The organism is Salinactinospora qingdaonensis, from assembly GCF_039539445.1.
Classification (GTDB): Bacteria; Actinomycetota; Actinomycetes; order Streptosporangiales; family Streptosporangiaceae; genus Salinactinospora; species Salinactinospora qingdaonensis.
In genome coordinates, this window is the sequence record NZ_BAABDD010000024.1 from 1 (window position 1) to 57,671 (window position 57,671).

Below are 57,671 nucleotides of genomic sequence, written 5' to 3' on the forward strand. Positions count from 1 at the left end.
GCGGCTTCTACGATTCCGACGGCGGCGTGGAGGTCGCCGGCCCCAAGGACGTCGCCGACGCACGCGCGGTCATCGACTGGGCGTTGGAGAGCACCGCGGCCGACCCGGCGGCGATCGGGATGGCGGGTATCTCCTATGGCGCCGGGATCAGCCTGCTCACCTCGGCCAGCGACGACCGGGTGGATGCCGTGGGCGCCATGAGCGGCTGGAGCGACCTGGAAGCCTCGCTGTACCCCAACGAGACGATCAACTTCCAGGCGGCCGAGCTTTTGCTGTTGAGCGGCGAACTCACCGGCACCCCGAGCGAGACCCTGCAAGAGGTGGAGGAGCAGTACCGCGACGGCAATATAGAACCGATGCTGGAGATGGCTCCGCAACGCTCTGCGGCCACCAAGGCCGACGAGATCAACGCCAACGACCCCGCGGTGATGTTGGCCCACGCCTACAACGACGGGATCTTCCCGCCAGGGCAGATCACCGACTTCTACGGTGAGCTGGACACCGACAAGCGGCTGATGCTCTCACCGGGAGATCACGCCACCGCAGAGCTGTTCGGTGCGGTCGGACTGCCCAACAAGGTCTGGCACGACCTGACCCGCTGGTTCGACCACCACCTCAAAGGCGACAACAACGGGATCGCCACCGAGGACCCGGTCCACCTTCAGGAGAACAGCAAGAACGGTGCGTGGAGCACCTACCCCGACTGGCCCTCGGCCACCGCCACGACCGAAACCCACTACCTGGAGGAGCCGCGACGCTCGCTGTCTCAGTGGCAACCCACGGGAGGGATGAGCAAAGAACCGGCCCCAGGTTGGGAGCACTCGATCCACGCCGGGCTCGGCACCACGGCCCACAGCGGAACATTGCTGGTCAGCGGCGCGCTCCAGCAGTTCCTGGACGTGCCCACCGGAGTGTCGCTGCCGCTGGTGAACCGCTACCGGGCCGGCGTGTGGAGCGGCCCGGAGTACCCCGAGGGGGCGACCATCAGTGGCACACCCAGCGTTCAAGTGGAGGTCACCCCCACTGCCGAAGAGACCTCCCTGTTCTTCTACCTCTACGCCACAACCCGCCACGGCACTGGGGAGTTGATCTCACACAAGCCTTACACGCTGCGTGACGCCACTCCGGGGGACCCCACCACGGTCGACGTCGACTTGCAGCCCGTGGTGCGCGACCTCGCTCCGGGGCGCCATCTCACCCTGGTGGTCGACACCGACGATCCGCGTTACACCAGCGAGAGTAAGCGGGGCGAGCGGGTGGAGTTCTCCTCTGTCGAGGACGCCCCCGCCGCGTTGACCGTGCCGTTGAGCTGAGCCAGCCGGGTGATGGTGCGTGCGACCGCACCATCACCCGAAGCCACCGGGGCGGGGGAATCGTGCCGCCCAATGAACTCCAGCCCCCTTCACTCCCCTGATGAACACGAGGGGTGGAGGAGTATCGCCAGTGACCCTCTCCCTTTTATGTCGCGGATTCCTTGGTCTATCCGGTCGGAGCGTGCTTGAGAAATGTCGGATGTCGAGGGCGTCGAGGGGCCAGGCTCGTCGGCGGTCCTGTCGCCGATCTCGCTGCTGCCGCGCCCCGATGCTCCGTTGGGCAACGGCCCTTTCGGCAGCCGTTAGCTGAGCTGTTCGGCCAGTGCGACGATGATGCCTGCGGGGCCGCGAACGTAGCAGAGCCGGTAGCTGTCCTCGTATCGCGCCGGCTCGCCGACGAGTTCGGCGCCGTGGGTGCGCAGGCGGGCGAGGACGTCGTCGATGTCGTCGACGGCGAACATGACGCGACGGATGCCCAGCGTGTTCGCCGGTGCGTTTTCCGGTTCAGCGCGGACAGCCGTCGGTGTGTGGAACTTCGTCAGCTCCAGCCGGCCGTGACCGTCGGGGGTGCGCATCATCGCGATGTCGACACGGACGTCGTCGAGTCCGACGACACGGTCCACCCAATCTCCCTCGACGGGGGCCTCGCCTTCCAGCTCCATGCCGAGTTCGGCGAAGAACGAAATAGCAGCCGCGAGGTCGTCGACAACGACGCCGACGTGGTCCATCCGCTGAATCGTCATATCCACGAGCATAGAGGTCGCACGATTGGCTTGCCGGGCAGCGGCGGCCTCGGCCGCTTGTGGGTTTCGACCGTTGGGTCGGCGCAGAGCAGGTCGACGCGGCCACAGTGGGCGGTGGTCGTGGCGAGTTGGCTGTCCTTTCGCCCTCAAACGGGCAGCCATGTGAGAGAGCAGTGCTGGGGGATGCCTTTCCTCGCCTGTGGTGCGCAGGAGGAGAAGTTGCGCTTACCTGGAGGCGGAAGTTGAGGGCAGGGCGGGGCGCGGCATGGTGTTGGTGCCGTGTGTCATGTTTTGGTCACACGTGGGCATAGTTGCTGCTGGCGGGTGTCACGGTGGCGCCTATGGCCGGTGGAGACAAGGCAGGCGGGGCGCGGTGGCGCAGCGTGGCGGCTGTGGCCGCATTGTTGGGGCTGGCGGGTGCTTCTCGCCGTGGGTGTGGTCGGCCACGGCTGGCCTGTCCGCCCCGCCCATCCCCGCGACCGTCTCGCCGCGACCCACGAGGCCCACCGGTAGCCCCCTCGGCTTCAACTCCGCCTAGCCGAGGAAACACCGAAACCCGCACTGTGCTCGCGGCCCCGCAAAGCATACGGGGGCGGAGGGATCTGGCCGCCGCTCCTCACCGGCACGTCGCGGGCCCGCCCGGGGCGCGGTCGGGGCCGGGCGGCGCGCTTGTCGTCGCCTCGTGCGAGGAGGATGCGGGCGCCGTGGACAACTCCGCGGCGGCCTCGCCGAAGATCCCGAGCATCCACTCGTGCTCGGGATCGCGGTTGTGTACGGGGTGCCACCAGACCGCGTTCAGGATAGGGGTCGCGTCGAAGGGGACGTCCAGCACACGGATTCCGCCGCTTCGGCGGATCGTCGGCGCGAGCCCGGCCTGCACGATCGCGAGACGGTCGGTGCCGATGACGAAGTGGGGGAGCGCCAAGAAACTTTCGACGACAGCCTCAACCCGCGGTTCGACCCCGAGCTCTTGGATCTGCCGGTTGGCCGACGTGAAGGCCGAGCGGGATTGGTAGGTGAGAACCCAGGGCAGTTCCGCGACGTTATCCATCGTGACCTCGTCGCCCACGGCCGTGTTGCCCTCGTCTGCGAGCACGACCCACCGGTCTCGCCACAAGTCCTCGAATGGGAGATCGGAGAGGAAGCCGTGGGGGATGATCATGGCATCGGCCGAGCGCAGCCGGTTCGTGGCGTCCTCGACGATCGTCGGACTGTGCAACTGGAAGCGGAACCGCACGCCGGGAGCTCTGGTGCGCGCGATGCGACTCACCCGACGACCGATGGTCGCGAAGGCGTAGTCGGAGCCGTAGACGAGAAACTCGCGCGTCGACTCCCGCGGCTCCCACGACGCCTGACTCTCGAACACCCGGCGTGCCGCATCCAACGCGGTGGCCGTGTGCTCGACGAGCCGCAGGGCGAGTGGCGTCAGCTCGTAGGAGTTTCCACTCCGGGTCAAAATCTCGTCGTTGAAGTGCCTTCGCAGGCGCGCGAGCGAGCCGCTCAGCGCCGGCTGGCTCAAGTGCAGCCGGTCAGCGGCCCGGGTGACGCTGCGCTCGGTCAGCAAAGCGTCCAACGCGACGAGCAGGTTGAGGGCAACACACGAGAGAAGGGGATCATCGGACACCGTGGCGTGATCCTCGGTGGTCGGTCGTCACATCGGAAAATCGACTGAACCCATCGCTGGCGACGATGAGCCCCGAGGGGTTATCTGGAGCGCCTATTCTTGCTGCGTAGCGGCCTTCTCGGTGGAATCGACCGGACTGATGGGGGAAGTCTGGTCGCCGGAACACCGCCGCACTGTCGAGATCCAGCCATGTCCAGTACCCCGCGTTCACGCGGGGTACTACCAGCGCGGTGCCTCCATGGCCGCCGAGGAAGGGCCGCTCTTCGGCTCACGGGACGTGAAGTCGGAGCCACCACTCGGGTTCCGTGCCGTCTAGACGGAGTAGTTCGGCGGCGTCTCGCCCGAGCTCGCCCCCGAGCGCGGACCGCTTCGTCGTCGGGGATCGCCATCGCGTGCCCCGGCTCGTGGGGAGCCCATCTGGCAGTCATAACGATACTTATGTCGAGTATCCAAAATACTTATGTGTTTTTTTGGCATATGTCTGTGATACTGGCCATACCCTTCACGCCGACTCGCCGAAGAGTCGCTGGACAACGACTTCAGGAAGGTCTGATATGACACAGCACCGTAGGTCTTTTTCGCGCTATGGCTGGGCCCTCGCCGTCCCGACGGTGGGCGCGCTGCTCCTCACCACGGCCTGCTCGGGTGAGAGCAGCGAAAGCGTCGACGGGGCGAACGGCTTCTCGCTCACCTATGCCACCTCCAACAACCTGGAGTCGCCCTACGAGCGCCTCGCCCGGGTCTACATGGAGGAGAATCCCGACGTCAGCATCGAGCTCGCCCCGCAGCCCAACGACCGCTACGGCGAGACACTGCGAACCCAGCTCCAGGCGGGCAACGCGCCGGACGTCGTCCAGACCGCACCGGGAACCGGGCAGGCCCAGGGCATCGTGCCCCTGGCCGAGGCCGGCTTCCTCGAACCGCTTGACGATGCCGCCGCCGAGTTGATCCCCGCCGGCAACGAGTCGCTCTTCTACACCGAGGACGAGCTCTACGGTCAGCCGGTCGACCTCACGGTCAGCGGTTTCGTCTACAACACCTCCGCCGCCGACGCCGCGGGGCTCGACGAGTTCCCCGACGCGACCGCGGAGCTGCTCGACCTGTGCGAGACGCTCGCCAACGACGGCACCTCGGCCATCGCCCTGGCCGGCGCGGCGCCGCCGAACACCGGTATGACCGCCATGTCCGTCTCGGCCACCCGGGTCTACGCCGAGACCCCCGACTGGAACCAGCAGCGGGCCGACGGCGCGGTGACCTTCGCCGACAGCGAAGGCTGGCAGGAGACCCTGGAGACCATCGTCGAACTGAACGAGACGGGTTGTTTCCAGGACGGCGCCGAGGGCGGCGGCTTCGACGCCATCACCAACGGACTGGCCCAGGGCACCTCCCTCGGAGCGTTCATCCCTAGTGGTGCGGCCTCTGAGCTACAGTCCGCGGCACCCGACCAGAACTTCGCGATCGAGGCGTTCCCGCCCCCCGAGGGCGGCGACCCCTACATCCTCGCGAGCTCCAACTACTCGCTGTCGATCAACGCCGCCTCCGAGCGGAAGGAGGCCGCACAGGAGTTCCTCGACTGGGTGGCCGAACCCGAGCAGGCCCAGCTCTTCGCCGATATCTCCGGAGTCCTGCCCGTCACCGGCGTTGCCGACGTCGACCTTTCCGACACGCGCTACGCCCCTGTCGGCGAACTGATTCAAAGCGAGTCCTACACGGCGCTGCCGAACTCCACGTGGCCGAACCAGTCCGTCTACGACGAGCTCTCGACGGGCGTCCAGGGCTTGCTCACGGGGCAGAGCACGGTCGATCAGGTGCTGACTGCCATGGACGACGCCTGGGAGAACTGACCGGCCTCGACCGGACACAGCTAGCACCGATGTCGGAGGAATCCATGACTGTGACGACGCAAGGACGACGCGCGTCCGAAGGAGGGCGCGCGCAACGTCCCCAGAACACGGGGGGCCGTTCCAGCTCTCCCAGGGCTCGTCCGAGCAGGGCTCGTCCCCTGGTCGGCTACGGACGCTGGTGGTGGGCTCTGCCGGGCTTGCTCCTCGTTCTCGGTATCCAGTACACCGCGACGTCCGTCGGTGGATTCTTCGCGTTCACCAACTGGTCGGGCATCGGCTCGTTCGAGTGGATCGGTCTGGAGAACTTCCGAGAGATCTTCCAGGACCCGGAGAAGGTCAGAGCACTCGGCAACACCCTTCTCTTGGCGTTCGGCTCCGTGCTGCTCACCAACGTCTTCGGGCTCATGCTCGCGCTCGCCCTCAATCGGGGGCTGCGCACTCGATACGCCCTGCGGGTCGTCTTTTTCATGCCGGTCGTCTTGAGCCCGCTCGCGGTGTCCTACGTGTGGAAATTCATCTTCGACTTCAACGGGCCGCTCAACCAACTGCTCGCGGCGGGCGGTCTGCAAGAGCTGCAACGGCCGTGGCTCGCCGACCCCAATCTGGCCATCTGGGCCGTGCTCGGGGTGATCGTCTGGCAGCAGACGGGGATCGCGATGGTGATCTACCTCGCCGGGCTGGCCGCGGTCCCCGTCGAGATCGAGGAGGCCGCGGCCATCGACGGCGCCTCGCACTGGCAGCGCTTCCTGGCTGTGACGGTCCCCTCCATCCGCCCCGCGATCGCCATCGCCACCACGCTCGGGCTCGTGAACGGGTTGCGCATCTTCGACCAGATCATGGCCCTCACGGCGGGAGGGCCGGCCGGGGCTACGGAAAACCTCGCGACAGAGGTCTACAAGGAGGCGTTCTCCCTCGGGCGGTTCGGCTACGGCGCCGCACTCGCCCTACTGCTGACGGTTCTCATCCTCGTCTGCGCCATGCTCCAGCAGTACGCGACCCGCGACCGCTCCAAGGAGAGCTGACATGTTCCGCTACACCAAGGCAACCGCACTGCGAGAGGCGCTCACCTGGGTCGCGGCCTTTATCTTCCTGCTTCCCTTCTACTTCCTCGTCGCGACGGCGCTCAAGTCGGACCAGGAGGTGTTCGCGAGCGACCCGATCGCGCCTCCGACGAATCCGGACCTGAGCAGCTTCGTCGCGGTACTGGGCCAACAGGGCCAGTCGAACGTCCTGTTGGGGTTGCTCAACAGCGTCATCCTGACGGGCGGGAGCATCCTCTGCATGGTGCTGCTCGGCTCGCTCACCGGCTACGTGATCGTGCGCAGCACGCGCCGATGGAGCCGCGGAGCCTACATGCTGTTCCTCATCGCGATCGTGCTGCCGACCCAGCTCGGTACCGTTCCGCTCTACATCGGGGCCCGGACACTCGGACTGACCGGATCGATCTGGGGCATGATCATCCTCTACACCGGCATGTTGCTCCCGTTCGCCGTCTTCCTCTACGCCGGCTTCTTCCGGGGGCTTGGTACGGAGTACGAAGAGGCGGCCACCATCGACGGAGCCTCACGCGCGCAGATCTTCTTCCGTGTGGTGTTGCCCCTGATGGCGCCCGCTACGGGCACCGTGGCGATCCTCGCCGGGTTGATCGTCTGGAACGACTTCTTCTCGGCGCTCATCTTCCTCGGCGGATCGGAGAACCAGACGCTGCCCGTGGCGATGTACTACTACGTCGGGTCGCTCGTCTCGCAGTGGAACCAGATCTTCGCCATCGTCATCGTCTCGATGATCCCCATCCTCCTGCTCTACCTCGTCGCGCAGAAACGGTTCATCCAGGGGTTCGCCGGCGGCATCAAGGGCTGACCGCCCCACCGCCCCCCTGTCCTCGCACGCGCGCACGCTTTTCACCGGGGCGCTCCCGGCGCCCGAAGGAAGGACGAATATGTACACGCTCGCGCCCAACATCGAGCTGCTGTTCACCGAGGCGGGTGACAGCTACGCCGACCGGGTGCGCGCCGCCGCGGCAGCCGGCTTCGAGGCTGTCGAGATGTGGGGTCCCACAGGCAAGGACGCGCCGGCACGGCCGAAGGACATCCCGGCGCTCAAGGCGGCGCTGGAGGAGACCGGCGTCGCGCTGACGGCTCAGTTGGCCGAGCCGCGGACGCAGTTCATGCTCCCCCCACGCGACCACGCTCCCTTCTTCGCCGGGCTCGAAGAGGGAGTCGAGATCGCCCGCGAGCTGAACTGTCCGCGGATCGTGGTGGGCAGTGGCACCGGCTTCGGCGGCAGAAAGCGCCAGGACCAGCTCGACGAGCTCGTCGACATCTTCACCCGAGCCCTCGCCTATATCGCCGGGTCGGGCGTCACGCTGGTCCTCGAAGCGGTCAATACGCGGGTGGACCATCCCGGTTCGCTGCTCGACCGGACGGCCGACGCCGGCTATGTCGCCCGCGGCGTCGACTCGCCCGACTTCGCGATTCTCTACGACATTTACCACTCCATCACCGAGGGCGAGGACGTGGTCGCCGAACTCGCCGCGGTCCAAGACCTCGTCGGCTACGTCCAGCTCGCCGACGCCCCCGGGCGTGGCGAGCCCGGTACCGGTGAGGTCGACTGGGCCGAGCGCCTCGGACAGCTCCGGTCGAGCGGCTACGAGGGCCCGATCGGGCTGGAGTACTACCCGACCACCGAGTCGGCCACGTCCACCCGAGCCATCGCCGCCGTCGCGGCCACAGCCTGAGAAGGTGCGCAACGGTGAGTGGACGGTTTCCCGACCAGGTCGACGTCGCGATCGTCGGCAGCGGACCGACCGGCGCGACCTATGCGCGCGTCCTCAGCGAGGAGGCGCCCCACCTGCGTGTCGCCCTTCTCGAAGTCGGTCCCACCATCACGGACCCGCCGGGCTCACACGTCAAGAACATCGCCGATCTACAGGCGTGTGCCCGGGCCCAGCGCCGTTCCGAAGGGCCGGCCCCGGACAGCGCGACGATCGACAATCCCGGCCAGGTGCGTGCGGGTATGCGTCGGGCGCGTCCCGGGACGTGGCTGCTGCCCGACGGCGCGGCCGTCGACGGTGAGGACGGGATGCCCGTGGCCGCCATGTCGAGCAACGTCGGCGGGATGGGGGCGCACTGGACCGCGGCGTGCCCTTCGCCGGGCGAGAGCGAGAGAATCCGCGCTGTCGAGGGGTTCGACGAGCTGCTGACGCAGGCCAAGCGTCTGCTCGGCGTCACCACCGACGCCTTCGAGACGGCTCCGTTCGCCCAGGAGGTGCGCCGTCGTCTCGCCGGGGAGTTCGATGGGGGGAGAGCCCTTGACCGACGGGTCCAGCCCATGCCGCTGGCAGTCCACCGGCGCGCGGACGGATCGTTGGCCTGGTCGGGTTCCGACGTCGTCTTCGGCGACGTCTCGCGCGACAACCCCAACCTCACCCTGGTCGACGAGGCTCTCGTACGGCGCGTCGCGGTCAAGGACGCGCAGGCAGTCGGGGTCGAGGTAGAAGATCGAACAGACGCGACCGTGCACCGGATTCGCGCCCACGCGGTCGTGGTCGCCGCCGACAGCCTGCGCACCCCCCAGCTCCTGTGGGCCTCGGGGGTGCGGCCGCCGGCGCTGGGCCGTTATCTCAACGATCAGGCCCAGGTCGTCTTCGCCGCCCGCCTCAGTGGGGCGGCCGACCACCCCGATGCCGTGCGCGCCGCCGGCACCCCCGCGGGTGTCCTCGACGAGCAAAGCGGCGTCTCGTGGGTGCCCTATGTCGATACCGCGCCCTTTCACGGCCAGGTCATGCAACTCGACGCTTCACCGATCCCGCTCGCCGAGACCGACGATCCCATACCGGGCTCGATCGTGGGTCTGGGATGGTTCTGCGCGAAGGACCTGCGTGCCGAGGATCGGGTCGAGTTCCACGACCTGGAGCGGGATGCCTACGGGATGCCGGCGATACGCATTCGCTATCGCCTTACGGAACGTGACCACGAGACCATCGCCCGTGCCAAGGCGCAGATCCGCCGCGCAGCCGCGGCCTTGGGAGAGCCCATCGGCGACGAGCCGTTTCTGCTGCCGCTCGGCTCGTCTTTGCACTACCAGGGCACCGTGCGGCTCGGCGCGGACGACGACGGCACCTCGGTCTGCGACCCGAACTCGCGCGTGTGGGGCCACGCGGGACTCTACGTGGCCGGAAACGGCGTCATCCCGACAGCCATCGCCTGCAACCCCACGTTGACCGCGGTCGCGCTGGCGATCCGTGGCGCGCGCGATGTCGCCCGTTATTGCAAGGATTGGCTTTAGTCATTTTTTGACTTAAGGTTGCTGTAATCATGAAAAAGACGTTGAGGAGGACGTGCGTGACGACCACACGCCCCGCGAAGGAAGGTCACCGATGATTCCCGACCGCATCATCGAGGCCGGCACGCTCTCGACCGACGGCTCACGCACCTCTGTCGAAGTCCGGATTCCCTGGTACCGCGCCCTGCCCGGCTCGTGCATCGACGACGCCGCACTCACGGTCGACGGCGTCACGGCCCCCGCCGAGTCCGTGCGCTGGGAGATGAACGGACGTACCTACGCGCTGCCCGAGCTCGTCGAGCGGACCGACGAATGGTGGTTCCCGCTGGACTCAGCGGTCCTCTCCGGGGACCTTCCGGCCAATCCCGGTACGCGACACGAGGTGACGGTCGAGCTGAAGCTCTACATCCCTTACATCGTCACCGACCACGGGGTGCTGCGGATCGAGGAACGCGACAGCAAGACGATGGAAGTGAGACAGCGATGACCGGGCTCGGTACCCCTATTCAGGGCGTCACCCTCTACAGCTTCACCCGGGCCTTCCACGGCCGGCACTACGACCTCGAAGGGCTCATCCGTCGTGTCGGCCAGGACGGCTTCGGACCAGGGCTGGAGATCATCGGATTTTCGAGCTTCCGTGGCTTCCCGGAGTTCGACGACGCCTCCGTCGCGTGGTTTCGCGACCTGGTCGACGAGGTGGGGCTGGTGCCGACCTCGCTGGCGATCAACACCGACGTCGGAATCCGGCGGGATCGGCTCATGACCGACGACGAGCTCCTGGAGTACATGCGCCGCCAGATCGAGGCCGCCTCCCGATTGGGCTTCCCGATCGCCCGTGTGCAGATCTCGCTCACGCCGGACTCCATGGAGAAGCTGCTGCCGGTGGCCGAGCGCTACGGGGTCACCCTGGCGCTTGAGGTGCACGCGCACCACTACGCGACCAACGAGCACATCCTGCGGCTGCGGGACCGTTACGAACGGCTCGGCTCCCCGCTGCTCGGATTCACCGCCGACTGGGGCGCGACCGTAAGCGGGTTCGCTCCCTCACTGCTCGAAGCCTACCGCCGTCGCGGCGCCGACCCCGAGCTCCTCACGGCCGTCCAAGGTCTGTGGAACGACTTCTACGAGCAGGGGCCGCCTCCCACCCAAGTCGAACACGGCAAGCGGTTCGGCGCTTTCATCGAGCTCGCCGCCGAGCACGGGCGGCCCGACCTCGGCGTCGACTTCGCGATCAACGGCACTGGCCTGTTCGGTCCCGCACCTGTGGACACCTGGCGCGAGATCATGCCGTGGGTCCGTCACGTGCACGGGAAGTTCTTCGGCATCGACCCCGGCGGTGAGGAGCCTTCGGTACCCGTGCGCGACCTCATCGCACTGCTGGTCGACAGCGGCTACTCGGGCGCGGTCTCCAGCGAGTACGAGGGCTGGCACTGGAACTACTGGGACGACCCCTTCGAGATCGTCCGCGCCGAGCAGGCCCTCCAGCGCGCAGCGGCGAATTCCGCCGCCTCGCGGATGCTGACCGACGCCGCCGAGGCGAGGGCGAGTCTGGCCCGTCACCTCGCCGCCCCCGCCCGTAGCTGATCACGTAAGGAGCAACCATGACCGCCCCCGGGATCGCCGGAACCGACATCCAGCTCGGCCTGACCCTCTACTCGCTCACCGCCGAGTGGGCGGCCGGGCACTACACCTTCGAGAGTCTGCTCCAGGAAGTCGCCGACCGGGGACTCGGCCCCGGCGTCGAGTTCAACGGGGCGCAGATGCTGCGAACCTACCCCGATGTCGACGATGACTTCGTCTACATGTGGCACTCCACGCTCGACCGCCTGGGGCTGGAGCCCAGCGCGATGGGGACGAACCTGGACATGGGGCGGCGCGCCGATCGCGACATGACCCCGGATGAGGAGTTCGAGTTCTTCGCGGTCCAGTTGCATGCCGCCTACCGTCTCGGTATCCACCGAGTGGTCATCCGGTCGGCCGACAAGGAGCTGCTCCGCCGGCTGTTGCCGCTGGCCGAGAAGTACGACCAGCGTCTGGGCTACGAGATCCACGCACCTTCCGGCCCCAACGACCCGAAGGTCCTCGCGATCCGCGAGATGTACGACGAGCTCGGCTCCGACCGGCTCGGTTTCACCGCCGACTTCAGCTCGACCATGCACAGTCTCTCCCCGACGCTGTTTCGCACCCTGCGATCCATGGGGCTGCAAGACGAGCACCTGGCCGCCATGCAGGATTTCTGGCGCCGCCCCATGACGATGCACGAACGCAACGAGGCATTCGAGGAGTACCTGCGCTCGGAGGGGATCGACCCGGCCAGTCTCGGTCCGTTCTCCCGGCTCGCGTTCAACATGCACGGCCTGGTGCCACCCGAAGAGTGGCTGGACATCATGCCGCAGCTCTTCCACGTCCACGCGAAGTTCTGGGATATCGACTCCGAGGGCAACGAGCCCGCGATGGACATCCCCCGCATCGTCCGCCAGTTCGTCAAGGGCGGGTTCAGCGGCTACCTGTCGAGCGAGTGGGAAGGACACGCCTTCTCTGACCTCGGCGAGGCCGACCCGGTCGCCCTTATCGCCGCCCAGCACGACCTGATGCGGCGCGCCATCGAGGAGACGGTCGCCCACGGGTGACCGTCTCGCCGACTTCCAAGGAGAGCCAAGTATGACAGACGAGGTGGGGGCGCTGCGCGCCGAGATCGCCGAGCTGAGGGACGAGCTGGCGCGGGTCACGGACATCGCCCGCCGTGCCGATGACCGCGGCGCGATCGAGAACCTCTTCAACCGCTACATGTATTACCACAACGCATTCCAGGATGAGCGGATCATCCCGTTGTGGGTCAAGCGCGGCACTCCGGGCATCCGGGCGCGCTACACCAACGCCGGGGTCTACACCGACTACGACAGCGTCATCCGCTACCACCAGGGGCGACCCACCCCGGTCGGGAAACTGATCCTGCACTACACCACCACGCCGGTGATCGAAGTCGCCGCCGACGGCGAGACCGCCAAGGGCGTGTGGATCATGGCCGGCAACGAGTCGGGGCTGACCGACCCTGAGGTCGCGGCGAGGCAGCCCTCCTACATGTTCTCTCCCAAGGAGGTCCAAGGGAAGAAAGTGTGGGCGCACTGGGTCTGGTGCAAGTACGCCGTCGACTTCCTGCGCCAGGACGGCGAGTGGAAGATCTGGAAATTCCGCTGCTACGAGCTGCTGCGCGCCCCCTTCGAGGAGAACTGGATCAGCTTCGCCGAGAAGAACCAGGAGGCGTTCGCGCTCGACCTCATGTACTTCGGCGACGACGGCGAGCCGATGTTCATGCCGCCTGCCGACGAGCCCGTGCCCTCCGAATACCACCCCTACAGCCCGTCGACCCGGCAAACGCTCGACCCCGAGCCTCCGCTCGCCCACGCGACCTTCACCGACACGTTCAAGTGAGGACCACACGATGGCAACCCACAACACCCTCTTTCAGGAGTCGGACGTCCGACGCCATGACAACGGCGTCGCGGTCTCGATCCAGCTCCCCTGGTACCGCAGCCTGTGGCTGTCCGCGGTCCGCGACGTCGCGGTCAAGGTGGACGGCCGAGAGATCCCCCGCGAAGAGCTGAGCTTCGAGCTCGAAGGGCGCAGCTATCGCATCGAGGAGTTGCAGGAGCACTGGGACACCCTCTGGTTCGTCCAGGACCGGGCCGAGATCATCGTGGCGCTCAACCCGCCACCCGCGCCCGGGGAGCGCATCGCCGTAGAGGTGACCCTCGACCTGCGGCTGCTCTACATGCAGATCGCCCCCGGGCGCTATGTCGGCAACCGCGTCGTTGTGGAGAAGGAGTTGGCGCTGGCATGACGACACTCAAGGTCGCCATGATCGGCTACGGGTTCATGGGCGCCGCGCACTCGCAGGGGTGGCGCACCGCGCCCCGAGTCTTCGACCTTCCGGCCGCCCCCGAGATGGCGGTGATCGTGGGCCGCCGTCCCGACGCGGTCGCCGAGGCCGCGCAGCGGTGGGGATGGGCCGAGTCGGCTACGGACTGGCGAGAGGTCGTCACCCGCGACGACATCGACATCGTCGACATCGTCACCCCGGGAAACTCCCACGCCGAGATCGCTGTCGCGGCCTTGGAGGCCGGCAAGCACGTCCTCTGCGAGAAGCCGCTCGCCAACACTGTGGCCGAGGCGACGCACATGGCCGAGGCCGCCGGGCGTTCCGCCGCGAACGGCACGCTGTCGATGGTGGGGTTCACCTACCGTCGGGTGCCTGCCGCGACATTCGCCCGCGACCTGGTGGCCCGAGGCGCACTCGGGCGTGTCCAGCAGGTACGCGCCAGCTACCGGCAGGACTGGCTCGTCGACTCCGAGGCGCCCCTCAACTGGCGGCTGCAAAAAGAGCACGCCGGTTCGGGCGCGCTGGGTGACATCGGCGCCCACGCGATCGACATGGTCCAGTTCATCACCGGCCAGTGGGTCCAGCGGGTCACCGGCGTCGTCGACACGCTCGTCGAGGAGCGCCCCCTCCCCGCTGCCGCGCACGGCCCGGCCGACACCCAGCGGGGCCGGGTCACCGTCGACGACGTCGCCATCTTCACCGGACGCCTCGACTCCGGCGCCCTCGCCAGCTTCGAGGCCACCCGCTACGCCACGGGACGCAAGAACGCCCTGAACGTGGAGATCTCGGGCGAGCGCGGTGCGATCGTCTTCGACCTCGAGGACCTCAACACCCTGTGGTTCTACGACCGCACCGCACCGGAGGACCAGCAGGGCTTCACCCGCATCCTGGTGACCGAGCCCAGCCACCCCTACCTCTCGGGCTGGTGGCCACCGGGGCACCTGCTCGGCTACGAGCACGGCTTCTCCCACCAGGTCAAGGATTTGGTGACGGGCATCGCCACCGGAGAGCCTCCGCACCCCTCCTTCGCCGACGGGCTGCATGTGCAGCGCGTCTTGGACGCCGTCGAGCGTAGCGCCGCACAGGACGCCGCGTGGGTGGGCGTGTAGTCAACCGCTAGAGAGGACCGCCACGAGGACAAGGAGACGACTGTGGCACGACCGATCACCCTCTTCACCGGCCAGTGGGCGGACCTGCCCTTCGAGGAGCTCGTCCGACTCGCGGGCGAGTGGGGCTACGACGGCCTCGAAATCGCCTGTTGGGGCGACCACCTCGACCCGTGGCGCTGGGACGACGACGCCTACGTCCAAGGCAAGCTCGACCTGCTCAAGCGGCACGGACTGTCCGTGTGGACCATCGCCAACCACCTCAAGGGTCAGGCGGTCTGCGACGACCCGATCGACCAGCGCCACCGCGCCATCCTCTCCGACCGGGTATGGGGCGACGGCGATCCCGAGGGCGTGCGCCGGCGCGCCGCCGAGGAGATGCAACACACCGCTCGACTCGCCGCGAAGCTAGGCGTGAAGACGGTTACCGGGTTCACCGGCTCCTCGATCTGGAAGTACGTCGCCATGTTCCCACCGGTATCGGCCGACCTCGTCGACGCCGGCTACGCGGACTTCGTCCGCCGGTGGACCCCGATCCTCGACGTCTTCGACGAGGTCGGGGTGCGGTTCGCCCACGAGGTGCACCCCAGCGAGATCGCCTACGACTACTGGACGACGCACCGCACGCTTGAGGCGATCGGTCATCGCGAGACCTTCGGTCTCAACTGGGACCCGAGCCACATGGTGTGGCAGGACCTCGACCCTGTCGCGTTCCTATGGGACTTCCGCGAACGCATCTACCACGTGCACTGCAAGGACACGAAGAAGCGCCTCGGCAACGGGCGCAACGGCCGACTGTCCTCGCACCTGGCCTGGGCCGATCCCCGGCGCGGGTGGGACTTCATCTCCACCGGCCACGGCGACGTGCCCTGGGAGGACGCCTTCCGCATGCTCAACGCCATCGACTACGACGGTCCGCTCTCCGTCGAATGGGAGGACGCCGGCATGGACCGGCTCGTCGGGGCTCCCGAGGCCCTGGAGTTCGTCCGGAACCTGTCGCGCTACCAGCCCTCGGAGGCCGCCTTCGACGCGGCTTTCTCGACCCGCTGACACCCACCGCCGCACCGTTCGCCGACCGCTGGCACGCCTGTGGCCACCGGCGAACGGTGCGGCGGCTCGATGCCGCGCGGGCCCGCTCCCTCCCCCGACCCTGCACGGGCACGCCTTCTGGGAGGTACGGTCAGCGAAGGGCGTCGCCGGCTCTAGGTTGTTGTTTTTCGAACGGCTGGGGTGTGGGCCATGGGGAGTGTTCTCCGTCGGCTCGTGCCTCGATCGCTTCGCGATCTCGCCAGCCCGCGGGGGCGCTCACCCGCGTGCGCCCACCGCCCGCTCTCGCCGCTCTTTTCAAAAAACAACAACCTAGCCCAGCTCCGCGATGAGCCTGCGCGCGCCCCGTACGGCGATCGCCATGCTCGTCAGCGTCGGATTCACCGCCGTGGCCGTGGGGATGAGCCCGTTGCCGCCGACGACGAGGTTGGCCAAGCCCCAGACCTTCGACCACGGGTCGGCGACGCTCGTGCCGTCCTCGGTCTCGCCCATCCGCATGGTGCCCTGGTAGTGCAGGCTCGACCCGGCCGGCATCAACCGAGGCTCGGCCACGAACGTGCCGAGCGCCCCGCCCGCCCGCCGCAGCAGGGCCGTGGCCGTGTCGACCTCCCGTTTTTCCTCTTCGCCGAGGCTGTAGCGAATCGTCATGTTCGGCAGTCCGCGGTAATCCTCCGCAGCGTCGTCGAACACGACCGCGTCCTCGAAACGGGGGCGCTTGCGCAACCCGTAGCCCAGATTGACGTAGCCCCAGCGGTTGTCCGCGTGTGGGTCGTCGTCGAGGCGGAACGGGGCGGACTCGGTGTACATCACCTGGGCGGCGAAGGGGTGGTCGGGTTCGGAGAAGGGGATGCGGTTGACGGCCGAGACCGGGTCGCTCGGGTTCTTTGCGCGGCGTGCCAGCTCCCGGGCGAGGTCCTCCTCCGTGGCGAACCTGCCGATCTTGGCGGAGTCGAGGGCGACGGTCGAGACGATGACGGGGTGTTCGGTGAGGTAATGGCCGAGGGCGCGTGGCCGGATGCCGGAGGCCCACAGCAGTTGGGGCGACCGCAGGGCATCCGCGGCGACGATGACGAGATCGGCGCTTTCGACACGGGAGCTGCCGGTGCGCAGATCTTCGACGCGCACGCCCGTCACGACTCCGTCCCGGTGCAGGATCTCGCGGGCCAGAGTCAGGTCGAACAGTTCGAAGCGCTCGGTCAGCGGCGATCCCGGTTCGATGAGAGGGTCGAGGACGAAGTCGGTGCCCGCCCACGTCATGGTGCCGTCTGGGTTCTCGTCGCCGGCCACCGGCAAGACGCTCGGTCCGTAGCCCTGGGGCAGTGAACCGTCGAACTCCTCGCTCAGCAGCTTTCGGATCGCGGTGCTGACCGGCGAGTCGGAGAACGCCGTCGTCGTCGCGTGGATGAGTTCCTCGGCGGTGCCGATCAGCTCGTCCCATTCGCCGTCGGGGATGAACGCGATCCGCTCGCTGAACCCGGGGCGCGGCACGGCGCAGGTCCAGTGCGCCCCCTGGCCACCGACGTTGGTCGACACCGCCGCCGCGGGAAAGTCCGCAGCATGGCCGGAGCCGTACCCGCCGTAGTCGATGAGATGCGTTCCCTGCCGTGCGGTGAAGGTTCCCTCGACGACGGTGGTTTCCGGGATTCCCAACGTCGTGCGCAGCGCGGTGGACTGCGGCCCCTGCGACATCTCCCGGGCGCGCGCCCGTTCGCGGGGGTCGGTGATGTTGCGAACGCTTGCCCCCGGCCGTGCGGTGAGCTGCGGCCCGGCTTCCAGCATGCGAACGCGCGCATGGGGCAGCCCTTCGAGGAGCAGCCGTGCGTAGGTCGCGCCGATGGGGCCGCTGCCGATGATGACGATGCGAGGCGAGTGGGTCATGGTCGGACTCCTGTCATGGATGGTTCAGGGGGTGGGGTCCTTGGCGGAGGCCGGCTCTTCGAAGCCAGTCCCCTCGTCGTCAGGGAGGCGACCTGCCGGCATGAGCGCAGCGGCCACGGCGGCGAGGACGAAGGTCATGGCCAGACACAGGAAGATCGGCGAGAACACGGTCGCGTAGGCGTCGGCGACCTCCGCGCGCAGCTCGGGCGCCAGCGCGCGGACCGCTTCAGGGGTCAGGCTTGTGGGTTTCAGGCTCGCGGGCAGCGTCGTGGCGGCGCCCGCCCCGATCACGGCGCCGACCACCGCCGCGGCGACGGCGACCCCGACTTGGCGAACGAGGTTGACGGTCGAGGTGGCCGTGCCCGTCTCGCTCGGGGCGACCGACGACTGGATGACCGCGACGATGAGGTTCATGTAAGAGCCGGTCCCGAGGCCGACGAGGGCCATGAGCGCCATCGGCACCCACAGCGGCAGTCCGGCCGGGAGCTGGGCCATGCCGAGCAGACCGAGCGCTGCCATGGTCGGGCCGGCGATGACGAAGGTTCGGTACCGGCCGCTGCGACCGGCGAGCCATCCGGTGGTCAACGAGGCGACGAGCATGCCAAGGACGGTTGCGATCGGCACGACTCCGGAAACGGTCACGCTGGTCTGGAACACCATCTGGACATATGTCGGCACGTACGACACCACCGAGAACAACCCGACGCCGATGGCGGCCGACAGCACCAGACAACAGACCACTGTGCGGTTGCCGAAGAAGTGCGGCGGGACGAGCGGCTCCACAGCGCGCGCCTCGACCACCAGGAAGATCCCGAGAGCGGCCACCGAGACGGCGGCGGCTGTGAGGACGGGGGGCGTCAGGCGCCCGGCATCGCCGAGCCAGGAGACGGCGAGGACCAGCGGCACCACCGTCACCGCGAAAGTCAAGGCGCCGAGCAAGTCGAACCGCCGCTGTGCCAACGGTCGAAGTGTGGGGATCGCGACGGTCGCGATGAGCAACGCCGCGATCCCGAGCGGGACGTTGATCCAAAAGACCCACCGCCAGCCCAGCGTGTCGGTGATGACGCCGCCCAAGACCGGGCCGACGACGATGGCGATCGGGAAGGCGGCGCCGATGACGCTGAGGTAGCGGGGGCGCCGCCTCGGTGGGGCGACACCGGCGACCAGCGTCTGCGCCGTCAACTGGATGCCGGCCGTGCCGGCGCCCTGGGCGACACGGGCCACGACAAGTCCGCTCATGCTTTGGGCGAACCCGCACGCCAGTGAGGCGATGACGAAGACCGCCACGCTGGCCAAGTAGACCCGGCGGGCAGACATGATGTCTCCCAGCTTCCCGGCCACGGGCAGCACGACCGTACTCGCGAGGGTGTAGGCGACGATCACCCAGCTCATCTGCGGCAGTGCGTCGAGTTCGCCGGCGATCGTCGCCAAAGACGTCGCGACCACTGTGTGATCCAGGGCCCCGAGGAAGGCGACGGTGAGGAGGGAGATGACCATGAGGCGCAGCCTCATGGGCGAGATGGTGGTCATACGCCTATGGAGATTCGGGTCGGTGACGAGACCGAATGTGCGGTGACCGGCCCAGTGCCGGACCCGACGGGTCGGAACGAGCAACCCCTCGTCCTAAGTTAATTTATGTCCTAAGTAGGTCAGAAATCAACAAAAGTAGTGTCGTGTGTGCCTCGAGAGGGGAGCGTCAGGGGGTGGACATGCGGGCTTACCTGGCGCCCCGTCTTGGATGGGCGAGCTTCGAAAAGCGTTGTCGACGCAGGCAGAGGCCATAGGGCGCCGGTCGGTGGGCGCTTCGGCCGCCCCTCGGTCCGCGTGGGGAGGAAAAGCCGTGCCCGGATCGGCGGCCGGCAGCCGGGGCTCCCGCGGTCGCGCCGGTAGGGTCGGCTCACCGTGCCGTCATGGGCCCCTTGGTGGAAAAGTGTCCAGTTCAGCAGGAAAGCGGCTTAAGGTAGCAGCAGACGGGAAATAGTTGCGGTCCAGTCGACATAAGTGCGGTCAACCTGTGCGACGATTTCCTTATGGCTACCGAATCGTCACTCCGGTTCGCCGCCCAGAGCGACATCATGACGAGCCTGCTGGCTGTGGTGAACCTCGTCCGTACGGGGCAGGCCACGACTCGGCCCGAGATCGGACGAGTCACCGGCCTGGGGCGCGGTGTGGTGACGCAACGCATCGACCAGGCGATCGAGCTCGGCTACCTCGAAGACGGGGACTTCGCTCCGTCGACCGGAGGTCGCTTGCCGCGGTCGTTGCGATTCCGTTCCGAGCGGGGACGCCTGGTGATTCTGGCGCTGGGCGCCCTGCACCTGCGGGTGGGCATCGCGACCCTCGACGGCACGATCGAAGACGACGCGCACCGCTACTGGGACATCACCCAAGGTCCAGTCGCCACACTGGAGGAGGCGATGTCGATGGCGGGGGAGCTGCTGTCACGTGTCGACGAGGACAGGCCGATCTGGGGGGTCGCCGTCGGCGTCCCGGGACCGGTCGACTTCTCGACCGGACGCCCGGTCGCCCCACCGATCATGCCTGGTTGGAACGACTTCGACATCAGAAAGAGCGTCGAAGAGCGCTTTGGCGCACCCGTCTGGGTCGACAACGACGTCAACCTCCTCGCGCTGAGTGAGCGCAGCCGCCGCCAGGTCGAGCGGCTCGACCTTGTCTTCTGCAAGGTCGGCACGGGGATCGGTGCGGGCTTCCTCTCGCAGTCGCACCTGCACCGGGGAGTCAACGGGGCCGCCGGCGACATCGGGCACGAACGTGTCGCCGATTCGCAGGCGGTGTGCCGGTGTGGCAAGACAGGCTGCCTTGAGGCCGAGGCGGCCGGTTGGGCGCTCGTACGGGAAGCGGGCCGGGCGATCGTCGAGGGGAGGCCGACCTCGCTCGCTGAGGTGACGGGCGATCCCGAGGGGCTGACGCCCGAGGCGATCTCGCTCGCCGCACGGGACGGCGACGCGCTCGCGATCGAGCTCGTGCAACGTTCGGCCCGGCTCGTCGGCGAGTCGATCGCGGGACTGGTCAACATGTTCAACCCGGCCGTGATCGTCGTCGGCGGTGCGGTCTCCGCGGCCGGCGAGATCTTCCTGGCCGAGGTGCGTCAGCGGGTCTACGAGCTGTCGCTGCCGCTCGCGACACGGGATCTGGCGATCGTGCGCTCCGTCGGTGACGCGCGAGAACCGCTGCGGGGTGGCGCGGAGATGGTCCGCGAGCAGCTTTTCGAGGTCACGTTCCCCCGCTGGTTCGCCGACGGGCATCCGACGATCGAGAGTATCCGGGGCTTGGCGATCTCGGGGGCCTGATCCGGCCTCGCCGCTGCCGGAGGCCGGCCCAGCCGGGCGCCCCTTCCGCCGATCGTTCCCGCGACAGGGCGATGTGCCGCCCCCAATGACGGCGTTCGTGCGCAGCGCCCCATGTGCCCCTCGACTTCGCGGGAGACCCGGCCGCTTTCAGCCCCGCGCCAGGGGCGGTTCCGCGGCCACCACCACGGTGTTCGTGGGGAGGGCCCGGTAGCGGCTTTCTTCTCCCCTCGGGGCGCGGCGGGTCTTTCCCAGCACGGCCGCTTCCGCGTGCCGAAGGGGGAGAAGACGTCGCCGCCGGCGCGCTCTCGCCCGTCCCGACCTCCGCCACGCCCCAATGCCAGGTAGCGGTTTCGGAAAGCCTCCGGCGCGACTCGCCGAGCCGGCCGGGCGCACCGGGGCGCAGAGGACTCCGAGGTCTTGTCGGCCGGAGGCGCGGCCCCTGCTCGCGGGGCCACCGGCGACAAAGTGTCCTCCCGGATGGAGACCGCGTGGGGCGAGCACAGCGCTCTAGCGTGCGGCTTACGTTCGTTACTTCTTCCATATTTAGACAAAAGTAAGTATTGTCTCTGCGAAAGTTGTGACGAACGGAGTGCACCATGCCCGATGCCCAGCCCATCCGCGTACTCATCATCACCGGGATGACCGACGTCCACCACGACTGGCGGTCGACGACCCCCGTCCTCAAGGAGCAATTGGAGTCGACGGGCCGGTTCGAGGTGCGGGTCACCGAGGAGTTCCGCGGCGGTTCCGCTCAGACACTGCGGCCCTACGACCTCGTCGTGCTGAACTATTACGGACGCCGCGACCCTTGGCGCGACGTCGCGGAGGAGCGCTTCGGCGACGAGGCCGAGCAGGCGTTGGTCGACTTCGTCTCCGGCGGCAAGGGACTCATCGCTTACCACCCCACCCTCGCGGGCGGGGTCGGATGGCTACCGGAGTACGAACGGCTGCTCGGCGGTGTCATGCGCGAGGAGACCTCGCGGCGGGCGCCCAACAACGACTTCCTGCTTCGCACCGCGGACGAACACCCGATCACCGCAGGCTGGCCCGCACAGTTCCCGCACTACAACGACGACCTCTACGTCGGGCTGAAGTGGCCCGAGGGGGTGAAGAAACGCATCCTCCTCACCGGATGGGACAACCCGCTGCGCTACACGCAGGTGCCCTCCCAGTGGCGCGCCCTGCCCGGCATGGGCGAGGAGCACCCGGTCGCCTGGACAGTCGAGCACGGGCTGGGCCGGGCGGTGTCGATCGGGATCGGCCATGACGTCCGGGCGATGAGCCACCCCGCCTTCCGTGCGCTCTTCGCGCGCAGCGCGCAGTGGGCAGCCACCGGCGAGGTGACGATTCCGACGCCGGCGGACCTCGGTGAGCCGGTTGAGGGCGGCGACTGGTGGCCGACCACGCTCGAACCGATGGTGCGGCAGATGTTCGACGAGTGGGTGGCCGCCGGCGAGCCCGACACCCAGAAGTAGGTGACCGAAAGCGTCGAGGCTGCCGTCCAGACGAGGCACTCCACTCCGAGGTGAAAGGTCCCCCATGTCCCTGCCGGTGCTGCGCGACGACGCGCTGACCACGTCCGGTGGCTACGTCGCCCTTCGCGTCTCCCTACCGTGGATTCGCTCCCTGCCGCTCGCCAGCCTCACCGACGTCGCACTGTCGATCGACGGTGCCCAGGTGAGGACGCCCCGCGTGCGCCTCGGGGACCGGACGGTGGCAACCGAGCACCTCGCCGCCGAAACGGGGTGGTGGTTCGTGCAGGACCGCGTCGTCCTCGTCGGCGACCGTGCGCCGGCTGCGACCCCGCACGAGGTCGCACTGTCGTTCCGTCTGGTGATCCCCTACCTTTCGGCCGGCCCTGACACCCCGCTCGTGTTGCCGTTTCACACCCGACGCGCGCTCGCACCAGACGTGATACCCGAGCCGACCGTCTCACGTGAGGTCGCGTGATTTTACGGAGGACCGCGATGACCGAACCCCGCCGCTGGAGGCTCGCGGCAAGCGCGTTCAACTGGACCCCCGAGGTGATCCGCGCCGAGCGCACGGCCGCCGACATCGCGGTCGGGATCGTCGCCGACGGCCTCGCGTCGGTGATCGAGGTCGAAGCCGGGCAGGTGTGGCGCACCTTCCCCACGCCCACCGACGCCGAGGCGGACCGGCTACGCGGCCTCTTAGAGCCGGTCGGTGGAGCCGTGAGCATCGTCGGGGTGAGCATCGACGACTGGGCGACACCGCGGCGCCGCCGAGACGACGACGAACGCCTCGCGTTCTTGCTGCCGCAACTGCGTGCCGCGCATCGCCTCGGCGCCGCCGGCGTACGGCTGCCGATCGGGCAGGCGGGGGAGCCGTTGCTGCGGCGCCTGCAACCGACACTGCACGAGCTCGACCTCGTACTCTACGAGGAACTGCAAGGCCAGCAGACTCCCAGGTCGCAGTCGGCCGCCCCCGCGCTCGACACGATCGCCCGGCTGGACGATCCGCATGTGCGCGCACTCGTCGACACCAGCATGTTCATGCCGGCGTTACCGGTGACCTACCTGGAGCGGCTCCGCGAGGAAGGGGTTCCGGGCGAGTTCGTGGATCGTCTCGCGGCGCAGTGGCGCGATCCGGCGACCGCGGACGCGGTGCTCGACATGCTTCGGCAGGAGGCCGTACCGCCCCAGGCACATACCCTTTTCATGGACCTCGTGGTGCGTTTCGGCCGTTCCGAGGTTGCCGAACTGCGCGACATGCTGCCGCTTGTGGGGGCGTTCCACCTGAAGTTCTGGGATCTTGCGGACATCGACGGGCGCGTCTCCGGGCCGATCGGTGAGCTCGGGCGCCTGCTGGAGGGTTCGGACTTCACCGGCACACTGTGCAGCGAGTGGGGCGGGCACGCATGGCTCGACGCCGACCCGACCGACATGACCCGCCGCCACCTCGCCCTCGTCCGAAGCGCCCTGGGGAGCGCGTACTGAACCGGCGCCGCGGTGGGCGCCGGCGAGCCGGGGAGGCCGCGTGTAGGCCCCGGACAACGATCAGGTTCCGGGGATGCCGACGCCGTGGGCCGTCGATCGGGCTAGGTGGTCGAGGTGCGCCTCGCGGGCGTCGATGACCTTGTTGTAGTGGCCGAAGAGTTCGAAGCTGACGGTGCCGAACAGTGTCGTCCACGCCTCGATGACGCCGATCGCCGTTTCCGGCGGGATGCCGGTGAGGATCTCAGCTCGGTCGGGGGGCGCCTCGGCGAGCATGTCCGCGATCCGCGTCTCGACGTCGGCTCGCAGCTCTTCCGGTGTGGGCGGGAGGTTCGCGGGTGTCAGTCCCGGCCCCTGCTGGGCGTCGAAGGCGATCCGCGCGAGCAGCACAACGACTCGGGTGGCCGGCTCGGTGGTGTCGCGCGGTGCGGCGTAGCCGGGCACCGGGGAGCCGTAGATAAGGGCGTATTCGTGGGGGTGCTCCAGCGCCCACGCTCGTACCGCTCGGAAGACGGCGGTCCATCGTCCGGCGAGATCGTCGCGGTCGATGGCCGACTCCGCCTCGCCGGCCGCGTCCCCCACACCTTCGTAGGCCGCGATGATGAGGGCCGTGAGCAGGGCGTCCCTGTTCGGGAAATACCGGTAGACCGCCGAGGGGGCCATACCCAGTTCCCGCGTGATGGCGCGCACGGACAGACCGGCCGCGCCGCGTTCGGCGAGGTGTCGGCGGGCGACCTCGGTGATCTCGGCGACGAACTCGGCGCGGACGCGATCTCGGATACCAGGCATACGGCGAGTGTGCCACGAACTGAACACTGATGTGAAACGTGAACACTGCTCTTGACGTCATCGATCGACAGTGAAACAGTGTTTCTATAAGAGATCAGTGTTCTCGGGAAGGTTTGTCATGGCTCTTCACGTCATCGTCGGTGCCGGTCCGGTCGGCACCGCGCTCGCATGTCAGCTCGCCGATTCGGGGGAGGAAGTCCGGCTCGTCACCCGCTCTGGTGGTGGCCCCGAGCACCCGGGGGTGGCCCGGGTGCGCGCCGATGCCTCCGACGCGGCGGCGCTCACTCGGCACACCCGTGGCGCCGTCGCCCTCTATAACTGCGCGAACCCACCGTCGTACCCACAGTGGCAGGAGCACTGGCCGCCGTTGGCGGCAGCCATGCTCCAGGCCGCCGAAGAGACCGGAGCGGTGCTGGTCATCACCGCCTGCCTCTACGGCTACGGTCCGGTCGACGGGCCGATCCACCGTGACCTCCCGTTGGCCGCCACCGACCCCAAGGGCCGGCTGCGGGCATGGATGTGGCAGGAGGCTTTAGAACGCCATGAAGCGGGCGCGATCCGGGTGACGGAGGTGCGCGCCTCGGACTACATCGGCATGGTGAAGCCGCTGAACAGCTATCTTGTCTTCTACGCCGACCAGGCGCGCCGGGGGCGCACGGTCTTCACTTTTGGAGATCCGGACCTGCCCCATACCGTTACCTACATTCCCGATGTCGCCCGCACGCTCGCGGCCGTGGCCACGGACGAGCGGGCATGGGGACAGGCATGGCACGTCCCCTCACCGCCGGCACGCACCGTGCGCGCCGCTGTCACCGACCTGGCGCGGCAGTGCGGGGCACGCCGCCCGAGCATGGTGCGGATTCCGCGACCGCTGCTGCGCCTGGCGTCGCCGTTCTCGCCGCTGCTGCGCGAGATCGGGGACCTGCTGTACCAGTGGGACCGCCCCTACATCCTTGACGCCGCTGCGACCACGCGCACCTTCGGGATCGAGGCCACCCCGTGGGAGGAGGTCGTGCGCGAGACCGCCCGCGCCCTCAACGCCCGCTCCACAGCCTCGGCGCGGGCGGCCTGAAGTCTACGAACAAAGCAGGGAGCACAATCCACGACGGATGGGAGCGCCCCCGGGATGTCCCGCAGGTCCCCGGCTCTCATCTGGGGGCGGGACCTGCGGAGCCGTCACCAGTGCACGGGCCTTCCGCGCCCGTCCGGATAACCCGCGGCCCACCTACCGCTTCCCCGCAGACCCCCGGGGGTGCGGTGGGGTGTGGCTTCGGTCGGCGGAGAGCATGCGGGGTTTTTCGTCGCTCGTGTCTCGATCGTTGCGCGATCTCGGCAGCCGGGGGTGGGGTGTGTTTGAGGTGGCAGGGGTGTTATGGGGGGTTGGTATGGGGTGAGTTATGTCCCGTACCTGTGGGGGTGGGGTGTGGTTTTGGTTTGGGGAGGGTGTGTGGGGTTTTTCGTCGCTCGTGTCTCGATCGTTGCGCGATCTCAGCAGCCGGGGGCGGGCTGTGTTTGAGGTGGAACGGGTACCACGACGGGGCTTGGGGCCCACGTGGAGCCACCATCGCAACAGGGCAGACGGGAACGGGACCACCACCGCAACAGGGCGGACGGGAACGGGACCACCACCGTGACGGGGGCGGGGCGGCTCGGCGGCTTCCGGCGTGTTCTCAGCCACCACCCCACCGAGACACCGCCCCACCGGCATGTCCCCCACACCAGCAGCACCCGGCACAACAGCGCTGTGTCAAAGACACAGCGCCCCCTAAGGCTGCCGAGAGCGCGAAGCGGTCGAGGCACGAGCGGACGGAGAACACTCCCGCCCCGGACACACACCAACCCCCACCTACACCCCACCCCCGACGTGACACCCCCCATAGAAACATCCCCCTGGGAAACGACGATGGTTCTGCGCTTCCCGGCCCACGAGATCGCGGCTCCCCGCCGCGGCAAGGAGCGCTGGGGGCGGTTGGTTACGCGATCGGAGAGCAGAACCGCTTGGAGCGCGTCGTGGTGGAAGCCGCTGTCAGAACACGGTCTGCCTCCGCGATGCCAGAACACCGTCGCTACGGCCCACCACGGCCCTATCCGCCGAGGTCGTCGATGAGCGAGCCACCGACCGCCTCCTCGTACACGGCCCTGCCATGCTGCTGCATAGCCGCGGACAGACCGCGATCCCATGGGGTCGGCAGTGCGGTACCGGTCAACGCCACCTGCTGCTCACCCGCACCCAGCCCGGCTAGATAGTCGGCGGCGGACATGCGCCAGGGCTCGGCGCCGTGCCGGTCGATGAGGTCGGTGGCGATGGCGATCCCCGGCCAGTCGAAGTCGCCGTGGTAGCGCAGCCGCCCACCACCCGCGGTGACCGCGTGGGCGAGTCGACGAAACGCCGTGGAGGGGCGCCCTTCGGTGCACACCAGCGGCGGGCAGGCGGCGCTGAGTTCCTCGGCGGCGCGGCGCAGGATCGCCGGGTTCTCGCACACGCGCACCATCGGGTGGCCGAGGGTGATGGGAAGGGTGAGTAGCTGGTGCAGGGTCACATAGAACGGGGTTGCGGTGCGAGCGGCGCTGGTAAGCCACTCGCCGAGCCCTGCCCCGTCCGCGGCCAGATTGAGCACCAGCACTCTGCTGGCGAGATCGTCGACGACCACATCGAAGCGGTCCCACAGCTCGCGTAGCTCCTGGGCGTTGCCGGGCCGAGGCACTCCGGCGTGCAGCGCGAGCGCACGCACCACGAGCCCGGCCAGCGGGGTGTCGTCGTTGAGCGCCTTGGTGTCGTGGGTGACCTCGGCGGCCAAAGCGGGCAGCATGATCGGCGCCCGGTCGGCGGGGCGGGACTGCAAAAACTCCAGCACCGCCACCGCTCGGGCGATGAGCGCGCCGTCGCCGCGGCGGAGCAGTCGGGTGACGGTGCCGTCCCGGTCGAGTCCGGCCAGCCAGTCGCGGTACCACCCGGCTGACTCGTGCAACGGACTCGTGTAGGCCGCTTCGAGGCTCTGCCTGCGTGCCTTGGCCTCGCGGGCGGCCCGCTCGGGCCGGTTGGCCAGCGGAGGGCCGATCTCCTCCAGCAGTGCGATGAGGGACAGGCCGCAGGAGCCGCGCACCGCGGTATCTAGCTCCTGCAACGCGACGGTGGCGCGTTTGACGTCCGGGGCGCGGTAGCGGCCAGTGATGCCGATGATCGCGTTGCGTTCCTCCTCGTCGGGTTTGGTGACGCCGACTGAACCGGTCAGGTCTCCGCCGGTGCGTTCCAACGACCGTCGCGCCGCGTTGAGCAGCCGCTTATACGGCGCGCGGCGGAACCGCGCCACCGCGTCCGAAGTCACGCGGCGCCCTCCTCCGACTCCCCGCCGTCCTGGGCACGCGAGTCGAGTAGTGTCCCCTCGGTGGCCGCGGGCGCATGCCGGGTGGGGGCGATGCCGAGCAGGTTCGCGGCGAGCTCCTCGTTGCCGGCGAACCCCGCGTCGGCGTCGATGGTCTGCTCGCCGTCCCACAGCATCAGCATGGCGGACACGGCGTGAGCGGTCTTGTCGTGATGCATGTCGTAGTGGGCGGCCATGGGCACGGAGTCGTAGTGGACCCAAAGGTCGTGGCCGGTCATGAACATGTCCAGGTCGAATTGCACGGTCAGCCCCAGCAGGTCCGGCTTGTACCGGTCGTCGATGCCGGCGAACGCCTCGTCGAGGGCGATCAGGCGGGGGCAGGTCGGCTGGGCCGAGGAGTACAAAGCGTTGGCCGCGGCGAACAACGGTAGGTGGATCGCGGCCGACTTCTCCCCACCGGACATCATGGTGTGCCGGGCGCGGGTCAGCTTCACGTCCTTCTCGCCCGGCACAGCGAGCACCAGTTCGAAGGTGTACCAGGTGCGGTAGTCGACCACGTGCGCGACCGCTTGGCGGTAGGTGGCGCGCGGATGGTCGGCTCGGTAGTTGCGGATCATCTCCCGTAGCAGCCCGCGCAGCTCGGCCAGCCCTTCCGTGCCCAGCGCCTGGGAGTCGCGTTCCAAGATGGTGGCCACCCGCGCCTGCCGCTCGTCCAGCCGGTCCGTGCGGCCCCAGCGGATACCCACCTTGGTGCCCGACGACATCGGTCGCGAGCGGGTATCGCGGTCCATCCCGTGCACCAGGTCCCGGGCGGTGCGCACCCGATCGTGCACCTGCTGGGCGAGCTCGGTGAGCAGTCCGTCCTCCAGCACAGTGCGCTCACGTTTCTCCAGCAGCGCTCCCTGCTCGGCGACAAGATCGGCGATACGGCGCGCGAAGGCGGCCACGGGGGCGCGTCCCGTCTCGTCGTTGACGTGCACCAGGACGACACCGGCGGGCTCGTGGTCCACCCGGTAGTCCTCACTGCACGACGCCAGGGCATCGTGGAACTCGCGCAGGGCCGTCGACAGTCGGGTGTCGACGTCCTTCACCGCGGTGTCGCCGGCGCTTGCCACCTCGGCCAGGGCGACGTCGTAGCTGTCGAGCAGCTCGGCGATCCCGGCCGGCAGCGCCGCGCGCACCAGCGCGGCCGGCTCGGACGCCTTCGACGAGGAAGCCAGCGCGTCGACCGCGCAACGTGCCGCCTGTTCCGGCTCCGGCCACGTGATCGCCTCGGGCCACGGGTCGGTGGTGCCCACAGCCACGAGGGGCCGCAGGTCGCTGTGCGCGTAGGGGCCGAACTCGGCGGCGTGCTCGAAGAGCCGGCCGAACGCCTCGGCCAGCGGCCCGCTCGTCGTGTCGATAACCGTCTGCGCGCGCACCGTGGCCTGGTCGGCCTCTGTCGCGGCTCGCTCCTGCTCCGCGTGCTCATCGTGGAGCACGCGGATGCGCCGCTCGGTCTCGGCGACTTCGGCGAGCACCTCCTGCACTGGAGCGGCCATGGCCTCCTCTTGGGCCTTGAGCTCGGCACGTTCGGCCTCGCTGCGCTCCTGCTTGACCTGTAGCGCCTCAGCGCGCTCGCGTAGTTGCTCCTGTTGTTGGGCGATCGTGTTCTGGCGGTCGGTGAGGTCCTGTTCGGTGGTGGCCACCTGCGTGCGTGCGTCGTACAGGTACTGGGCCGCCGTGGCGAACTCGGTGACGGCCTGCTCCACCGCGGCGACGTCGTCGGGTGTCGTCGGCATACTGCGTTCGGCCCCCGCTTGCCGCAGCCGTCGGCGTTCGGTGTCGACGGCTGCGGTGGCGGTGTCGTAAGCCTGCTGCTGCTCGGCGAGGTGCGTGCGCGCCTGTGCCAGCAGGGCCGCCTCCCGGCTGGCCTGCTCGCCGGCTTTGAGCACCGGGCTGGTAGGCGGCAGATCGGCGCGGGCGCGGGCGAAGGCCGCGCCGTGCTCCTCGGCGGCGGCGAGCTCTTCGGCTGCGTGATCACGCCGCCGCCGAGCGTCCTCGATCGCTCGGTCGTATTCGGCCAAGCGCGCTTTGCGCCGGTTTTCCCGGTTGGTGGCACCGATGTACTCCGGCTCGGACTTGGGCGAGGAACCCACGTGGACGCCGTAGCTGAACTGGGCCGCCGTGGACACCATGGGAGCCGGCGCACTCTCGACCGGCGTCTCGTGCACCGCGACCGATCGCAGCACCGCGGTGATCGTCGCGGCGGGCACCGCGTCCTGCTCCTCAGCTATGAGCACGTCGGCGAGGGTGCGCCCACCGGGACGGTCCTCCTCCGGCGCGGCCAGCACGTAGCCGTCGGCCTCGGCGGCGGCGAGGGCGTCGCGGGTGAGGGCGGGGTCGGGGTGGAGCCAGGCGGTGAGCAGCCCGGCCCCGTACAGCGCGCCCTCGATACCGGCCGCCTCGCCCGCATCGGTGCCCTCAGCGAACCGAACCAGCCGCCACAGCGGGGCACCCGGGCGGTTGTCCCGCTCGGCGGGGCGGCGAACATCGGCGGGCGGGGCCTCGTCGCGTTGCGCGGCGATCTCACCGCGCTCCCGCTCCAGCCGTTCCAGCTCCCGGTCCACCTCCGCGACGTGGGCACGGTGGCGCTCGGTGGCCTGCACGGCCCGAGTGTGGCGTTGTTCGGTGCGTTCGGTGAACGTCTCGACCAGGGTGGGCACGCCGGTCTCACCGAGCCGTTCCAGCGCCTCGGCCAACGCTGCCGCGTCCGCGGAGTCGCACACCGCCTGGGAGCCCTCGGCCCAGTGCCCACGCCACCGTTCCAGCCGGGCGCGGGCCTCCTGCCGAGCTGTCTCCAGCGCCGCGTCGGCGTCGTGGCAGTCCTGTTCCCGGTCGGCGACGGCCTGCTCGGCGCGGTTGCGGTTGTCTTCAGCCTTCGCCCGGTCCTTCTCGGCGTCGGCCACCTTCGCCAGGTGGCTGCGGATGTGCTCGACGTCGACCTGGCGCGCCGCACTGCGGGCCTGTGCGGTGGTGGGCAGATCCTCGCCGGTGTCGGCTGGGCCGTCGCCGTCGTGGACGATCCCGGAGCGTTGTGCGGCCTCGGTCAGGACGGTGGCGTGCTGTGTGACTTTCTCGCGGAGGTGTTGCAGTTTCTCGGCCTGCTGCTGGGCCTCGCGTTCCAGGGTTGCGACGTGCTGCTGGGATTGCTGGAGCCGCCGGCGTTCCTGGGCGACCTCCTCGTCGGTTTGTGCGAGCTGGGTACGCTGCCGCTCGATATCGCTGTGGGCGAGGTATGCCTTGTCTTGTTTGAGACCACCCAGGCGGCTGCGTAGCCCGGCCAGCTCGTTGGCCAACCGGTCCCGACGTTCGCACGCCTCCTGGGAGGCGGTCTCGGCGCGCTGTCGATCGGTTATGGCTTCGGCCAGCTCCGCGAGGTGCCGCGCCGCCGTCTCGCGCGCCGCCTCGATCCGCTTCAGCTTGGCCTTGGTGCGTACACGCAGGTAGCGGGTGTAGTCGTCGAGGAACGCGCGGACGGCGGTGTCGGCGACGGTGGCGTCGTCGAAGCGCTGCTGCACCGCCGCCAGGTTCTCGAAGTCGCGCGCGGCCTGGCCGACCAAGTCCTCCTCCACAGGGCTGAGGCCGGCGCTGAGAGTCTCGGACACCTTCACCGGGTCCAGATCCTTGGCCAGCAGTGGGCGGCGCAGCGCCAGCAGCAGGTCCAACAACTGGGCGTAGCGGCGGCGTCCCAGCCCGAACAGGCGGGCATCCACCGCCGCGCGGTAGGCCGTCGCGTCCTGACAGGAGGCTTCCGAACCGAGGACACCCTTGAGCTGCTTCTCAGTGAAGGGACGCGAGTCGGAGGTGAGCAGCCCGAAGTCCACTCCCACCCGCTTGTCGGTGACAAAGAACGACGGCCGTACCCCGTCGCGGTTCTTATGCGCCCGCATCCCGATGATGAGGGTGACGGTCTCGCCGGTGGGACGGGCGAATTCCAGCCACACGTAGCCGTACTCGGCGTCCTGCCCGCGGTAGAGCAGATTGGATTTCATGGTGCGGTTCTCGCCGCTGAACGGGTCGAGCCGCCGCGCGTCCATGACACCGTCGAGCACGAACGGGAACAGCACCTCCAGCGCCTTGGTCTTGCCCGATCCGTTGTGGCCGCGCAGCACCAGCCGGCCGTCGGCGAAGACGAACTCCTCGTCGGCGTAGTCCCAGATGTTGACGATGCCGGCGCGACTAGGGCGGAATCGGTCACGAGGCGGCGTCATCGTTCTCCTCGACGGCTGTGGACGGGTCGGTCAGATCCAGGGACAGTTGCGAAAGCGACGACTGGGCGGGCAGCGCCGCGGTGATGTTGCGGTAGCGCAGGGCAGCCGGGAGGACCAGCACGCCACCGGGAACCCGTCGGAGCAGCATCAGCTCGGCCAGGAACCGCAGCGCCTCGGCGAGCAGCCCGTGCGGGTCGTTGCTCCATGCGGTGGTGAACGACGTCGCGCCGAACTCCTCGTAAAGCTCCTCGATGAGAGTGCGCAGCCGGCTGTCGGCGACGAACGGCGCGTCGGCCCGCTCCCGCTCCCGCGGCTCGTCGGTGCCCACCGTCGGCTCGGCGGCGGCCCAGGCAAGCTCGGTGACAACACCCTCCTGCGGCACGCCCGCGTCGGCCCGGCCCAGAAGTTCGAGACGGTCCTCGGCGAGGGTGGGCAACGGCATCCGTGGCGTGGTCTGGCCGTGCTCTTCCAGCAGGTCGGCGATTTTGGCCAGCAGCAGACCCGCCGTGCGGCTCACGATCCCCGGGCCGGGAAACCGCCGGTCGGTGCAGGCCCCCGCCGGGTCGGCGAGCAGCACACCTTCGGCGCGCCGCTCTACCACCAGGCCGGTCAGCCGCGCCATGTCTTCGGCGAGCTCCGGGCCGCGCAGCGCCTCGGCGACGTCGGGTTCCACCGCGGCGTAGTACACCACCGGCTGCTCCACGAGCAGCCGCCGCGCCCGGCGAGCGGCGTCGGCGCGCCGGGAAGGCCCATCGGAGGCTGGTGGCTCGTGCAGCAGGCCCGCGGCGCCGGTGAGGTGCTGTGGCTGTCGTAAGGGTTTGAACAGCACCGCGCAGGTGTCGTGCTCGATGTCGAACAGTGCGTCGCCGCGGTCGCTGTCGCGCAGCCACGACTCCAGCGAGCCGTCGGACAGCCGCAGCGCGCCACGATCCACCAGCCAGTTCAACACGTCCACCACCGCGGCCTTGTGCGCGGTGACGCTGGGGTCGAAGCCCAACCCTTCGATGGTGTTGGCGGCGGGCGCGAACACGCCGATGAGGTCGGCCAGGCTGATCTCCACGCGGGAACGTTGGAACGAGCCCAGCACCAGACACAGGTAGGCCAGTCGCCGCCGATCGAACTGTCGCCTCTTGGAGGCGAAGGCGAAGCGCTGGGTCCCGTCCAGATGGTCGAGCCGACGAACCAGGCGCACGTGGTGGGTGGTGGCGATCAGCGAGTAGTCCAGCAGTTCGCGCAGGTCGGTGCTGATCTCGTCGGCCCAGCGCAACACCTGGTCCAACACGCCGCGGCGCGGCCGTTGCGCCGTAATCAGGTCACAGGTGAGCACGTGACGCACCGCGTGCTGGTAGTCGCCGAGGTCGCCGGGCGCGATGCCGCGCGCGGGCTGCGTGCGCGCCATCAGGAGTCCTTCCGGCCGGCGCGGGGGCGCAGTTCCACGCGCAGCCCCGGCAGGTGCAGCGTGCCCTGGGTGGTGCGTACCGTGCTGCCGACATCGGCGGGGACCAGCCGGATCAAAAGCGCGTCGGTGGCCCCGGACCCGCCGGTCAGCCGCCCGGCGACCACGGTGCGGCCCTCCAGCGCCTTGGTCATCAGCTTCAGCAGCACCCGCGTCTGTGTCTCGTCGAGAACCCGTCCGTGTACGCCGTCGGCGGCGAGCTCGTCGGCGGCCCGACGTTCGGCCGCGCGCGCGGCGACCTGCTGCTGGCGCAGCTCGCGCTGGGCGCCGCGGTTGGTGCGCAGCGGTGCGGGCACGCCGGTCGTGGGCGGTTTGCCGCTGCGAAACAGCGAGATGGCCACCTCGACCCCAGGCGCGTCCCACCAGCTTGCGTAGGGGGAGATGTCCTCGGCGTCGTCGTGGGCGGCCCCGAGGTGGCGCGCTGAACGCAGGTTGAACGCCGCCCCCATCAGGGCGTGCGCCGCGTCCTCGTCGGGGGTGTTCCACACCCAGTGCGCCAGGTGCCGCAGTTGGCTGGCGTGGTTGACACCGCCGCGTTGGCTCTCGGTGATCTGCCGCAGCAGCGCGATCACCGCCGAGACCGCCACGCGGGTGGCCGAACGCAGTTCGTCGGCGCGAGACGCGCTCTGGCCGTCAGGGGCGAACCAGGCGCGCAGCACCGCCCAGCGCCGGCGCCACTCCTCCAGCCGGCCATCATGGGCGATGAACGGCCGGTCGTCGGCCTGGGCGGCACGGTCGAGCAGCGTGGCCAGGCCGGTGGCCTCCACCTCCTGCACGGCCTGGGTGAGACGCGGCAGATAGCGGTCGAGTTCGGCGGTGAACTCGGTCATGTGAGCCAGTAGCGCGTTCTTGTGCCGCAGGAACACCTCCGGGGAGGTGTCGGTGGTCTGCATGATCTCGCCGAGGGTCACGTGGAACCGCGCCGAGCGGCGGCCCATGTCCTCCAGCACCGAGTCCAGTCGGGAGAGCCGACGGTAGATCTGCTCGACCTCCCCGGCGCGGTTGGCCTCAGCCAACCCGCGCAGATCTTCAAGGATGTCGGAGAAGACCAACCGGGAGAGGTTGGCGTCTTGCACCCGGGCGGCGAGTACCCCCTCGACGGAGGTGTAGGCCCAGTAGCCGAGTTCGCTGAACTGGTAGACGGACTGCCGGTTGCGGTAGCGCGCCAGGCTGCCGGCCCGGGAAGGGTCGTCGAAACGCAGCAGCACCCCGTCGTCGTGTAGCGCGTCCAACCGGTCACGCAGACCGCTGTCGAGTTCGGGAACGTCGTCGTACTCGCCCGCCAACTCTTCCAACGCGCCGGCGACCTGCTCGGCGTCGACCTGGACTTGGTGCACCTCCCGCAGCCGGTCCACCGCGCGCAGCACCCACAGGTAGACCATGTGGTCGTCGCGCCGGGTGAAGTTGAACAGCAGAAAGCGGTCGCTGACCGCCAGCGGGTCCAGCTCCAAGGCCCGGTGATCTGCCATAGCGCGTTCCCCGTCCGATGTTGCCCGTCCAAAAAGCCCAGTGTCCCAGCCCGCTGCGGTGCTTACCGCACTCGAAGCTATGTGACCGTTGGGGCGTCCGCATCCCGATTCGCCGATCTTGGAGGTGGCTGGTGCGAGCTCGTTTCGGCCACCATCCGCGTCGGTTTCGCTGAGCGTGGCCATGGGTGAGGGAGGGGATGCGCTCGCAGCCTTCGTCCGTGCATCGCTTCCTATCCGCGGGCGGCTGTGGGGGATCGCTCATCGGAGGCGCCCGCTGTCCGGTATCGGTCGATCCAGGTCTTTCCTTCGGCGGCGATGCCTTCCAGGATGTGGCGGGTGTGTGCGAATCCCGCTGCGTCGAGGTTGATCTCGGAGAGTTCAGAGGGAGTTTCGTCTGAATTGTGATCTTGTGGTTCTGGTTTGGTCACGGCGATTTCCTTGACCGGCCCGTTCATCAGGGTGAGATTCAAGGTGTAACTGAATTCATCCGTCTCAGACAGATGGACCGAGGAGACCGCCTCGAAACGGAAGTTGTTACGTTCCTGGCTTTTGAATGTGGCGTTCTCGAAGTCGAGTTCGATACTGACCTCGCGCACTCCTTCGGTAGTGATCAGGAAGACTCGGATGTCGTAGCGTGAATAGCGCCAGGGGCCACGCATCAGCCGCGCCCGTTTGCAGGGGCGGGCGGGTGTCTGCAAGACGGCATGGGCGAGGATGTCGTGCCACGCCAATCGGTAGCGCCGCAGCGCCTTATCGATAATTATCGTCTTGTCGCAGTTCAGCCACGCTTCCATCTCCCCCTCGAGCGGGCGAGTGGTATCCAGTTTCTCCTTCCAGCGTCGGTATTCAGCCGTCCGTGTCGGGCATCGTCCTCAGCCCGGCGCCTGACTGATGTGCGCAGCAGGCGAGGCCGCGCTAAGACCGTCGGCCGAGCGCGCTTCCGCGGGCGCCGCCACGGTCGAGCCTCCGATTGCGGCGAGCCCGGCCGCCCCCAATTGAAAGAACCTACGCCGTGCAAGGCCGCTTTCGGTTTCGTTGGTCCGTATGCTCTTGCGGGAGTTCATGAAACGTCTCTCCCTAAGGCGTCGAAAATACGGCCATTGGTGTATCGAATGGTACGCCTGTCTCGGCGTGCTTGGCCGTGCTTGCGCCTTGAACAACGGGAATGCATTTTATTGCGCACTAAAAATCACGGCAAACTCTATTTATGCCTCGTTAAAACTGTCAAAGGATCGTCGGTCTGGATTGTCGTGTTGCTGGATAAGACATTCTCAGATCGAGGGGAGCGGGTCTTCTGTCTGCCTGGTCGGCCCTACGCCGACGCGGGGTCCCCGGTTGGATCGGAAATACGCCCAGGATGTTCGATATACCGTGCCGAAGGTGTTCCCTGTTTGTGCTGATTCCACACAAATGATCGATCGAATTCCGATTGGTGGGGGAGTTGTTCTCGTGGCGGTGGGAAAGATTTCGCCGTTACGCATAAATACGCCTCGTCGGCGTTCCGCGTCGTTGTAGCTAGAACATTTTTTCTATTACGCGCTCTCTGGTTATAAAGGGTAGAACTTTATTCATATCCCCCCATGTCGCATATTTTGAGAGTGTCAAGCAGTGGATGGATCTGGTTTCGAGCTCGCTGGGAAATAGCTGCCCACCGGTTGTGCTCGTGTCCCGGCAGGCCTTGCGGCCATGGAGACATTCAAGAGGCAATGACGGTCGTTGACCGACTACGGGCCTTAGTGCCGAAGGGAACGGGACTCAGAAGTCTGGAGACTCCATCGACTCCTACATCCAACCTGTTCCGCGCAGCCGGGGGCGTCCTGCCCCCTCGGTGAAACAACAGGAACCGGCCCGATCCGTGCGGGTCGGGCCGGTTCCTGCGCGTGGGCCACCGGGCCCAGCGGAGAAGGTTAGGCGAGGTCGAACCGGTCGAGGTTCATCACCTTGTCCCACGCCGCGACGAAGTCCTTCACGAACTTCTCCTTCGCGTCGTCGGCAGCGTAGACCTCAGCGAGCGCGCGCAGCTCGGAGTTCGATCCGAAGACGAGATCGACGCGGCTGCCGGTCCACAGCAGCTCGCCCGTGGCGTCGCTGCGGCACTCGAAGGTCTCGGAGGTGTCGTCGGTCGGTTTCCAGGTGTTGCCCAGGTCGAGCAGGTTGACGAAGAAGTCGTTCGTCAGCGCCCCCGGATTCCTGGTGAGAACGCCCATTTCCGAATCCTGGAAGTTCGCGCCCAGGACCCGCAGACCGCCGACCAGGACCGTCATCTCCGGAGCGCTCAGGGTGAGCAGGTTCGCCCTGTCGATGAGGAGATACTCCGCCGGCAGCCGGTGCCCCTTGCCGAGGTAGTTACGGAACCCGTCCGCGGTCGGCTCCAGGTGGGAGAAGGACTCCACATCGGTCTGCTCCTGGGTGGCGTCGCCACGGCCAGGGGTGAAGGGCACCTCGATGTCGTAGCCGGCGGCCTTGGCAGCCTGCTCGACACCCACGCAGCCGGCGAGAACCACCAGGTCAGCGAAGGAGATCTGTGTGCCGCCGGTCTGGGCGGCGTTGAAGGACTGCTGAATCCCCTCAAGGGTGCGCAGCACCGGCGCGAGCTTCTGGGGCTCGTTGACCTCCCAGGTGTTTTGCGGCTCAAGGCGGATGCGGCCCCCGTTGGCGCCGCCTCGCTTGTCGCTGCCCCGGAACGACGAGGCCGCCGCCCACGCGGTGGAAACCATCTGCGCGACGGTCAGATTGGAGCCGAGGATCTGGGACTTCAGGTCCGCGATCTCCGCGGGGCCGACGAGCTCGTAGTTCGGCTTGGGGATCGGGTCCTGCCACAGGAGTTCCTCCGAGGGGACCTCGGGGCCGAGGTAGCGGTCGATCGGCCCCATGTCGCGGTGGGTCAGCTTGAACCAGGCGCGCGCGAAGGCGTCGGCGAACTCGTCCGGGTTGTCCTTGAACCGCCGTGCGATCGGCTCGTAGATCGGGTCGAAGCGCAGCGACAGGTCGGTGGTCAGCATGGTCGGAGCGTGCTTTTTCGACGGGTCGTGGGCGTCGGGGACGGTGCCCTCACCCGCGCCGTCCTTGGGCCGCCACTGCCAGCCGCCGCCGGGGCCCTTGTACAGTTCCCACTCGTAGTTGAACAGGTTCTCGAAGAAACCGTTGCTCCACTGGGTCGGCGTGCCGGTCCAGGTGACCTCCAGGCCACTGGTGATCGTGTCGCCACCCTTGCCGGTGCCGTAGCTGTTCTCCCAGCCGAGGCCCTGCGCCTCAAGCGGGGCGGCCTCAGGGTCGGGGCCGAGGTGGGAGTCGGGTGCCGCGCCGTGGGTCTTACCGAAGGTGTGGCCGCCGGCGATCAGCGCGACGGTCTCCTCGTCGTTCATCGCCATCCGGCCGAAGGTCTCGCGGATGTCGCGGGCGGCGGCAACGGGGTCTGGCTCGCCCTCCGGACCTTCCGGGTTGACATAGATCAGCCCCATGTGGGTCGCGCCCAGCGGCTTTTCGAGTTCCCGATCTTCACTGAGGATGCGCTTGTCGCTGCCGAGCCAGGCGGTCTCAGCGCCCCAGTAGACGTCGTCCTCGGGCTCCCATACGTCTTCCCGGCCACCGGCGAAGCCGAAGGTTTTGAAGCCCATCGACTCCAGCGCCACGTTGCCGGCGAGAATCATCAGGTCGGCCCAGGAGAGCTTGCGGCCGTACTTCTGCTTGACCGGCCACAGCAGGCGGCGGGCCTTGTCCAGGCTCACGTTGTCCGGCCAACTGTTGAGGGGAGCGAACCGCTGCTGGCCGGCACCGGCACCGCCGCGGCCGTCGCTGACACGGTAGGTCCCCGCGCTGTGCCAAGCCATCCGGATCATCAGCGGACCGTAGTGGCCGAAGTCGGCCGGCCACCAGTCCTGCGAGGTGGTCAGCACCTCGTGGATGTCGCGTTTCACGGCGGGGAGATCGAGGGTCGTGAACTCCTCGGCGTAGTTGAACTCCTCACCCATCGGGTCGGCGACGGCGGGGTTCTTGGCGAGGAGCTTCAGGTTGAGACGGTTCGGCCACCAGTGGCTATTACCGTGCCCCTGGGTCGGGTGCGGAATCTGGTCGCTGTGCACGACTGGACAGCCGCCCGCTTCCGTCTTGCCGGCGTCGGTGGCTGCGTCGTAACTCTCGGACATGGGCATCCTTCCAAAAGGGAGGAACAGGGCGATTCAGATACTGCGTGTGTTGGAGCAGTCAGGGCACAGGCCCCAATAGACGACCTCGGCCTCGTCGATCGTGAAGCCGTGGTCATCAGAGGCGGTCAGACATGGTGCAGGGCCGACGGCGCAGTCGACGTCGGCGATGGTGTCGCATGATCGGCACACGACGTGGTGGTGGTTGTCCCCGACCCGCGCCTCGTAGCGGGCCACGGAGCCTCGCGGCTGGATGCATCGGACCAGGCCCGCGCTGGTCAGCGCCTTAAGTACGTCATAGACAGCCTGGTGGGACACCGTACCGAGCTTCCCGCGCACGATACTGATGATCGACTCCGTGTCGGCGTGCGGATTGTCGTGTACGGCGGACAGTACCGCTACCCGAGGGCTGGTCACCCGCAGCGCGACCTCGCGCAGCATGCGCTCGAAGTCCGAGGGCGTTGGCATACTCAGGAGTCTGACGCTTTTTCTGGAATTAGTCAAAACTAGCGCCCGGGTGTGCCGAAGACCGGAGCCGCTTCAAGCCGCGCGCAGAGTCGATGTGACCAGGGCAACACGGCGCGGTGGTACAGCAGACGGTGGCATGTGTGGTTTGGGGTCTGTGGTGGGGTAACGGCGGTTGTCGGTGGCTGAGCGGGAAGAGATCGCGCGAGGGACAGATGTGCAGAGCTCACCGTGCGTATCGGGTGACATCGCTCGACGATTGATCGGGAGTCAGACCGCAATCTGGCGGGCTCGCCGCGGCCCTACCGGGCGGATAGCTGTTCATGCTCAGGCCCAAGCGCGGGCGCCTCGGCCCAAGCAGTGCAAACCGGCGGCCACCCCGGCTGCGGATGGCGGTAGTGGATTCGAAAGCGTGAGCGTGGTCGACGCCACATTCGCGGCACGCCACGCCTCGGGGCTCGCCGGCGTTGTCGGGCAGTCCGCCGGTGTCGGCATCGCACCGATCGACCACCTCTCCCGGCTCAGCGTGGGAGCGAGCACGGCCGCGACGGCTGTGGCACGGAGCGCCTATGGCAGACCGCTCGCACGGTGAGCCAGCCCGGACGTCGCCAGCTTGAGGCACCCCTGGGGAGAGAGGGCGGCTCGGAACCGCCGCGCCGTCGCCGTGGGCTCCAAGCGGGTGGGACCTTGGTCCCGCCGCGGTGGGGCCGCTGCCCCTTCCGGTACCGCGGGGCGGTTCACGAGCATGGGAATGTCAGCTTTATGTTGTTCGGGCGCTGGAGCGCCAGTGGACGCCGACAGGGAAGAGACCCCCAACCCGATGCCGGATAGGCTCATGAACACTGCACCCGAACCGCGGCCTCTGCGGGTCGCGGTCTACAGCAGCAAGCCCTACGACCGCGAATACCTTGAACTCGCCAACCGCGAGCACGGACACGACCTGCGCTTCCTGGAGTCGCGGCTCACCCTCGACACCGCCCCGCTGGCAGCGGGCCACCAGGCGGTGTGCGTGTTCGTCAACGACGAATTGAGCGCCGCCGTGCTGGAGGCGCTGGCCGCCGAGGGCGTGCGGTTGGTGGCCCTGCGTTCAAGCGGATACAACCACGTCGACCTCGCCGCCGCCGCGAAGCTCGGCATCACCGTCACGCGGGTGCCCGACTACTCGCCGCACGCCGTCGCCGAGCACTGCGCGGGGCTGGTCCTGGCGCTGAACCGTAAGATCCACCGTGCCTACAACCGGGTGCGGGAGAACAACTTCGCGCTGTCGGGCTTGTTGGGCTTCGACCTGTTCGGCAAAACCGTCGGGGTAGTGGGGACCGGCCGGATCGGCACCTGCTTCGCCCGGATCATGGTCGGATTCGGCTGCCGGGTCCTCGCCGCCGACCCCATGCCCAACGAGGAGTGCCGCGGCCTGGGCGTGGAGTACGTGCCCCTTGAGGAGCTCTGTGCCCGATCTGACATTGTCGCATTGCACTGCCCCCTCACTCCCCGAACGCATCACCTCGTCGACAGGGAGCGACTCGCAGGCTTCAAACCGGGTGCGATGCTGATCAACACGAGCCGCGGTGCCCTGGTCGACACCGAGGCGCTGATCGACGCGCTGAAGTCCGGGAGGATCAGCCACCTGGCGCTGGACGTGTACGAGGAGGAGGCCGGGCTGTTCTTCGAGGACCGGTCGGAACTGCTGCCCCGCGACGACCTGTTCGCCAGGTTGCTGAGCTTTCCCAATGTCCTCGTCACCGGCCACCAGGGGTTCTTCACCCGCGAGGCACTTGCGGCGATCGGTGACTCCGTCGTCGCCGCGCTCACCGCCTTCGCACACGGGGAGACGCCGCAGAACACCGTCGCGCCTCCGGAGCAGCCCTCCGGTTGACGATCCCCCTCCGGCCGATCTCCCCTGGTCTTCGAACCTCGTGCGGAAGTCCCCGCCGGAACCGTGTCCGTGTCCATGGCCTTCGGGCTCGGCAGCGGCGGCGTCTTCGCGCCCCTCGCCCGACCCGTACTAGCCGACGCGCGCGGGCACGGTGGGGACCGCCGGAGGGTCGGGCGCTCACTTCACACCCATGGTCATGGGAGCGTCCCGTAATTCACCGGCGAATACACGATCGGCTTCCTGCTGTTGGCGCAATAGCGTTCGCGCCGCCCGACCGGTGAAGCGCAGAGCGGGCGGCGCGCCTCCTGCTTGGCGGCCCGCGGCGAAGACCCAGGCCGCTCAGCCTGCGGAAAGAACCCTGATCCGGCGTAACCGGATCAAGGGTGCGTGGACGTGGACCGCATGAGTTCGGCCGGTTCCTTGCCGACCGCGCCGGCCGGGGGCGCCCCCCACATGCGTCGAGTGTCGAAGCGGCGCCAGACGGCCTTGTCGATCTCCACGGCGACGTATCCGGCCGCTCCCACACCGAGGATCAACGTCCAGGTGGCCCACCCCACGGGAGCGGTGTGGAAGAGGGCGTTCATCACCGGGGTGTAGGTCAGCAGCCCTTGCAGCAGTGCCATCACGGTGATCCCCGCGTACACCCACAGATTGCGGCCGGGTGCGCGTAGCCGCTCCAGAGAGCGGCAGTTGAGCAGATAGGCGGCCTCGACGACGACGAAGACGTTGACCGCGGCAGTGCGCGCCTCCTCCAGAGAGGAGCCGGTCGCCAAAGCGTAGCGGAATATCCCGAAGGAGCCCGCGACCAGGATGAGGGACACGAGCACGATCCGGCGCACCAGGTCGCGGCTAAGGATCGGCGCGCGGGGCGGGCGTGGGGGGCGCGTCATGATACCGGGGGACTTGGGCTCGAAAGCCAGTGTGAGGCCGAGGAAACCCGCGGTGGTCATGTTGATCCACAGGATCTGCACCGGAAGGATCGGCAGGGTCGCGCCCAGGACGACGGCGGTCAGCACGACCAGGCCCTCGCCGATGTTGGTGGGCAGCGTCCAAGTGAGGAAGCGGCGCAGGTTGTCGAACACGCCGCGGCCTTCCTCGACCGCGGCCTCGACGGTGGCGAAGTCGTCGTCGGTGAGCACCATGTCGGCCGCCTCCTTGGCGGCGTCGGTGCCGACCCGTCCCATGGCCACGCCGATGTCGGCTTGGCGCAGGGCGGGCGCGTCGTTGACGCCGTCGCCCGTCATCGCCACGACCTCGCCACGGCGTTGCAGCAGCCGGACCAGCCGCAGCTTCTGCTCGGGGGAGACGCGGGCGAGTACGCTTGCGCGCGCCAAAGTCTCCTCGTCGGCGACCTCGATCTCGGCTCCGGTGAGGACCGGCCCCTCGATGCCGAACCTCTCGGCGATGGTGCGCGCCGTCGCGCCGTGGTCGCCGGTGAGCATCCGCACGCTGATCCCGGCCGCGCGGCAGGCGGTCACCGCTTCGACGGCCTCCGGGCGCGGCGGGTCGTGCATCACCTGCAATCCGAGCAGGGTGAGGCGGCCGGGAAGGTCCTCCTCGCGGACCGCGCCCTCCTGCGCGGGGATGAAACGGGCGAAGGCCAGGACCCGCAGCCCCCGCTCGGCCCAACTCTCGACGGTGCGCCGCACCTCTTCGCCAGCCAGCGGACGTTCGCTCCCGTCCGACCCGATGCAATGTGAGCACAGCGGCAACACGGACTCGGGCGCCCCTTTGACGTAGCCGATCAACTGGTCTTCGGCGCGCCGGTGGACGGTGGCCATCAGTTTGCGTTCGGAGGTGAAGGGGAGTGTGCTCACGCGGGGGTTGCGGGCCGCCTCTGCGGACGCAGAGAGGCCTTCAGCCTGGGCGGCGGTGAGCAACGCGGCCTCGGTGGGATCGCCCAGTATCCGCTGTTGCTCGCCCGATCCGGTCAGTTCCGCGTCGTTACACAGCACCCCGGCCAGCAGGCACTCACGCACTGCCCGGCCGCCGCGGTCCTCACCCTCGGCCAGATGGCGAATGCCGGGTTCGTATTCGCCGCCGCCGGCCAGCACCCGCGTCACGGTCATCTCGTTGGCGGTGAGCGTGCCGGTCTTGTCGGTGCACACGACGGTGGTTCCGCCAAGCGTCTCGGCCGCGTTCAAGGTGCGGACGATGGCGTTGCGCCGGGCCATACGCACCGCGCCGATCGCCAGGACGATGGTGACCGCGGCCGGGAGGCCTTCGGGAATCGCGCCGACCGCCAGTGCCACCGCCGCGGTGAACATGTCGGCCGGCGCCTCGCCGTAGAGGATGCCGATCGCGAACATGACCCCCGCCAGCGCGATGATGGCGACGGTCAGGCGGCGGCTGAACACGCTCAGCTGGCGGGCGAACGGGGTCGGATTCCGTTCGGCGGAGCCGATCAGCCGGTTGATGGCGCCGACCTCGGTGTCGTTTCCGGTGGCCACCACGATGCCGCGTCCCGACCCCCGAGTGACAACCGTTCCGGAGTAGACCATGCCGGTGCGGTCGGCGAGCAGGGTGGCCGGGGCCACGGCCGCCTCGGATTTGGCGACCGGGACCGCCTCTCCGGTCAGGGCGGACTCGTCGACCTCCAGCGTGTCGGCGCCCACCAGCCGCAGGTCCGCGGGCACCTTGTCACCGGCCTGGAGCGTCGCCACGTCCCCGGGCACCAGGTCCTCGGCCGGGATACGCCGTGTCGCCCCGTCGCGCACGACCGTGGCCTCCACGCGGACCATGCGCGTCAGCGCCTCCAGCGCGCGGCGCGCCCGCGACTCCTGCACGTAGCCGATCGCGGCGTTGAGCAAGACGACGCCCGCGATCACCCCAGAGTCGACGAAGTAGCCCATGGCCAGGGTTACCGCCGCGGCGGCCACCAGCACGTACACCAGGGGGCTGTGAAACTGCCGGAGGAGGATCTTCAGACGTCCGAAACCCTCTTCACGCGAAAGGACGTTCCTACCGTGGGATGCGAGGCGGTGCTGGGCCTCACCGGAGCGCAGGCCCTTCTCCGCGTCGGTCGACAGGACTCCGGCGACCGCGTCCGGGGCAAGGGCGTGGGCACGGAGGTGGACAGGCCCGGCGTCGGGTGTCTCAGGATTTGCCATGATTCCACTGTCCCGCCGGGGCCGCACGGCACGGCAGGGTCCTTCTGCCCGGATTGCGGGGCCTCTGACTGTCGGCATCGCTCGGCCGAACCCGGCGCTACGGAGAGCCTACGTCGCCGTCCGAGGGGCGGGCGCCGAACTTCGGCCCCGGTGCCGGTACCGGCTGCGGAACCCCGGTACTGAGGCGCCTTTCGCAGGGGCTCGACATCGGTGGCCGTCCGCCCGCGCCGGAACCGTCCCTGGAGGGACGGCGAAAGGGAGGTCGAGGGCGCGCTCGCCGTCGTCTCCGAGGACACAGTGGCCGGGCTGCGCTCGGCGCGGGCCGCCGGATGTCTCACCGTCGGCGTGCTCGGGATCGCGACCGCCGACGAACTCCACGGTCACGCCGGCGCTGTGGTCGCGTCGCTGGCTGACCTCAGCGTCACCGGATGGGACGAACGCGTTATGCGTCTCCGGCTGCGTGCTGTCGCGTGCGGGAGCCCGTCGTTTCGGGACGGGCAGGTTCGGCCGTGACCGGATAAGGACAGACGATTGACAGATATAGTTACAGCACGTAAACGGTACGATACGCAGATACTTAACTTTAAGTAATTATTTTATTGCTCTAAGTGTTTGTCTTATTGTTGTTGCCATGGCAGGATCTAATCCAGGGAAACAGTTCGAGCTTAACCAAACATAAAGAACTCCCTGATCAATCGTCGAAGGATTGCTGTGAATAACTTCATACTGAAGCTTGAGCGCTTGGAGAAAGCATCGGTCTCTCTTGAGCGCCGATGGCAACGCCGTCGTGGTCTCCGCCCGTGGCTGTAGAGATAGTGTCTCGTCAGATCTTCGCTGCGATGGTGGCGCCTTGGTCGCGGTGACGATTCGAGGAGTGCATGTGCACCTCGTCGCCCCGGAAACCCGAGGTATTCAGTATGTCGCGAGCATCGTCGATGTCCCGGTAGAACCCTTCGGTTATGGCATGAGGGAACCGCTGCCAAGCCGGCCCTGAAAAGAAATCGAGCAGCAGGCTTCCGTCGTTGCGCAAGAGAAGAATGAAGAGCTCGAATGCGCTTCGCAATTTGAGGGCTCCAGGTGGGTCGTTGAGTGTCAAGCTATTACTCCGGAAAACGAACAGTTCCGGAAGGATGCTTGTGCCATATCCAGCATCTCGAATTAAATCCCCGGCAAGCGTAGTCGAGCTGAATTGATGGGCTCAGGCGCAAGATCGGCCGATGGCCTCCGGGGCGTCCTTGCTCAGCAGATCGCCCCGATGGTCAGCTCCGCACCCGACGTCCAGAACGGGGCTTTCGACGCGCGCCTCATGATGGCACCAGCTCCACGTCCCAGGGCTCCACCTGTGTCACGTATTCGAGGATTCGCGAATAGTCGCTTGTCCGCGCGCTATACGCACCCTGGACCTTTCTCATGAAATGGCCCGTACGTCGCTCATGCTCCATCTGCGGTTTCGCGGCGATGACGATAGTGCGTCGAAGCGTATCCATGCGTGTTCGATCATCGCGCGACCAAGAGCCGCCCATCTCCGTTACCTCTGATCTCAGAAATACCACAAAATTCCAAGGTGAAAAAGATGATTTCCTCCCAGCAGAGTGAAGCTGAAATCGAGCGCCAGTTGAGGGATCTAAAGAAGCGTTACGTTTCTGATCGTTACATCTTCGTTCCAGGTGCGGAGATGGCCGAACTGCTGCAGCACTTCGGCGCTCGCCCCGAGGACCTCCAGGAGCTACAGGCCAGCGGTGAGCGCCTGGACACAGATCCCACCTTGTCCTTTAGACGGTCGAGGAGCTCTCGTTACTGCTAAGTAGCCGCTGAGCGTCGTGCGTACCGCACCGAACCCCAGGGGTTCCGCCTGGCCGCGTCGGAGGACTTCGTGCGACACGATTCGGGTTTAGTGCGCGAATTCTCGCCGATCGAAAAGTCTGTGCACGAGAATTCCGTATTCCGGGCTCTGGTGGGGTTCAAGAACTTCATCGTGGCGGGCACGGTCCCGCAGCAGCGCCCGTATCAGGACTACGAGAGCGAGCTGTGGATCACGACCGCCTTCCATCTGCGGACGATCACGACCCCCGAGGAGCTGGGGGAGCCCGCGCTGGAGGGAGTCCACAGCGACGGCGTCGATCACACCATGACGGTGTTGTTGACGACGGACAACATGAGCGCCGACAGTGCCCAGACGCGTCTTCACGATAACGCTCAGAAGAATGCGATCACATGGGAGGAGAATGATCCGAAGTTTATCGTTACGACTGTTCAGCATACGCACCCCCTCGACACGCTGATCGTTTTTGATCACGAACTTAAGCACAGCGTTTCTTCGGTCTGGGCGACCGATCCCAGTCGTGACGCGACCCGGGACATGCTCATTCTCTTCACGCGGAAGCCTGCCTTGGAGGGGCATGCCTCCTGGGGATTGGATTCGATTCAAAGGGATGCCGATCTCTCTGACGAAATATCCTACGCGCCGGTAGGAGATTGATAGTGAGTGATGAGTGCATGCCGGTGTCGATGATCGATGGTCCTGACGCTGACGTGCACGCGAGACGACGCCGAAGTTCTCTCTTGGGCCCTTGGCGTCGCCCGAAGGGCGCTTACCCGTTATAAGGGTGTGTCGATACAACGGCTCTGTCCCGCTTTCGGCGGTGATGGAGTGTTCGCGGAGGGCGCAGTTTGCCATATGTCGCGTGCACGCGCTGGTGGGCACCGGTGGTTTCTAAAGACCCGGCGAAACAAAGGCGTCGTTGATGGCAGGGGGTAGCCTCAGGGGATTCCCCGACGGCGACGCCGAAGGCATCACCACGAAAAACGGAAACCGAGCATACGGAAGGCCGGGTCGGTTTTCCTGCTCCACCCGCCCCGCCTTCCTCAGACGGATCAACATCCTCCGCCCTCACCGAAAGCGGTCCAGAGCCGTTAACCAGGAACTCTCCAGTAGGCCGCCATTGTGGCTCATTTCTATGATGTGGAGTCGGGTCGTACCGAGTTGGGGGTGCGTGGTCGAGGGCGGGCTTATGAGGAGATGTCCGTCCCGGTGCCGCGCGATGGCGGTATCACCGATCTGTTGGAGGAGGCCGCCCGATCCGATCGCCGCTTCGATGCGGTGATCTGTGAGTCCATCGACCGCATCGCGCGGCGCACCTACCTGGGCACCCAGATCGAGTACCGGCTGGAACAGCTTGGAGTGATGCTGTTCGCCTCCGATGAGCCCATCGTAGCCTCGGGCAAACGCGCCTCGCAGATCCTGACCCGGCGGGTCAAGCAGGGCGTGGCCGAGTGGTACGTCCTGGAGCTACTGGAGAAGTCCTGGGACGGGTTCGAGACCCACACCGAGCAGGGCTTCAACATCGGCCGTGCCCCCTATGGCTACACTGCGCTGCGGGTGCCCCACCCGGTGCCGGCCCGCCGAGCCGAGGGGGCCAGCAAGCACCGCCTCACCCCCGACCCGGTGCGCGCGCCGGTGGTGAGCCACATCTATGAGCTACGGGTGCGCAGACGCCTGGGCTATGCCGCCATCGCTGAGCTGCTCAATCTCCAGCCCGAGCGGTTCCCCCCACCCGAGCCGGTCGATGCCCAGCGCAGGGTGGGGCGCTGGACGGCCAGTTCGGTGCGTGGGGTGCTGACCAACCCCAAGTACACCGGCTACATGGTCTGGAACCGGCGCGCCACCAAGACCGGGCGTGGGCGCCACAACGCCCCCACCGGTGGATGTGGTCCAGTCGATTCGCCCGACGGGGGTTCAGCCCCAGCCGCAGGGGGCCGGCTGGCCGCCCGGCTGCCCCAGGTCGAGACCGAGGCCCACCGCGAACACGAGGCCGGCCTGGCTTCGCTGCAACGCCGCCTTCACGATCTGGACACCCGACGGGAGCGGCTGTTGGCCCAACTGGAGGTCTTCGACGACCCTCACGCCGAGATGGCCGCCGACATCCGTGCCCGTGCGCAGCGCATCTACGAGGAGCGCGGCACCGTCCAGGAGCAGCTTCGGGAACTGCAACAGCACGCCCCACAGCGCAGCGCGCCGGAGTTGTTGGAGGCGCTGCCGGTGGGCGAACGCGATCTCGCCGCGGTGCCTGAGGAACTGCTGCGGCGGCTGTTCGAGGCGTTTCGCCTCCAGGTGGTCTACGACCGTCCGCGCCACGCGGTGACGGTGCGGGTGCATCTGGCCGCCGAGACCGTGCCCGAGCTGCGCCAGGCGGCCGACCGCGTGCTCACCCACGACGACCATCGCGAAGAGCCACAAGAAAGAGAGGACCCCATGGACGCAGCAACGCCCCGCGTTCCCCTCTGTGACGTGCCCCCTGCGGGAGACCGCACAGCGGGGAACGCCTATCAGTACGCCGGCCAACGCGCTGACCAGCATGTCGACCATGCCCCGCCCCAGTCAGGCCGGACGGGCCGGGGGAGTCAGCGGGGGCACCGGGGCCAGTTGGTGATCGAGGACCACATCGAACTCCCACCCGCCGGCAGAGGAGTCCGCCGCTCGGAAACACAGGGGCGGTGATCCGGCGATGCACCCCTTTCGCTGGTCTCGGTTGGTCACCACCGCCGCAGTGCTGCTGCTGGCGGTGATCGCGGCCGTGGTGTCCTATTCGCACATGTTCGAGCTGGCCCTGCGCCACGGCGAACCGCAGTGGCGCGCGGCCCTGTTCCCGTTGTCGGTGGACGGGATGATCGTGGCCTCCTCGATGGCGCTGCTCAACGACGCCCGCCAGGGCAACCGCGGCGGGCTGTTGCCGTGGAGTCTGCTCATCCTGGGCAGCGCCGCCTCGCTGGCCGCGAACGTGGCGGTGGCCGACCCGAGCCTGTGGTCACGGGTGATCCACGCCTGGCCCAGCTTCGCCTTGATGGGCGCCTACGAGCTGCTCATGCGCCAGTTCCGTGCCACCGCTCCCGGCGCACGCACAGCGTACGCCGACAATGAGCACACTCAGCCCTCCGCCCGGCCCGACCGTCTCGCCGAACCCGAGGTCACACGCGCCGAACAGCCGACCGAGGCACCTGAACCTGGCGAAGAACAGCAGCGCCCCCAGCTACGGATGGTCGATGCCTCCAGTAATGACCGAGAAGAGAACAGCGACAACACCGGCGACGAGCCCCGTGAACCCGCTGAGGTCGTACCGCAGCTCCAGGTGGAGGCGTGGCGCTGGGCCTTAACCCACCGTCACGAGGACGGCTCCCTGCCCAGCGGAAAGGAGATCGCCACCCACTTCGCCCGCAAAGACCGCTGGGGCCGGTTGGTCAAACAACGCGGCCAGCAAGGCCGATTCGATCGCGTCGTAGCGTGAGGGGGACCTAGCCTTGCCGGATCTTGGCACATGCGAGGGCTTCGTAACGTCTGGATAGATCCGAGCAGTGCATGGTGAAAGCATGGGGGACGGCAAGGGGCTCCAGATTGGCTTTGTGTGTGACTAGGGGGAAGGCTTGAGTCTTCATGGGCAGTCTTCTGGGTTGAGGACTCAAAACGGTATTGTGCTTTTGTGAATGTGCAGGTCGGGAAGCCTGCTCTCCACGCATGTGGAGGTGGACCGATCCGCTTTTCAACGCGAAATCGGCGTATCAGCTGCTCTCCACGCATGTGGAGGTGGACCGCGGCTGCAGTATCGGCGCGTGCGCGGATGGCCCTGCTCTCCACGCATGTGGAGGTGGACCGCCCTTCTCCTGAGCGGTGGAGTGCCGGTAGGCCTGCTCTCCACGCATGTGGAGGTGGACCGTAGCCCACGGCCGTGGGGTTGCCCCATACCGACTGCTCTCCACGCATGTGGAGGTGGACCGCTCCGGCATTTCGAGCGATGTCGATGTGCGCACTGCTCTCCACGCATGTGGAGGTGGACCGGCGCGTCCATCGTGCGCGACGCCCTCGCCTCCCTGCTCTCCACGCATGTGGAGGTGGACCGCTTCTCCCGAAACCGCCAACGGGCGATCTCCGCTGCTCTCCACGCATGTGGAGGTGGACCGCCGCTGCACATCGCCGCGGAGGCGGACACGTGCTGCTCTCCACGCATGTGGAGGTGGACCACAGTTGGGGTGCATCAGGCCACGCCCACGCGCTCTGCTCTCCACGCATGTGGAGGTGGACCGTCGCGGCCCCGAGCAGGGCCGCGGCCGGATTCCTGCTCTCCACGCATGTGGAGGTGGACCGCTCAAAGGTTTCAGCCAGAACGCGCGCGTGGACTGCTCTCCACGCATGTGGAGGTGGACCGCCGGCCGACTTCCTCCCCCGATGGGATCGCAACTGCTCTCCACGCATGTGGAGGTGGACCGCACACCCTCGTCGTCCGCCTCGTCGCGAGCAGCTGCTCTCCACGCATGTGGAGGTGGACCATCCGCCGCCTGCTCTCCCGCATGGTCCGCCCCCTGCTCTCCACGCATGTGGAGGTGGACCGGAGACTCCTTTTCTCTCGTCTCGTGGCCCCCACTGCTCTCCACGCATGTGGAGGTGGACCGCACGAGTAGTACACCCAAGCGACCGCGCACGGCTGCTCTCCACGCATGTGGAGGTGGACCGTCGGTTTCGATCGTCTGCAACGAGACGCCACCCTGCTCTCCACGCATGTGGAGGTGGACCGGCGTAGAAACAGCGCCGCACTTCGTCGTCGTCCTGCTCTCCACGCATGTGGAGGTGGACCGGAACACCATGCTGGACCTGCTCGCGCAGAGCACTGCTCTCCACGCATGTGGAGGTGGACCGCCATCGCCCCCCGGGACACAGGACAGTATGCGCTGCTCTCCACGCATGTGGAGGTGGACCGGTCGCCGTCACCACCCCGACCACACTCACCCGCTGCTCTCCACGCATGTGGAGGTGGACCGCTACCGGCACCGGTGCGGCCCGCTCCGAGCGCCTGCTCTCCACGCATGTGGAGGTGGACCGATCTCCTCTCGGGGGTTGCCGTGTCCCTGTGTCTGCTCTCCACGCATGTGGAGGTGGACCGCTGAAATTTCCCGCTCCAGATGTTCCGTCGTCCTGCTCTCCACGCATGTGGAGGTGGACCGTCCGCAACGCCTCCGCCGACACCAACCACGACCTGCTCTCCACGCATGTGGAGGTGGACCGCCAAACCGCCGCGACCGCGGCCCGCACGGGCGCTGCTCTCCACGCATGTGGAGGTGGACCGGTGGGGCGACGGAGGCGGGCACGGTCAGATAACTGCTCTCCACGCATGTGGAGGTGGACCGAGCTTCTCCGGGTCGATGCCGGCGGCGCGGCCCTGCTCTCCACGCATGTGAAGGTGGACCGTTGTTCACGGCCGTCATGGCGCGGACTCGCAGCTGCTCTCCACGCACGTGGAGGTAGGGGTGTTTGGTCAAGGTGAAGGGCCGTGTGGTGAGTTTTGTCGTGGCTGTGCGATAGCTTCCTGGCTTCGAGTGGGTGAGGCTGTCGCTAGCTAATTGTGAGGGTTGTGCTTTGGCTTTTCATGTTCCTGTCCCCTGTTTGGTGGATCTTCGGCTTTGGGGCAAGGAGCGGGGGTTGGATGGCCACCGCTATCCGTTGGTATGCCACCTGCTGGATACCGCGGCCGTTATGCGTTTTTTGTGGCGGGATTTCGTTTCTTCTGGAATGCGGGAGTGGTTGGCCGAGGGTTTTGGTCTGACGGAGGATGATGCGTGCCGTTTGGTGGAGTTTTGGGCGGCGCTGCACGATATCGGTAAGTTGACTCCGCCGTTTCAGGAACAGGTTGCAGTTCCGGAGGGCTACCCCGCCGATCCCAGTGGGGAGCAACAGTCCCATGATGCTGCTGGGCACTTGTGGTTGGCGGTTGTGTTGAAGGAGGTCGGTTATCCACGCGAGCGAGCGTGGCCGACAGAGCGGTTGGTGGCTCAGCTCCTGGGCGGGCACCATGGCCGTTTCCATGCCTTCAACCAGGGGGTGCTGCAGCGAAACAAGCTCGCCTATCTTGGCTTGGGTGATGGCCGGTGGGAAGAGCAGCGCATGGCGGCGATGGCCGTGCTGGTCGAGATCCTCGGCCCTCCGGCGCCCACAGTGGCGCTGCGTGGCTCGCGAGCCGTGGTTATCAGTGGGTTGGTTATTCTCGCCGATTGGCTGGCCAGTCAGATTCCCTACATTAAGCGCCGGCTTGGCGATGTTCCCGACCGCGGAGACACCGCGTCGTTGTCCCGGTTTTTTGCGGGCTCGTTGGCTCAGGCTCCGGGGCTGGTGGCCAGAGCCGGGCTTTCTCGGCTCTCGCTGAAGTCGGGCTCGTTTGCCCAGGAGTTTCCGGGGTTTTCGGCCAATACGCTGCAGGAAAGTATCGGGGCTGAGCTTCCTGGTCTGGCCAGCGGACCGGGACTGTTGATGGCGGCCGCTCCCACCGGGTTCGGCAAAACCGAGGCAGCCTTGCACGCCGGGCGGTTGCTCAGCCAGGTAGCCGGCACCTCGGGGCTCTATCTCGCGCTGCCCACCATGGCTACGGCTGATCAGATGTTTCGTCGGGTCGCGCGTTATCTCGCGCGGCGTTCTGCCCGTGATACCGCGCCGTCGTTGTTGCATGGCATGGCCTGGCTCAGTCCTGTCGAGGAGATGCTCGATGAGATCAACGCCGAGGAGTTCATCGCCAGCGATGAGGCCGCGCAGTTGATGTATGTGGAGTGGCTGCGTGGGGCTAAGCGTGGACTGCTGGCTGGTGTGGGAGTGGGAACGATCGATCAAGCGTTGTTGTCGGTGTTGCCGGTGCGCCACAACGCGTTGCGGCTGTTCGCGCTGGCCAACAAGACGGTGATCATCGACGAGGTGCACGCCTTCAGTCCTTATATGCGTGGGCTGCTACGCACCTTGTTGGGTTGGCTGGGCGAGATGGGGGTGCCGGTGGTGTTGCTCTCGGCCACCCTGCCCCAACCGGTAGCCCGAGAGTTGGCCGAAGCCTACGCAGGTCAGGGCATCGACCACGGGAATACGGCTGTGCCCTACCCGGGCTGGACCTATGTGCAGCGGGGCTGGCAGCAGCCGGTGCGTCATGCGGTTGCCTTTCCTGAGCAGCAGCGACGCAGGATCAGTGTGGCGTTGGAGGCCCTTCCGAATTCCCCACAGGTTGAGCCCGAGCGCGGCGCGGTGCTGGAACACGAGTTGGGTCAACTCGCCACGCATGGGGGATGCGCCGCGGTTGTGTGCACCACGGTCGCCCAGGCCCAAAACACCTATCAAGACCTGTGTGCGTGGCGTGAGCGTCTGCCACACGGTCAACAGCCCGAGATCACTTTGCTCCACTCACGTTTTCCCGCTTACCGGCGTGAGGAGATCACCAAAAAGGTGATGGCAGATTTCGGGAAAGACGGTCAACGTCCGAAACGGGCGATTTTGGTGGCGACGCAGGTTATCGAACAGAGTCTGGATGTGGATTTCGATCTGCTTTTTACCGATTTGGCTCCTATTGAGCTGTTGCTGCAGCGGGCCGGGCGCTTGCAGCGCCACCGCGTCTTGGATGCGATCCGGCCGGCTTGGGCGCGTTCCAACGATCAGTCACCTCGGCTCGTGGTGCTCACCGCGCCCGATCACAATCTCCGGCATCTGCCCAAAGCATGGACGACGATCTATCCCAAGGCCGCTCTCGTGCGGGCACATCGCCTTCTCGAAGAGCACCAGGCGGCAGGAATCGCTGTTCCCGACGATGTGCAACACCTCGTGGATCGTGGCAACCCGGGCGACTTTCCCGCCCAGCAGGACCCGTTGCTTGAGGGATTCGAAGATGCCGAGGTCGAACGCATCGCTGAGACGATGGTGGAAGGTCAAAGCGCATCTCTCTGGAGTATTTGCGCCCCCGAACAGGTCAAAGACCTGGCCCGCCTTTCCGAACATCCGGTGGAGGAAGACCAGGCCACCACCCGCTTCAACGCCGACTCGGAGCGCGTCCTGCCCTGCTTTCAACTCCCCGACGGTCAACTACTGCTGGGCTCGTCCGAGGGTGAGCCTTTCCCCGAACCCGATGAGGACGGCAACTTCACCCGAGAACAGGTCGTTGCGGTCATGCGGTGCTCGATCCCGGTGCCAGGCTCACTGGTGCAGGAGCGAACACGTGAGCACCAACTCCCCAAGCCCTGGGGCGACAAGTGGCCCTTCAAGGAACTCATCGCCCTTCGCCAGCCGGTGGCCGAATCCGGCCACTGGCGACCAGCCACGGTCGGCAAGAGGAAATTGCAGCTCAGCCACACTCTTGGACTGGTCGAAGCTGAGGCTGGGCAGACATGATTCGTCCTCTTTTGTCCAGGTTCCTCCTTTGGCGATATCCAGTAGAGGAGGCGGGCTTGGGTCTTCTGTGTGACAGGATGGTCTTCGTCCGGTGCTCCCCAGCGCCGACTGTCTGCCATAGGGAGGAATTCCTCTTGTCTCCTGACCTGCTCACTCGACTGGCTCGTGCCCTCACGCTGATCGCCTTGGGGGCGATGGCCACGGTGCTGATCATGCACGTCTCTGCACCAGCGTAGCCGAGTCGACCTCACTGCTGGGGTTGCCGTTAGGACAGCCCCAGCCCACCTCCACGTACGTGGAGAGCACTGGCTTTTTTTCATTACCCGACGGGCATGGGTCGGTCCACCTCCACGCGCGTGGAGAGACTGCAACCTTACGGACCTTACCGTCTTGTGCTCGTGTTGCCTCAAGGGAGGGGCGTTATGTCTGGTGCCAGCTTTGATCTGCGAAGGCAGGGGTTTTGTCCGGTGGGCTGGCTTCCCGGGCAGGACCTTCCGCAGGGCAAGAAGCCAGATGATCTGCTCAGTTTGGAGGAGCTGCTGGTTCACGCCCACGCGATCGCGGGGGTGCGGGTGCCGTTGCCGCCGGCCGAGGCGGGGTTGCTGCGGATCTTGGCGGTGCTGGTGGCTCGTGTCACCGGGCTGGACCGTATCGAGGACAAGACCGTTTGGGCGGAGAAGCGTGAAGAGGTGCTTCGCGATGGGTGCTTCGATCCGCATCGGGTCGCGGAGTATTTCGATGGGTTCGCCCAACGGTTCGAGTTGTTCCATACGGCAACCCAGCGGCCGTTTCTTCAGCAGCCGGATTTGGTGGAGCAGTGCCAGAACTCTAAGGGCGAGTTGGTGAGCTCTGGGGTGAACAAGCTGGTTACCGGCCGGTCGGCGGGGCAGTCGTTTGTGTGGCAAAGCCACACGGTCGATTCGGCGCCGGTGCCGGTTGGTCCGCCTGAAGCGTTTTTTTCGATGCTGGTGTGGCTGTTCTATGGCATGCCGGGACGGTGTACGTCTCGCAAGGTAGGCCAGACCAGCGCTGCTGATACCAAGGCGGGACCGCTGCGGGGCACCGTCTCGTTTCACCCGGTGGGGGCCAGCCTGTTCGAGACGCTGCTGCTGGGGTTGCCGCATCTACCTTCAGATGCCGATGACCTGGCCCCGTGGGAGGAGCCGCAACTGCCGGATCCGTTGGGGGTTCCGCCGCAGCCACGCGGGCTGGCGCGGGTGCTCACGGGGCGGTTTCGCCATGCTGTCCTGCTGGCTCCGGCCGCGGATGGTTCGGCGGTTGAGGATACCTACATCACCTGGGCGTGGCGCCGTGAGCAGGGGCCGGCCAAGGACCCGTATCTGATCCATTTTCCGCGGCCGGGGGCTGAGAATCCGCTCTCGCCTCAGGCGGCGCAGGCTGATCGTGCCATCTGGCGCGATCTTGACACGCTGCTGCGCAAGACGTTGGGAGAGGAACGGTTCCGTCCCCAGGTGTTTGATGACCTGGATGAGTTCCGGGAGGGCGACGTCGCCATCGACGTCGACACTGTAGGGATTCGCGCGATTGGGTTCGACCAGGACCGTTCGCAGGCCAGGAATCGGCAGTACTACACGGGCACCACACCGCCGGTGCTGGGGATGTTGGAGACGCGGTCGGGGGAGCGGTGGTATCGGGTCAGGCGGGCGCGGCAAAACGCCGAACGTGCGGGCGAGAACCTGCGCACAGCTTTGCGTGGGGCGTGGCGAGAGTTGACCCGCACCTCGGGGCGGGGCAGACAGCGCGATGAGGGGGTGGCCTGGCTCCACCCAGGCATGGCGCGCTACTGGAGCGTGGCCGAATGGCAGTTTTGGACGATTGTGCGCCCTGAAGAGCCGCCGCAGGGCGGGATCGGCAACAGATTCATCCACCACGCCCTTAACACCTATGACCAGGTGACGAAGGATTATGCGCGTTCGGGCCACGACATCAAAATTTTGGAACGCCACCGAAGCGTAATTTTGCGTGGCTGGCGTTCCTCCTGAAAGGAGACGGCGGATGGCTGACGTTGATAGGCGTTTGCGTCCTGCACAAGAACAGAGAAAAGAATTGCGGCGACGTGCCTGGGGGTTGGTCGCCCATATCCAAAGCGAGGTTTTGCCCTCGCCGGGGCGGCGGGCGGCCCTTCGCCGGGCCGCCGGTATGGAACCGGGAGACCCACGCACCTTTGGCGCCTTCCGAGAGGTCGCCCGTTTCCTTCCCGAACGGGCTAACCAGGCGACCCAACGAGCGTTTCTAGGGGTGGCCGCACTGATGTGTGCCCAGCCACGCCAGGCTCGCCAGAACGATATCGACGCCGCTGCCAGCAAGACTTCCACCACACCGGAAGGGCAGAGCCAAAGCGAACACGGGGCGGGCGACGAGACCTCGTCCAAACCCGTGCTGCCGCGATCGCTGGGGGCGACCCTGGCCTATGCGGTCAACGAGAAGGCCGTCAGCGAGTCCAGCGCCGAAGACCGGCTGCAGTTGGTGTGCCGCAACAACAGCACCGAGGCTCACCGCCAACTGCCCCGCTTGATGGCGCTGCTGCGCAGCTCCCAGATCTCGGTGGACTGGGTGGCACTCATCTGCGACCTGGCTGAGTGGGACCGTTTCCGCCAGCGCAAGGCCGC

Annotated in this window: 40 protein-coding genes, 1 pseudogene and 1 CRISPR repeat array (1 of these 42 running past the window's edge); of the genes and pseudogenes, 27 read left to right on the forward strand and 14 right to left on the reverse strand. The window is 67.4% G+C overall.

The window, feature by feature from the left end; all coding sequences use genetic code 11:
* The coding region (locus ABD848_RS19305) for a CocE/NonD family hydrolase (RefSeq protein ID WP_344974440.1) at positions 1-1,313 on the forward strand (1,313 nt) is incomplete at its 5' end.
* Positions 1,314-1,615: 302 nt separating this feature from the next.
* Here the strand turns inward: ABD848_RS19305 and ABD848_RS19310 are convergent.
* Entirely contained in the window at positions 1,616-2,041 is a 426-nt protein-coding gene (locus ABD848_RS19310) for a VOC family protein (RefSeq protein WP_344974586.1), read from the reverse strand.
* Between the two features lie 631 nt (positions 2,042-2,672).
* Complete coding sequence (locus ABD848_RS19315) at positions 2,673-3,680, reverse strand: LysR family transcriptional regulator (protein WP_344974443.1); 1,008 nt, start codon at positions 3,678-3,680, stop codon at positions 2,673-2,675.
* A gap of 554 nt (positions 3,681-4,234) precedes the next feature.
* Here ABD848_RS19315 and ABD848_RS19320 point away from each other — a divergent pair.
* The 12 genes from ABD848_RS19320 (at position 4,235) to ABD848_RS19375 (ending at position 15,844) form a co-directional block, all read left to right on the forward strand.
* Positions 4,235-5,524, forward strand: a complete 1,290-nt coding sequence (locus ABD848_RS19320; protein ID WP_344974446.1) for an ABC transporter substrate-binding protein — start codon at positions 4,235-4,237, stop codon at positions 5,522-5,524.
* A gap of 197 nt (positions 5,525-5,721) precedes the next feature.
* Positions 5,722-6,546: a carbohydrate ABC transporter permease gene (locus ABD848_RS19325; protein WP_344974451.1), complete on the forward strand. Its 825-nt coding sequence runs from the start codon at positions 5,722-5,724 to the stop codon at positions 6,544-6,546.
* 1 nt (position 6,547) lies between these two features.
* Positions 6,548-7,384 carry a carbohydrate ABC transporter permease gene (locus tag ABD848_RS19330; protein WP_344974454.1) on the forward strand — a complete coding sequence of 279 codons (837 nt, stop codon included), beginning with the start codon at positions 6,548-6,550 and terminating at the stop codon, positions 7,382-7,384.
* Positions 7,385-7,463: 79 nt separating this feature from the next.
* The gene (locus ABD848_RS19335) at positions 7,464-8,261 is read left to right on the forward strand and encodes a TIM barrel protein (RefSeq protein WP_344974457.1); all 798 of its coding nucleotides are present in this window, start codon (positions 7,464-7,466) and stop codon (positions 8,259-8,261) included.
* A 14-nt stretch (positions 8,262-8,275) separates the two neighbouring features.
* Positions 8,276-9,811, forward strand: coding sequence for a GMC oxidoreductase (locus ABD848_RS19340; protein ID WP_344974460.1), 1,536 nt, complete (start codon positions 8,276-8,278; stop codon positions 9,809-9,811).
* Between the two features lie 91 nt (positions 9,812-9,902).
* Complete coding sequence (locus ABD848_RS19345) at positions 9,903-10,295, forward strand: C-glycoside deglycosidase beta subunit domain-containing protein (protein WP_344974463.1); 393 nt, start codon at positions 9,903-9,905, stop codon at positions 10,293-10,295.
* Positions 10,292-11,392: a sugar phosphate isomerase/epimerase family protein gene (locus tag ABD848_RS19350; RefSeq protein ID WP_344974466.1), complete on the forward strand. Its 1,101-nt coding sequence runs from the start codon at positions 10,292-10,294 to the stop codon at positions 11,390-11,392. Before ABD848_RS19345 ends, ABD848_RS19350 begins: the two co-directional genes overlap by 4 nt.
* Positions 11,393-11,409: 17 nt before the next feature.
* Positions 11,410-12,438 carry a sugar phosphate isomerase/epimerase family protein gene (locus tag ABD848_RS19355; protein WP_344974469.1) on the forward strand — a complete coding sequence of 343 codons (1,029 nt, stop codon included), beginning with the start codon at positions 11,410-11,412 and terminating at the stop codon, positions 12,436-12,438.
* 31 nt (positions 12,439-12,469) lie between these two features.
* The gene (locus tag ABD848_RS19360) at positions 12,470-13,240 is read left to right on the forward strand and encodes a nuclear transport factor 2 family protein (RefSeq protein ID WP_344974473.1); all 771 of its coding nucleotides are present in this window, start codon (positions 12,470-12,472) and stop codon (positions 13,238-13,240) included.
* 10 nt (positions 13,241-13,250) lie between these two features.
* Positions 13,251-13,649, forward strand: a complete 399-nt coding sequence (locus tag ABD848_RS19365) for a C-glycoside deglycosidase beta subunit domain-containing protein (RefSeq protein ID WP_344974476.1) — start codon at positions 13,251-13,253, stop codon at positions 13,647-13,649.
* Positions 13,646-14,797: a Gfo/Idh/MocA family protein gene (locus ABD848_RS19370; protein WP_344974479.1), complete on the forward strand. Its 1,152-nt coding sequence runs from the start codon at positions 13,646-13,648 to the stop codon at positions 14,795-14,797. The genes ABD848_RS19365 and ABD848_RS19370 overlap by 4 nt, the downstream gene beginning before the upstream one ends.
* A gap of 42 nt (positions 14,798-14,839) precedes the next feature.
* Positions 14,840-15,844 (forward strand): sugar phosphate isomerase/epimerase family protein, encoded by a 1,005-nt coding sequence (locus ABD848_RS19375; protein WP_344974483.1) that lies wholly within the window; start codon positions 14,840-14,842, stop codon positions 15,842-15,844.
* A gap of 309 nt (positions 15,845-16,153) precedes the next feature.
* On the opposite strand, the gene ABD848_RS19380 is transcribed toward ABD848_RS19375, so the two are convergent.
* The gene (locus ABD848_RS19380) at positions 16,154-17,719 is read right to left on the reverse strand and encodes a GMC oxidoreductase (protein WP_344974486.1); all 1,566 of its coding nucleotides are present in this window, start codon (positions 17,717-17,719) and stop codon (positions 16,154-16,156) included.
* Between the two features lie 24 nt (positions 17,720-17,743).
* Entirely contained in the window at positions 17,744-19,231 is a 1,488-nt protein-coding gene (locus tag ABD848_RS19385) for an MFS transporter (protein WP_344974489.1), read from the reverse strand.
* A gap of 518 nt (positions 19,232-19,749) precedes the next feature.
* Here ABD848_RS19385 and ABD848_RS19390 point away from each other — a divergent pair.
* From ABD848_RS19390 to ABD848_RS19405, 4 genes are all read left to right on the forward strand, one after another.
* Positions 19,750-21,030, forward strand: a complete 1,281-nt coding sequence (locus ABD848_RS19390) for an ROK family protein (protein ID WP_344974492.1) — start codon at positions 19,750-19,752, stop codon at positions 21,028-21,030.
* Between the two features lie 596 nt (positions 21,031-21,626).
* A complete protein-coding gene (locus ABD848_RS19395) occupies positions 21,627-22,505 on the forward strand; it encodes a ThuA domain-containing protein (protein WP_344974494.1) in 879 nt (292 codons plus the stop codon).
* A gap of 64 nt (positions 22,506-22,569) precedes the next feature.
* Positions 22,570-22,980, forward strand: a complete 411-nt coding sequence (locus tag ABD848_RS19400) for a hypothetical protein (RefSeq protein WP_344974497.1) — start codon at positions 22,570-22,572, stop codon at positions 22,978-22,980.
* A gap of 17 nt (positions 22,981-22,997) precedes the next feature.
* Positions 22,998-23,987, forward strand: a complete 990-nt coding sequence (locus ABD848_RS19405) for a hypothetical protein (protein WP_344974500.1) — start codon at positions 22,998-23,000, stop codon at positions 23,985-23,987.
* A gap of 60 nt (positions 23,988-24,047) precedes the next feature.
* On the opposite strand, the gene ABD848_RS19410 is transcribed toward ABD848_RS19405, so the two are convergent.
* Entirely contained in the window at positions 24,048-24,773 is a 726-nt protein-coding gene (locus ABD848_RS19410; protein WP_344974505.1) for a TetR/AcrR family transcriptional regulator, read from the reverse strand.
* A gap of 118 nt (positions 24,774-24,891) precedes the next feature.
* Between ABD848_RS19410 and ABD848_RS19415 the strand changes: the two genes are divergently transcribed.
* Entirely contained in the window at positions 24,892-25,845 is a 954-nt protein-coding gene (locus ABD848_RS19415; protein WP_344974508.1) for an NAD-dependent epimerase/dehydratase family protein, read from the forward strand.
* Positions 25,846-26,857: 1,012 nt separating this feature from the next.
* Here ABD848_RS19415 and ABD848_RS19420 read toward each other — a convergent pair.
* The 7 genes from ABD848_RS19420 to ABD848_RS19450 all read right to left on the reverse strand — a co-directional run bounded on the left by ABD848_RS19420 (position 26,858) and on the right by ABD848_RS19450 (position 39,884).
* Positions 26,858-28,099: a TIGR02679 family protein gene (locus tag ABD848_RS19420; RefSeq protein WP_344974513.1), complete on the reverse strand. Its 1,242-nt coding sequence runs from the start codon at positions 28,097-28,099 to the stop codon at positions 26,858-26,860.
* A complete protein-coding gene (locus ABD848_RS19425) occupies positions 28,096-32,349 on the reverse strand; it encodes an SbcC/MukB-like Walker B domain-containing protein (protein WP_344974516.1) in 4,254 nt (1,417 codons plus the stop codon). Before ABD848_RS19425 ends, ABD848_RS19420 begins: the two co-directional genes overlap by 4 nt.
* Entirely contained in the window at positions 32,333-33,748 is a 1,416-nt protein-coding gene (locus tag ABD848_RS19430; RefSeq protein WP_344974519.1) for a DUF2398 family protein, read from the reverse strand. Before ABD848_RS19430 ends, ABD848_RS19425 begins: the two co-directional genes overlap by 17 nt.
* Complete coding sequence (locus tag ABD848_RS19435) at positions 33,748-35,274, reverse strand: TIGR02677 family protein (protein WP_344974522.1); 1,527 nt, start codon at positions 35,272-35,274, stop codon at positions 33,748-33,750. Before ABD848_RS19435 ends, ABD848_RS19430 begins: the two co-directional genes overlap by 1 nt.
* A 230-nt stretch (positions 35,275-35,504) precedes the next feature.
* Positions 35,505-36,068 carry a hypothetical protein gene (locus ABD848_RS19440; protein ID WP_344974525.1) on the reverse strand — a complete coding sequence of 188 codons (564 nt, stop codon included), beginning with the start codon at positions 36,066-36,068 and terminating at the stop codon, positions 35,505-35,507.
* Positions 36,069-37,181: 1,113 nt separating this feature from the next.
* Positions 37,182-39,419 (reverse strand): catalase/peroxidase HPI, encoded by a 2,238-nt coding sequence (katG, locus tag ABD848_RS19445; protein WP_344974528.1) that lies wholly within the window; start codon positions 39,417-39,419, stop codon positions 37,182-37,184.
* A 33-nt stretch (positions 39,420-39,452) separates the two neighbouring features.
* A complete protein-coding gene (locus tag ABD848_RS19450) occupies positions 39,453-39,884 on the reverse strand; it encodes a Fur family transcriptional regulator (protein ID WP_344974531.1) in 432 nt (143 codons plus the stop codon).
* 409 nt (positions 39,885-40,293) lie between these two features.
* On the opposite strand from ABD848_RS19450, the gene ABD848_RS19455 reads away from it, so the two are divergent.
* Together ABD848_RS19455 and ABD848_RS19460 are read left to right on the forward strand one after the other, a co-directional pair.
* Entirely contained in the window at positions 40,294-40,473 is a 180-nt protein-coding gene (locus ABD848_RS19455) for a hypothetical protein (protein ID WP_344974534.1), read from the forward strand.
* A 243-nt stretch (positions 40,474-40,716) separates the two neighbouring features.
* Entirely contained in the window at positions 40,717-41,754 is a 1,038-nt protein-coding gene (locus ABD848_RS19460; protein ID WP_344974537.1) for a 2-hydroxyacid dehydrogenase, read from the forward strand.
* Positions 41,755-42,131: 377 nt separating this feature from the next.
* On the opposite strand, the gene ABD848_RS19465 is transcribed toward ABD848_RS19460, so the two are convergent.
* Entirely contained in the window at positions 42,132-44,864 is a 2,733-nt protein-coding gene (locus tag ABD848_RS19465; protein WP_344974540.1) for a cation-translocating P-type ATPase, read from the reverse strand.
* Positions 44,865-45,074: 210 nt separating this feature from the next.
* On the opposite strand from ABD848_RS19465, the gene ABD848_RS19470 reads away from it, so the two are divergent.
* Positions 45,075-45,377, forward strand: coding sequence for an HAD family hydrolase (locus ABD848_RS19470; RefSeq protein ID WP_344974543.1), 303 nt, complete (start codon positions 45,075-45,077; stop codon positions 45,375-45,377).
* A gap of 310 nt (positions 45,378-45,687) precedes the next feature.
* On the opposite strand, the gene ABD848_RS19475 is transcribed toward ABD848_RS19470, so the two are convergent.
* Positions 45,688-45,960: a hypothetical protein gene (locus ABD848_RS19475; RefSeq protein ID WP_344974546.1), complete on the reverse strand. Its 273-nt coding sequence runs from the start codon at positions 45,958-45,960 to the stop codon at positions 45,688-45,690.
* A 735-nt stretch (positions 45,961-46,695) separates the two neighbouring features.
* Between ABD848_RS19475 and ABD848_RS19480 the strand changes: the two are divergent.
* The 6 genes and pseudogenes from ABD848_RS19480 to casB form a co-directional block, all read left to right on the forward strand.
* A pseudogene (locus tag ABD848_RS19480) lies at positions 46,696-47,343 on the forward strand (2OG-Fe dioxygenase family protein); the annotation flags it as partial.
* A 465-nt stretch (positions 47,344-47,808) separates the two neighbouring features.
* The gene (locus ABD848_RS19485; protein ID WP_344974549.1) at positions 47,809-49,362 is read left to right on the forward strand and encodes a recombinase family protein; all 1,554 of its coding nucleotides are present in this window, start codon (positions 47,809-47,811) and stop codon (positions 49,360-49,362) included.
* A gap of 7 nt (positions 49,363-49,369) precedes the next feature.
* Positions 49,370-50,146 (forward strand): DUF2637 domain-containing protein, encoded by a 777-nt coding sequence (locus tag ABD848_RS19490; protein WP_344974552.1) that lies wholly within the window; start codon positions 49,370-49,372, stop codon positions 50,144-50,146.
* A 214-nt stretch (positions 50,147-50,360) separates the two neighbouring features.
* Positions 50,361-52,098: direct repeats of the CRISPR family, unit length 29 nt; unit sequence CTGCTCTCCACGCATGTGGAGGTGGACCG.
* Between the two features lie 198 nt (positions 52,099-52,296).
* Positions 52,297-55,041, forward strand: coding sequence for a CRISPR-associated helicase Cas3' (gene cas3 / locus ABD848_RS19495; protein ID WP_344974589.1), 2,745 nt, complete (start codon positions 52,297-52,299; stop codon positions 55,039-55,041).
* 332 nt (positions 55,042-55,373) lie between these two features.
* Positions 55,374-57,044 (forward strand): type I-E CRISPR-associated protein Cse1/CasA, encoded by a 1,671-nt coding sequence (gene casA / locus ABD848_RS19500; RefSeq protein ID WP_344974555.1) that lies wholly within the window; start codon positions 55,374-55,376, stop codon positions 57,042-57,044.
* Positions 57,045-57,057: 13 nt separating this feature from the next.
* On the forward strand, positions 57,058-57,671 hold the 5' portion of the coding sequence (casB, locus tag ABD848_RS19505) for a type I-E CRISPR-associated protein Cse2/CasB (protein ID WP_344974558.1). Its footprint extends 82 nt past the window's final position; only the first 614 of its 696 coding nucleotides appear in the window; the start codon lies at positions 57,058-57,060; the stop codon falls past the right edge of the window.

Excerpts from the sequence above, each read along its gene's own strand:
- ABD848_RS19310 (WP_344974586.1), bottom strand. The coding sequence starts at position 2,041 with ATGGACCACGTCGGCGTCGTTGTCGACGACCTCGCGGCTGCTATTTCG.
- ABD848_RS19320 (WP_344974446.1), top strand. The coding sequence starts at position 4,235 with ATGACACAGCACCGTAGGTCTTTTTCGCGCTATGGCTGGGCCCTCGCC.
- ABD848_RS19330 (WP_344974454.1), top strand. The coding sequence starts at position 6,548 with ATGTTCCGCTACACCAAGGCAACCGCACTGCGAGAGGCGCTCACCTGG.
- ABD848_RS19335 (WP_344974457.1), top strand. The coding sequence starts at position 7,464 with ATGTACACGCTCGCGCCCAACATCGAGCTGCTGTTCACCGAGGCGGGT.
- ABD848_RS19345 (WP_344974463.1), top strand. The coding sequence starts at position 9,903 with ATGATTCCCGACCGCATCATCGAGGCCGGCACGCTCTCGACCGACGGC.
- ABD848_RS19350 (WP_344974466.1), top strand. The coding sequence starts at position 10,292 with ATGACCGGGCTCGGTACCCCTATTCAGGGCGTCACCCTCTACAGCTTC.
- ABD848_RS19355 (WP_344974469.1), top strand. The coding sequence starts at position 11,410 with ATGACCGCCCCCGGGATCGCCGGAACCGACATCCAGCTCGGCCTGACC.
- ABD848_RS19360 (WP_344974473.1), top strand. The coding sequence starts at position 12,470 with ATGACAGACGAGGTGGGGGCGCTGCGCGCCGAGATCGCCGAGCTGAGG.
- ABD848_RS19365 (WP_344974476.1), top strand. The coding sequence starts at position 13,251 with ATGGCAACCCACAACACCCTCTTTCAGGAGTCGGACGTCCGACGCCAT.
- ABD848_RS19370 (WP_344974479.1), top strand. The coding sequence starts at position 13,646 with ATGACGACACTCAAGGTCGCCATGATCGGCTACGGGTTCATGGGCGCC.
- ABD848_RS19380 (WP_344974486.1), bottom strand. The coding sequence starts at position 17,719 with ATGACCCACTCGCCTCGCATCGTCATCATCGGCAGCGGCCCCATCGGC.
- ABD848_RS19385 (WP_344974489.1), bottom strand. The coding sequence starts at position 19,231 with ATGAGGCTGCGCCTCATGGTCATCTCCCTCCTCACCGTCGCCTTCCTC.
- ABD848_RS19390 (WP_344974492.1), top strand. The coding sequence starts at position 19,750 with ATGGCTACCGAATCGTCACTCCGGTTCGCCGCCCAGAGCGACATCATG.
- ABD848_RS19395 (WP_344974494.1), top strand. The coding sequence starts at position 21,627 with ATGCCCGATGCCCAGCCCATCCGCGTACTCATCATCACCGGGATGACC.
- ABD848_RS19400 (WP_344974497.1), top strand. The coding sequence starts at position 22,570 with ATGTCCCTGCCGGTGCTGCGCGACGACGCGCTGACCACGTCCGGTGGC.
- ABD848_RS19405 (WP_344974500.1), top strand. The coding sequence starts at position 22,998 with ATGACCGAACCCCGCCGCTGGAGGCTCGCGGCAAGCGCGTTCAACTGG.
- ABD848_RS19410 (WP_344974505.1), bottom strand. The coding sequence starts at position 24,773 with ATGCCTGGTATCCGAGATCGCGTCCGCGCCGAGTTCGTCGCCGAGATC.
- ABD848_RS19415 (WP_344974508.1), top strand. The coding sequence starts at position 24,892 with ATGGCTCTTCACGTCATCGTCGGTGCCGGTCCGGTCGGCACCGCGCTC.
- ABD848_RS19425 (WP_344974516.1), bottom strand. The coding sequence starts at position 32,349 with ATGACGCCGCCTCGTGACCGATTCCGCCCTAGTCGCGCCGGCATCGTC.
- ABD848_RS19430 (WP_344974519.1), bottom strand. The coding sequence starts at position 33,748 with ATGGCGCGCACGCAGCCCGCGCGCGGCATCGCGCCCGGCGACCTCGGC.
- ABD848_RS19435 (WP_344974522.1), bottom strand. The coding sequence starts at position 35,274 with ATGGCAGATCACCGGGCCTTGGAGCTGGACCCGCTGGCGGTCAGCGAC.
- ABD848_RS19440 (WP_344974525.1), bottom strand. The coding sequence starts at position 36,068 with ATGGAAGCGTGGCTGAACTGCGACAAGACGATAATTATCGATAAGGCG.
- katG (WP_344974528.1), bottom strand. The coding sequence starts at position 39,419 with ATGTCCGAGAGTTACGACGCAGCCACCGACGCCGGCAAGACGGAAGCG.
- ABD848_RS19450 (WP_344974531.1), bottom strand. The coding sequence starts at position 39,884 with ATGCCAACGCCCTCGGACTTCGAGCGCATGCTGCGCGAGGTCGCGCTG.
- ABD848_RS19460 (WP_344974537.1), top strand. The coding sequence starts at position 40,717 with ATGAACACTGCACCCGAACCGCGGCCTCTGCGGGTCGCGGTCTACAGC.
- ABD848_RS19465 (WP_344974540.1), bottom strand. The coding sequence starts at position 44,864 with ATGGCAAATCCTGAGACACCCGACGCCGGGCCTGTCCACCTCCGTGCC.
- ABD848_RS19490 (WP_344974552.1), top strand. The coding sequence starts at position 49,370 with ATGCACCCCTTTCGCTGGTCTCGGTTGGTCACCACCGCCGCAGTGCTG.
- casA (WP_344974555.1), top strand. The coding sequence starts at position 55,374 with ATGGGTCGGTCCACCTCCACGCGCGTGGAGAGACTGCAACCTTACGGA.